Source organism: Cupriavidus sp. 01L46 (assembly GCF_056399905.1).
The window spans coordinates 1-57,391 of record NZ_JBFTSF010000002.1 but is presented as its reverse complement, the minus strand read 5'-3'; the positions used below and the strand labels follow the sequence as shown (position 1 = coordinate 57,391).

The 57,391-nt window shown below is 66.2% G+C and carries 50 protein-coding genes, 1 tRNA gene, 1 pseudogene and 2 riboswitches (1 of these 54 cut by a window edge); of the genes and pseudogenes, 36 read left to right on the top strand and 16 right to left on the bottom strand.

Annotated elements, in window-relative coordinates; all coding sequences use genetic code 11:
• The 20 genes from AC1DS3_RS01160 to AC1DS3_RS01065 form a co-directional block, all read left to right on the top strand.
• Window positions 1–728: the 3' portion of a ParB/RepB/Spo0J family partition protein gene (locus AC1DS3_RS01160; RefSeq protein WP_043350783.1), read on the top strand. Its footprint begins 175 nt before the window's first position; only the last 728 of its 903 coding nucleotides appear in the window; its start codon lies beyond the left edge, outside the window; its stop codon occupies window positions 726–728.
• A gap of 377 nt (window positions 729–1,105) precedes the next feature.
• Window positions 1,106–1,606, top strand: coding sequence for an ATP synthase subunit I (locus tag AC1DS3_RS01155; RefSeq protein ID WP_043350778.1), 501 nt, complete (start codon window positions 1,106–1,108; stop codon window positions 1,604–1,606).
• A gap of 244 nt (window positions 1,607–1,850) precedes the next feature.
• Window positions 1,851–2,714: a F0F1 ATP synthase subunit A gene (atpB, locus tag AC1DS3_RS01150; protein ID WP_150987512.1), complete on the top strand. Its 864-nt coding sequence runs from the start codon at window positions 1,851–1,853 to the stop codon at window positions 2,712–2,714.
• A 62-nt stretch (window positions 2,715–2,776) separates the two neighbouring features.
• Window positions 2,777–3,043: a F0F1 ATP synthase subunit C gene (gene atpE / locus AC1DS3_RS01145; RefSeq protein ID WP_006157246.1), complete on the top strand. Its 267-nt coding sequence runs from the start codon at window positions 2,777–2,779 to the stop codon at window positions 3,041–3,043.
• A gap of 99 nt (window positions 3,044–3,142) precedes the next feature.
• Window positions 3,143–3,613 carry a F0F1 ATP synthase subunit B gene (locus AC1DS3_RS01140; protein WP_043350775.1) on the top strand — a complete coding sequence of 157 codons (471 nt, stop codon included), beginning with the start codon at window positions 3,143–3,145 and terminating at the stop codon, window positions 3,611–3,613.
• 2 nt (window positions 3,614–3,615) lie between these two features.
• Complete coding sequence (locus AC1DS3_RS01135; protein ID WP_441635762.1) at window positions 3,616–4,155, top strand: F0F1 ATP synthase subunit delta; 540 nt, start codon at window positions 3,616–3,618, stop codon at window positions 4,153–4,155.
• 49 nt (window positions 4,156–4,204) lie between these two features.
• Window positions 4,205–5,746 carry a F0F1 ATP synthase subunit alpha gene (gene atpA, locus AC1DS3_RS01130; protein WP_253929172.1) on the top strand — a complete coding sequence of 514 codons (1,542 nt, stop codon included), beginning with the start codon at window positions 4,205–4,207 and terminating at the stop codon, window positions 5,744–5,746.
• 74 nt (window positions 5,747–5,820) lie between these two features.
• Complete coding sequence (gene atpG, locus AC1DS3_RS01125) at window positions 5,821–6,696, top strand: F0F1 ATP synthase subunit gamma (protein WP_477126551.1); 876 nt, start codon at window positions 5,821–5,823, stop codon at window positions 6,694–6,696.
• Window positions 6,697–6,729: 33 nt separating this feature from the next.
• A complete protein-coding gene (gene atpD / locus AC1DS3_RS01120; RefSeq protein WP_150987508.1) occupies window positions 6,730–8,133 on the top strand; it encodes a F0F1 ATP synthase subunit beta in 1,404 nt (467 codons plus the stop codon).
• A gap of 141 nt (window positions 8,134–8,274) precedes the next feature.
• A complete protein-coding gene (locus AC1DS3_RS01115) occupies window positions 8,275–8,691 on the top strand; it encodes a F0F1 ATP synthase subunit epsilon (RefSeq protein WP_043350759.1) in 417 nt (138 codons plus the stop codon).
• Window positions 8,692–9,466: 775 nt separating this feature from the next.
• Window positions 9,467–10,471: an RsiV family protein gene (locus AC1DS3_RS01110; RefSeq protein WP_477126550.1), complete on the top strand. Its 1,005-nt coding sequence runs from the start codon at window positions 9,467–9,469 to the stop codon at window positions 10,469–10,471.
• Window positions 10,472–10,476: 5 nt separating this feature from the next.
• On the top strand, window positions 10,477–10,899 hold the full coding sequence (locus AC1DS3_RS01105) for a CoA-binding protein (protein ID WP_441635867.1): 423 nt from the start codon (window positions 10,477–10,479) through the stop codon (window positions 10,897–10,899).
• An 83-nt stretch (window positions 10,900–10,982) separates the two neighbouring features.
• Window positions 10,983–11,939, top strand: a complete 957-nt coding sequence (locus AC1DS3_RS01100; RefSeq protein WP_441635757.1) for an alpha/beta hydrolase — start codon at window positions 10,983–10,985, stop codon at window positions 11,937–11,939.
• Window positions 11,940–11,986: 47 nt separating this feature from the next.
• Entirely contained in the window at window positions 11,987–13,084 is a 1,098-nt protein-coding gene (gene hemE, locus AC1DS3_RS01095; protein ID WP_043350749.1) for a uroporphyrinogen decarboxylase, read from the top strand.
• A gap of 586 nt (window positions 13,085–13,670) precedes the next feature.
• Window positions 13,671–15,962, top strand: a complete 2,292-nt coding sequence (locus AC1DS3_RS01090) for a primosomal protein N' (protein ID WP_441635865.1) — start codon at window positions 13,671–13,673, stop codon at window positions 15,960–15,962.
• 181 nt (window positions 15,963–16,143) lie between these two features.
• The gene (putA, locus tag AC1DS3_RS01085; RefSeq protein ID WP_477126549.1) at window positions 16,144–20,145 is read left to right on the top strand and encodes a trifunctional transcriptional regulator/proline dehydrogenase/L-glutamate gamma-semialdehyde dehydrogenase; all 4,002 of its coding nucleotides are present in this window, start codon (window positions 16,144–16,146) and stop codon (window positions 20,143–20,145) included.
• A 145-nt stretch (window positions 20,146–20,290) separates the two neighbouring features.
• Window positions 20,291–21,442, top strand: a complete 1,152-nt coding sequence (locus tag AC1DS3_RS01080; RefSeq protein WP_477126548.1) for a branched-chain amino acid ABC transporter substrate-binding protein — start codon at window positions 20,291–20,293, stop codon at window positions 21,440–21,442.
• 408 nt (window positions 21,443–21,850) lie between these two features.
• The gene (locus tag AC1DS3_RS01075; protein ID WP_441635752.1) at window positions 21,851–23,764 is read left to right on the top strand and encodes a tetratricopeptide repeat protein; all 1,914 of its coding nucleotides are present in this window, start codon (window positions 21,851–21,853) and stop codon (window positions 23,762–23,764) included.
• Between the two features lie 165 nt (window positions 23,765–23,929).
• Window positions 23,930–25,144 carry a cation:proton antiporter gene (locus AC1DS3_RS01070; protein WP_441635750.1) on the top strand — a complete coding sequence of 405 codons (1,215 nt, stop codon included), beginning with the start codon at window positions 23,930–23,932 and terminating at the stop codon, window positions 25,142–25,144.
• Window positions 25,144–26,259, top strand: coding sequence for a YbdK family carboxylate-amine ligase (locus tag AC1DS3_RS01065; RefSeq protein WP_477126547.1), 1,116 nt, complete (start codon window positions 25,144–25,146; stop codon window positions 26,257–26,259). The genes AC1DS3_RS01070 and AC1DS3_RS01065 overlap by 1 nt, the downstream gene beginning before the upstream one ends.
• On the opposite strand, the gene AC1DS3_RS01060 is transcribed toward AC1DS3_RS01065, so the two are convergent.
• The 9 genes from AC1DS3_RS01060 to AC1DS3_RS01020 form a co-directional block, all read right to left on the bottom strand.
• Entirely contained in the window at window positions 26,260–26,739 is a 480-nt protein-coding gene (locus AC1DS3_RS01060) for an OsmC family protein (protein WP_441635746.1), read from the bottom strand.
• Between the two features lie 89 nt (window positions 26,740–26,828).
• Window positions 26,829–27,566, bottom strand: a complete 738-nt coding sequence (locus tag AC1DS3_RS01055; protein WP_441635744.1) for an MBL fold metallo-hydrolase — start codon at window positions 27,564–27,566, stop codon at window positions 26,829–26,831.
• A gap of 54 nt (window positions 27,567–27,620) precedes the next feature.
• Entirely contained in the window at window positions 27,621–27,944 is a 324-nt protein-coding gene (locus AC1DS3_RS01050) for an EthD family reductase (RefSeq protein WP_441635742.1), read from the bottom strand.
• Window positions 27,945–28,029: 85 nt separating this feature from the next.
• Window positions 28,030–29,406 (bottom strand): L-serine ammonia-lyase, encoded by a 1,377-nt coding sequence (locus AC1DS3_RS01045; protein ID WP_441635740.1) that lies wholly within the window; start codon window positions 29,404–29,406, stop codon window positions 28,030–28,032.
• A 31-nt stretch (window positions 29,407–29,437) separates the two neighbouring features.
• The gene (locus tag AC1DS3_RS01040) at window positions 29,438–29,980 is read right to left on the bottom strand and encodes a DUF421 domain-containing protein (protein ID WP_441635738.1); all 543 of its coding nucleotides are present in this window, start codon (window positions 29,978–29,980) and stop codon (window positions 29,438–29,440) included.
• A 113-nt stretch (window positions 29,981–30,093) separates the two neighbouring features.
• Window positions 30,094–33,015 (bottom strand): aminomethyl-transferring glycine dehydrogenase, encoded by a 2,922-nt coding sequence (gene gcvP / locus AC1DS3_RS01035; protein WP_477126546.1) that lies wholly within the window; start codon window positions 33,013–33,015, stop codon window positions 30,094–30,096.
• Window positions 33,016–33,115: 100 nt separating this feature from the next.
• Complete coding sequence (gcvH, locus tag AC1DS3_RS01030) at window positions 33,116–33,496, bottom strand: glycine cleavage system protein GcvH (RefSeq protein WP_150987481.1); 381 nt, start codon at window positions 33,494–33,496, stop codon at window positions 33,116–33,118.
• A 100-nt stretch (window positions 33,497–33,596) separates the two neighbouring features.
• Window positions 33,597–34,724: a glycine cleavage system aminomethyltransferase GcvT gene (gene gcvT / locus AC1DS3_RS01025; protein WP_441635734.1), complete on the bottom strand. Its 1,128-nt coding sequence runs from the start codon at window positions 34,722–34,724 to the stop codon at window positions 33,597–33,599.
• A gap of 98 nt (window positions 34,725–34,822) precedes the next feature.
• Window positions 34,823–34,973: riboswitch (glycine riboswitch) on the bottom strand.
• A 21-nt stretch (window positions 34,974–34,994) separates the two neighbouring features.
• A riboswitch (glycine riboswitch) is annotated at window positions 34,995–35,082 on the bottom strand.
• An 88-nt stretch (window positions 35,083–35,170) separates the two neighbouring features.
• Window positions 35,171–35,401, bottom strand: coding sequence for a glycine zipper 2TM domain-containing protein (locus AC1DS3_RS01020; RefSeq protein WP_441635732.1), 231 nt, complete (start codon window positions 35,399–35,401; stop codon window positions 35,171–35,173).
• Between the two features lie 228 nt (window positions 35,402–35,629).
• On the opposite strand from AC1DS3_RS01020, the gene AC1DS3_RS01015 reads away from it, so the two are divergent.
• A complete protein-coding gene (locus AC1DS3_RS01015) occupies window positions 35,630–37,726 on the top strand; it encodes a UvrD-helicase domain-containing protein (protein ID WP_441635730.1) in 2,097 nt (698 codons plus the stop codon).
• 266 nt (window positions 37,727–37,992) lie between these two features.
• Here the strand turns inward: AC1DS3_RS01015 and AC1DS3_RS01010 are convergent, their stop codons facing one another.
• The gene (locus AC1DS3_RS01010; protein WP_477126545.1) at window positions 37,993–39,330 is read right to left on the bottom strand and encodes an intradiol ring-cleavage dioxygenase; all 1,338 of its coding nucleotides are present in this window, start codon (window positions 39,328–39,330) and stop codon (window positions 37,993–37,995) included.
• 429 nt (window positions 39,331–39,759) lie between these two features.
• Between AC1DS3_RS01010 and AC1DS3_RS01005 the strand changes: the two genes are divergently transcribed.
• Window positions 39,760–40,491 carry a response regulator gene (locus AC1DS3_RS01005; protein WP_441635725.1) on the top strand — a complete coding sequence of 244 codons (732 nt, stop codon included), beginning with the start codon at window positions 39,760–39,762 and terminating at the stop codon, window positions 40,489–40,491.
• Window positions 40,463–41,644, top strand: coding sequence for an ATP-binding protein (locus AC1DS3_RS01000; RefSeq protein ID WP_441635723.1), 1,182 nt, complete (start codon window positions 40,463–40,465; stop codon window positions 41,642–41,644). Before AC1DS3_RS01005 ends, AC1DS3_RS01000 begins: the two co-directional genes overlap by 29 nt.
• A gap of 30 nt (window positions 41,645–41,674) precedes the next feature.
• Here AC1DS3_RS01000 and AC1DS3_RS00995 read toward each other — a convergent pair whose 3' ends face one another.
• Entirely contained in the window at window positions 41,675–42,817 is a 1,143-nt protein-coding gene (locus tag AC1DS3_RS00995; protein WP_477126544.1) for an ABC transporter substrate-binding protein, read from the bottom strand.
• A 406-nt stretch (window positions 42,818–43,223) separates the two neighbouring features.
• Between AC1DS3_RS00995 and hemN the strand changes: the two genes are divergently transcribed.
• On the top strand, window positions 43,224–44,654 hold the full coding sequence (gene hemN / locus AC1DS3_RS00990; RefSeq protein ID WP_477109322.1) for an oxygen-independent coproporphyrinogen III oxidase: 1,431 nt from the start codon (window positions 43,224–43,226) through the stop codon (window positions 44,652–44,654).
• Between the two features lie 63 nt (window positions 44,655–44,717).
• On the opposite strand, the gene AC1DS3_RS00985 is transcribed toward hemN, so the two are convergent.
• Window positions 44,718–45,587 carry a c-type cytochrome gene (locus AC1DS3_RS00985; RefSeq protein ID WP_441635720.1) on the bottom strand — a complete coding sequence of 290 codons (870 nt, stop codon included), beginning with the start codon at window positions 45,585–45,587 and terminating at the stop codon, window positions 44,718–44,720.
• 388 nt (window positions 45,588–45,975) lie between these two features.
• Here AC1DS3_RS00985 and AC1DS3_RS00980 point away from each other — a divergent pair.
• Window positions 45,976–46,051: transfer RNA gene (locus tag AC1DS3_RS00980), tRNA-Arg, on the top strand.
• A gap of 54 nt (window positions 46,052–46,105) precedes the next feature.
• Here the strand turns inward: AC1DS3_RS00980 and AC1DS3_RS00975 are convergent.
• A pseudogene (locus AC1DS3_RS00975) lies at window positions 46,106–46,273 on the bottom strand (tyrosine-type recombinase/integrase); the annotation flags it as partial.
• A 176-nt stretch (window positions 46,274–46,449) separates the two neighbouring features.
• Between AC1DS3_RS00975 and AC1DS3_RS00970 the strand changes: the two are divergent.
• Window positions 46,450–46,656 (top strand): hypothetical protein, encoded by a 207-nt coding sequence (locus AC1DS3_RS00970; protein WP_441635718.1) that lies wholly within the window; start codon window positions 46,450–46,452, stop codon window positions 46,654–46,656.
• Between the two features lie 58 nt (window positions 46,657–46,714).
• Entirely contained in the window at window positions 46,715–46,990 is a 276-nt protein-coding gene (locus tag AC1DS3_RS00965; RefSeq protein WP_441635716.1) for a hypothetical protein, read from the top strand.
• A gap of 227 nt (window positions 46,991–47,217) precedes the next feature.
• Here the strand turns inward: AC1DS3_RS00965 and AC1DS3_RS00960 are convergent, their stop codons facing one another.
• Window positions 47,218–47,676, bottom strand: coding sequence for a GNAT family N-acetyltransferase (locus AC1DS3_RS00960; RefSeq protein WP_441635714.1), 459 nt, complete (start codon window positions 47,674–47,676; stop codon window positions 47,218–47,220).
• Window positions 47,677–47,771: 95 nt separating this feature from the next.
• Between AC1DS3_RS00960 and AC1DS3_RS00955 the strand changes: the two genes are divergently transcribed.
• The 6 genes from AC1DS3_RS00955 to arfB all read left to right on the top strand — a co-directional run bounded on the left by AC1DS3_RS00955 (window position 47,772) and on the right by arfB (window position 51,728).
• Window positions 47,772–48,560 (top strand): AraC family ligand binding domain-containing protein, encoded by a 789-nt coding sequence (locus tag AC1DS3_RS00955; RefSeq protein WP_441635712.1) that lies wholly within the window; start codon window positions 47,772–47,774, stop codon window positions 48,558–48,560.
• A gap of 71 nt (window positions 48,561–48,631) precedes the next feature.
• Window positions 48,632–49,540, top strand: a complete 909-nt coding sequence (locus tag AC1DS3_RS00950) for a DMT family transporter (protein ID WP_441635710.1) — start codon at window positions 48,632–48,634, stop codon at window positions 49,538–49,540.
• Window positions 49,541–49,969: 429 nt separating this feature from the next.
• Entirely contained in the window at window positions 49,970–50,329 is a 360-nt protein-coding gene (locus AC1DS3_RS00945; RefSeq protein ID WP_441635709.1) for a hypothetical protein, read from the top strand.
• Between the two features lie 32 nt (window positions 50,330–50,361).
• Window positions 50,362–50,769, top strand: a complete 408-nt coding sequence (locus AC1DS3_RS00940) for a hypothetical protein (RefSeq protein ID WP_441635707.1) — start codon at window positions 50,362–50,364, stop codon at window positions 50,767–50,769.
• A gap of 10 nt (window positions 50,770–50,779) precedes the next feature.
• Window positions 50,780–51,259 carry a lytic transglycosylase domain-containing protein gene (locus tag AC1DS3_RS00935; protein ID WP_441635861.1) on the top strand — a complete coding sequence of 160 codons (480 nt, stop codon included), beginning with the start codon at window positions 50,780–50,782 and terminating at the stop codon, window positions 51,257–51,259.
• Between the two features lie 55 nt (window positions 51,260–51,314).
• Window positions 51,315–51,728 carry an alternative ribosome rescue aminoacyl-tRNA hydrolase ArfB gene (gene arfB / locus AC1DS3_RS00930; protein WP_441635705.1) on the top strand — a complete coding sequence of 138 codons (414 nt, stop codon included), beginning with the start codon at window positions 51,315–51,317 and terminating at the stop codon, window positions 51,726–51,728.
• Between the two features lie 200 nt (window positions 51,729–51,928).
• Here arfB and AC1DS3_RS00925 read toward each other — a convergent pair whose 3' ends face one another.
• Together AC1DS3_RS00925 and AC1DS3_RS00920 are read right to left on the bottom strand one after the other, a co-directional pair.
• Complete coding sequence (locus tag AC1DS3_RS00925; RefSeq protein ID WP_441635703.1) at window positions 51,929–53,305, bottom strand: sensor histidine kinase N-terminal domain-containing protein; 1,377 nt, start codon at window positions 53,303–53,305, stop codon at window positions 51,929–51,931.
• Entirely contained in the window at window positions 53,302–53,970 is a 669-nt protein-coding gene (locus AC1DS3_RS00920; protein ID WP_441635701.1) for a response regulator, read from the bottom strand. The genes AC1DS3_RS00925 and AC1DS3_RS00920 overlap by 4 nt, the downstream gene beginning before the upstream one ends.
• A 245-nt stretch (window positions 53,971–54,215) precedes the next feature.
• Here AC1DS3_RS00920 and AC1DS3_RS00915 point away from each other — a divergent pair, with 245 nt between their 5' ends.
• The 3 genes from AC1DS3_RS00915 to AC1DS3_RS00905 are packed head-to-tail and all read left to right on the top strand — an operon-like array spanning window position 54,216 to window position 57,008.
• Complete coding sequence (locus AC1DS3_RS00915) at window positions 54,216–55,241, top strand: ABC transporter substrate-binding protein (RefSeq protein WP_477126543.1); 1,026 nt, start codon at window positions 54,216–54,218, stop codon at window positions 55,239–55,241.
• 58 nt (window positions 55,242–55,299) lie between these two features.
• Window positions 55,300–56,097, top strand: coding sequence for an ABC transporter ATP-binding protein (locus AC1DS3_RS00910; RefSeq protein WP_043350663.1), 798 nt, complete (start codon window positions 55,300–55,302; stop codon window positions 56,095–56,097).
• Window positions 56,098–56,144: 47 nt separating this feature from the next.
• Window positions 56,145–57,008 (top strand): ABC transporter permease, encoded by an 864-nt coding sequence (locus AC1DS3_RS00905; protein ID WP_174425798.1) that lies wholly within the window; start codon window positions 56,145–56,147, stop codon window positions 57,006–57,008.
• Window positions 57,009–57,391: the final 383 nt, after the last annotated feature.

The following is a 57,391-nucleotide window of genomic DNA, read 5'->3' as shown; positions in this document are numbered from 1 at the left end:
AGCTGGCCGCGAGCATCCGTGCCCAAGGCCTGATGCAGCCGATCCTGGTGCGCCGCGTTGCCGAGCCGGACCGCTACGAGATCATTGCTGGCGAGCGCCGCTTCCGCGCCTCCAGGATCGCCGGGCTCGAAGAGGTGCCGGTACTGGTCAAGGACGTGGCCGACGAAGCCGCGGCCGCGATGGCGCTCATCGAGAATATCCAGCGTGAAGACCTCAACCCGCTGGAAGAAGCGCAAGGCATCATGCGCCTGGTGCGCGAATTCAATTTCACCCACGAGCAGGCAGCGGAATCGGTGGGGCGCTCGCGCAGCGCGGTGTCCAACCTGCTGCGTCTGCTGAACCTGGCCCAGCCGGTGCAGACCATGCTGATGGCGGGCGACCTCGACATGGGCCACGCCCGTGCGCTGCTCTCCGCTGACGGCGCCAACCAGATCACGCTCGCCAATCAGATCGTTAACAAACGTTTATCGGTGCGCGAGACCGAAAAGCTGGTAGCCTCCACCCTCAAGCCCTTTGACCTCAGGTTGCAGAAGCCGAACAACGGCGCGCCGGCGCGCGACGTGGCACGTCTTGAGGAAGAACTATCCGACGTGCTTGGCCTGCCKGTGCAGATCAAGCTGGGCGTGCGGGGCAAAGGCCAGCTCACCATTCACTTCACCAGCAATGATGCGCTCGACGGTGTGCTGACACGCCTGCGCGAGCCCGGCGAAAGCCAGTCACCCGCCTGAGCGGGATTTCCCAAAAATAGTGCGCGATTAACGGTCGGTGCGGCTGTGCAGCGGCTTGGTGCAATTTGGTGCCGGCCGGTTCTGGCTCGGCGCGCGCACGCCTGTGTAAGGTCTGTGCAAGGCCGATAAACGATCATGGTGCGCCGCCAGCCCTAGGCAGCTCAATTACCTGGCGCGTTATTGTTGGGCGTCGGCCGCGCACGCAATATGGGTTCGTGGCGATTGCAAGTGAAATGCGGACTGTTGCAAGGCGTCTGTAAGCAGATTGACTCGCATGGTGCATTCCTCGTAAAATCGTGCGGTTTGAATTCCGGCCGGTCCAGAAAAGTTCCGGGGCGGATTAAACAACAAGCAGCAACGAGCAAAGGCAATAGCAGGTGGTTTCAGATCGTCAGGATGCCGGCCGGAAAACCGACTGGCAGACGCGTGATGCCTGGGAAGACGAGGCAGAACGCGAAGAAGAGGCGGTCGATCCGCTGTCGCGCGTCGAGGCGGAAACGCTGTTCGGCGAGCGCGCGCTGCGCCCTTCGCGCATGACGCCCGGCAGGGTCGTGCTGGCGCAGGTTGCGGTTACCTTGTTGTCGGCCATTGCCTGGCGACTCTTTGCTGGCGGCAACGCCGGTGCGGCGGGTTGGTCGGCACTATTCGGTGGCACGGTGTGTTTCGTGCCCAGCGGTTTCTTCGCGCTGCGACTCTGGATGGCGCGCGAACGTCCCTCGATCAGCGGACTGGTGGTCGGCGAGGCGATCAAGGTGTTTGCCACCGCCGGGTTGTTCGTCCTGGTGGTGGTGCTGTACAGCGAGTTGCGCTGGGTACCGATGCTGGTCACGTTCCTGCTTGTGCTCAAGACTTACTGGGTCGCGCTGGCGATTCGCTGAGGTTGTGCCCCAGGGTGGGCCGGCCAGGCGCGGTAGGTCGGATAAGTGTGCTTCTCGTCGAAGTGGGGCACGAAAACAGAATATCAAGATGTTTTTGCGTGGCGCGTCACAACAGTGAAGCGCGGCGTGGATAAGGTTCAAACGAGCTTGCCCGCGGTGACCAGCAAAGTGTGCTGAAGGCGGTGCAAGAAGCGTACCGGCAAATGCCGGCAACTGGTTTCGCAATATTACGGTTCGTTTCGACATGTCAGCTGCTCAAGGCGCCGAACAGGCCCTCACCCCCTCCGGCTATATCGCCGAACACTTGCAGAACCTCAACACGGTTGGCGGCAAGCAAGCCTCCGTCGTTGACTTCAGCGTCCTTAACTACGACACCGTGTTCTGGTCGGTGCTGTGCGGTGCCATCGCCGTGATTTTCCTGTACGCCGCCGCGCGCCGCGCGACCGCTGGCGTGCCGGGCCGCTTCCAGGCTTTCGTCGAAATGATCGTCGAGATGGTCGACGACCAGGCCAAGGGCATCATCCATGGCGACCGTTCCTTCATCGCGCCGCTGGCACTGATGGTGTTCTGCTGGATCACGGTGATGAATGCCATCGACTTGATCCCGGTCGACTGGGTTACCGGCCTGAACGGCCTGCTGGGCATCTTCCACATCCATCTGCCGCACCACCGCGCGGTTGCCACGGCTGACCTGAACGGTACGCTGGGCATGTCGTGCGCAGTGCTGGTGCTGATGATCTATTACAGCTTCAAGATCAAGGGCGTGGGCGGCTTCGCCCATGAACTGCTGTCGGCCCCGTTCGGCGCCAAGTGGTACCTGGCCCCGTTCAACCTGATCCTGAACCTGATTGAATTCCTGGCCAAGGCGGTTTCGCTGGGCATGCGGTTGTTCGGCAACATGTACGCCGGCGAACTGGTGTTCCTGCTGATCGCGCTGCTGGGTTCCATCTGGACGTTCGGTGCGGACCTCTCCGCGCTGGGCTTCGTCGGTCATGTGCTGGCCGGTACGGTATGGGCGATCTTCCACATCCTGATCGTTCTGCTCCAGGCTTTCATTTTCATGATGCTGACGCTGGTGTACATCGGCCAGGCACACGATCACCACTGATTTAAGTTTTTCGGTTTTTCGGTTTTTTGGTTCTAAGTCTCTTCTCAATTAAAGGAGTAGTCATGCAAGCATATCTCGCCAACATCCAGGGTCTGACCGCCATCGGTATCGGCATCATCATCGGTCTGGGCGCAATCGGCGCCTGCCTGGGTATCGCCCTGATGGGTGGCAAGTACATCGAAGCGTGCGCACGTCAGCCTGAACTGATGAACCCGCTGCAAACCAAGATGTTCCTGCTGGCTGGCCTGATCGACGCAGCATTCCTGATCGGCGTGGGCGTTGCAATGCTGTTCGCATTCGCCAACCCGCTGCTGGCTGTCATCAAGTAATTCTTTTCGGTCTGCATGATGCTGACGGGCGGCGCGGGCCACTTAGCCTGGCCGCCCTTGCGCATTTATCTGTAGTTTGATTACCGAAAGGAACACACCATGAATCTGAACGCAACGTTTTTTGCGCAGATGGTCGTGTTCTTCATCCTGTGGTGGGTAGTTGCCAAATTCATTTGGCCGCCGCTGGTGAAGGCGCTCGACGAACGCGCAAAGAAGATCGCCGATGGCCTCGCCGCCGCCGAAAAAGGCAAGGCTGAGCTCGAACTCGCCAACAAGCGTGTGGACCAGGCCCTGGCCGAAGCCCGCACCGAAGGCGCTCAACGCGTCGCTGACGCCGAGAAGCGCGCTCAGCTGACCGCTGACGAGATCAAGCAAAACGCCCAGGCAGAAGCCGCACGCATCATTGCCCAGGCCAAGGCCGAAGCCGAACAGCAAGTTACCCGCGCGCGCGAGCAATTGCGCGACCAGGTCGCCGTGCTGGCCGTCAAGGGTGCCGAGCAGATCCTCAAGCGCGAAGTGAACGCGCAGGTCCACGCGGATCTGCTCAATCAACTCAAGGCTGAGCTCTAATCATGGCTGAAACCGCAACCATTGCCCGTCCCTACGCCGAGGCGCTGTTCCGCGTCGCGACCGAATCGAGCGGCAATCTGGATGCATGGTCCGAGCTGGTGTCGGAAATGGGGCAAGTTGCCGCCAATCCCGACATGAAGGCGGTGGCTGGCGATCCGAACGTGCACGGCGACAAGCTGGGCGCACTGTTCCTGTCGGCCCTGAAGTCTCCGGTCAACGACGAAGCCAAGCGCTTCGTCAGCCTGCTGGTGGATAACCACCGCCTGTCGGTATTGCCGGAAATCGCCGAGCAGTTCCATGCGCTCAAGAACGACCGTGAAGGGTCGGCTGATGTCGAGATCACGAGTGCCTTCCCCATTGAGGGCGCAAGCCTGACCGACCTCGTCGCCGCGCTCGAACGCAAGTTCGGCCGCAAGCTGCAGCCCTCGGTTGCGGTGGACCCGTCGCTGATTGGCGGCGTGCGCGTCAAGGTCGGCGACGAAGTGCTCGACACCTCCGTGCGTGCGCGCCTGGCAGCAATGCAAGTGGCGCTGACCGCATGATGCGCGAGAAGCGCACCAGCCGACGGATTGAAGAATTAGGAGCATTGTGATGCAACTGAACCCCTCAGAAATCAGCGAGCTGATCAAGTCCCGCATCTCGGGTCTTGGCGCCGACGCTGAAGTGCGCAACACCGGCACGGTGATTTCCGTGACCGATGGTATCTGCCGCGTGCACGGCCTGTCTGGCGTGATGCAGGGCGAGATGCTGGAATTCCCCGGTAACACGTTCGGTCTGGCACTGAACCTCGAGCGCGACTCTGTCGGCGCCGTGGTGCTGGGCGACTACGAACACATTTCCGAAGGCGACCCGGTCAAGTGCACCGGCCGCATTCTGGAAGTGCCGGTTGGCAAGGAACTGCTGGGCCGCGTGGTCAACACGCTGGGTCAGCCGATCGATGGCAAGGGCCCGATCAACGCCAAAGAAACCGACGTGATCGAAAAGGTTGCCCCTGGCGTGATCGCACGTCAGTCGGTCAGCCAGCCAGTGCAGACCGGCCTGAAGTCGATCGACGCGATGGTGCCGATCGGCCGTGGCCAGCGCGAGCTGATCATTGGCGACCGCCAGACCGGCAAGACCGCCGTTGCTGTCGACGCGATCATCAACCAGAAGGGCAAGGGCGTTTTCTGCGTCTACGTGGCAATCGGTCAGAAGGCTTCGACCGTGAACAACGTGGTGCGCAAGCTCGAAGAACTGGGCGCGATGGAGTACACCATCGTCGTTGCTGCTACGGCTTCGGACTCTGCCGCCATGCAGTACCTGGCTGCCTACGCTGGTTGCACGATGGGCGAGTACTTCCGCGACCGCGGCGAAGACGCGCTGATCGTCTATGACGACCTGACCAAGCAAGCCTGGGCCTACCGCCAGGTGTCGCTGCTGCTGCGCCGCCCGCCGGGCCGCGAAGCTTACCCCGGCGACGTGTTCTACCTGCACTCGCGTCTGCTCGAGCGCGCAGCCCGCGTGAACGCCGACTACGTCGAGAAGTTCACCAAGGGCGCAGTGACCGGCAAGACCGGCTCGCTGACCGCGCTGCCCGTGATCGAAACGCAAGCTGGCGACGTGTCCGCTTTCGTGCCGACCAACGTGATCTCGATCACCGACGGCCAGATCTTCCTGGAAACCGACCTGTTCAACGCAGGTGTGCGCCCCGCAATCAACGCCGGTATCTCGGTGTCGCGCGTTGGTGGTGCCGCCCAGACCAAGGTCGTCAAGAAGCTGTCCGGCGGTATCCGTACCGACCTGGCCCAGTACCGTGAACTGGCTGCGTTCGCGCAGTTTGCTTCCGACCTGGACGATGCCACCCGCAAGCAGCTGGAGCGCGGCCGCCGCGTGACGGAACTGCTCAAGCAGGCTCAATACCTGCCGCTGCAGGTGTGGCAGCTGGCCGCGTCGCTGTACGCAGCCAACAACGGCTTCCTCGACAACGTGGAAGTGAAGGACATTCTCCCGTTCGAGAAGGGCCTGCACGACCATCTGAAGACCAAGTACGCCGACCTCGTCAGCCGCATCGAAGATTCCAAGGATCTGTCGAAGGAAGACGAAGCCACCCTGCGTGCCGCGATCGAGGATTTCAAGAAGTCCGCCGCGTTCTAACCGCGCAATTCCACGAAACTGCGCCGGCACCGTTGCCATGACGGTGCCGGTGCGGCACGAATGGAGAGGAAGATATGGCCGGAACGAAAGAAATTCGAACCAAGATCAAGAGCGTGCAAAACACGCGCAAGATCACCAAGGCGATGGAGATGGTCGCCGCGTCCAAGATGCGCAAGGCGCAGGAACGGATGCGCAACGCCCGTCCCTATGCTGAGAAAGTGCGCAATATCGCGGCGCACCTGGCTGCGGCCAACCCCGAGTTMAAGCACCCCTTCATGGTGGCACGCGACATCAAGCGCGCCGGCATGATCGTGGTAACGACGGACAAGGGGCTGTGCGGCGGCATGAACACGAACGTGCTGCGTGCGGTAACCAATGAGCTGCGTGAGCTGCAAAGCCGCGGCGTGGAGGTGCAGAGCACCGCCATTGGTTCCAAGGGCTTGCAGTTCATGGGCCGCATCGGCGCCAAGGTGCTCTCGCACGTGGTGCACCTCGGTGACACCCCGCATCTGGAAAAACTGATCGGTGCCATTAAGGTCCAGCTCGACGCCTTCACCAATGGTGAAGTCGATGCTGTGTACCTGGCTTACACCAAGTTCATCAATACGATGAAGCAGGAGCCGATGGTGGAGCAGCTGCTGCCGCTTCCCGCCGACAAGTTTGCCCAGACCGAAGATGAAAAGCGCGCCTACTCGTGGGATTACATCTACGAGCCCGACGCACAGACCGTAGTGGAAGAACTGTTGGTCCGCTACGTCGAAGCGCTGGTGTACCAGGCCGTGGCCGAAAACATGGCGTCCGAGCAATCGGCGCGCATGGTGGCCATGAAGGCGGCATCCGACAATGCCAAGAACGTGATCGGCGAACTGCAACTGGTCTACAACAAGACCCGTCAGGCAGCGATTACCAAGGAACTGTCGGAAATCGTCAGCGGTGCCGCAGCCGTCTAAGGCGTCAAGTATTCAAGCTATCGGAGATACGAAATGAGTATCGGAAATATTGTGCAGTGTATTGGCGCCGTGGTGGACATCGAGTTCCCCCGCGACGCGCTGCCTAAGGTCTACGAAGCGCTCGTGCTGGAAGACAGCAACGAAGCCTCGTTCGCCGAGAAGGGCCTGACCTTCGAAGTGCAGCAACAGCTGGGTGACGGCGTGGTGCGTACCATTGCCCTCGGCTCGTCGGACGGCCTGCGCCGCGGCATGGCAGTGAAGGGCACTGGCGCCCCGATCTCGGTGCCCGTCGGTCACGGCACGCTGGGCCGCATCATGGACGTGCTGGGTCGTCCCATCGACGAAGCCGGCCCGATCGCTTCGGACGAGCTGCGCTCGATCCACCAGAAGGCCCCGAAGTTCGATGAACTGTCGCCTTCGGTTGACCTGCTCGAAACCGGCATCAAGGTGATCGACCTGGTGTGCCCGTTCGCAAAGGGCGGCAAGGTGGGTCTGTTCGGTGGCGCCGGCGTCGGCAAGACCGTGAACATGATGGAGCTCATCAACAACATCGCCAAGCAGCACAGCGGTTTGTCGGTGTTCGCCGGCGTGGGCGAGCGTACCCGTGAAGGGAACGACTTCTACCACGAAATGAAGGACTCGAACGTTCTCGACAAGGTGGCCATGGTGTTCGGCCAGATGAACGAGCCGCCGGGCAACCGTCTGCGCGTGGCACTGTCCGGCCTGACCATGGCCGAGAAGTTCCGCGACGAAGGCCGTGACATCCTGTTCTTCGTCGACAACATCTACCGCTACACGCTGGCCGGTACCGAAGTGTCCGCACTGCTGGGCCGTATGCCTTCCGCAGTGGGTTACCAGCCGACGCTGGCCGAGGAAATGGGCAAGCTGCAAGAGCGCATCACCTCGACCAAGACTGGCTCGATCACGTCGATCCAGGCCGTGTACGTGCCTGCGGATGACTTGACCGACCCGTCGCCTGCTACCACCTTCCTGCACCTGGACTCGACCGTCGTGCTGTCGCGTGACATCGCCGCGCTGGGTATCTACCCGGCAGTCGATCCGCTCGACTCGACCTCGCGTCAGCTGGACCCGCAAGTCGTGGGTCAAGAGCACTACGACGTGGCCCGTCGCGTGCAGCAAACGCTGCAACGCTACAAGGAACTGCGCGACATTATCGCGATTCTGGGCATGGACGAACTGTCGCCGGAAGACAAGCAGTCGGTGTCGCGCGCTCGTAAGATCCAGCGTTTCCTGTCGCAGCCCTTCCACGTTGCGGAAGTGTTCACGGGTTCGCCGGGCAAGTACGTCACGCTGAAGGAAACCATCCGCGGCTTCAAGATGCTGGTGGACGGCGAGTGCGATCACCTGCCGGAGCAAGCGTTCTACATGGTCGGCTCGATCGACGAAGCCTTCGAGAAGGCCAAGAAGCTCCAGTAAGCGGCGTCTTTCGCTGCCAGCGCCGTAGTGGCGGCCTAGCCACGGACAGCGATGTCCGGGGCGGCCGCGCTCAGCACGGCAGCGGAATACTTGCTTCCTGGCAACGGGAAGCCGAAGCTTTCAGGGACTAAAGGAATTCACATGGCAACCATTCTTGTAGACGTCGTCAGCGCCGAATCGTCGATCTTCTCCGGTCAGGCGAAGTTCGTGGCACTGCCGGGCGAGTCGGGCGAGTTGGGTATCCTGCCGGGCCATACGCCGCTGATTACGCGTATCCAGCCGGGCGCGGTGCGCATCGAGAAGGAAGACGGCAGCGAAGAGTTCGTGTTCGTGGCCGGCGGGATTCTCGAAGTCCAGCCCAAGCACGTCACCGTGCTGGCAGACACCGCTATCCGCGGCAGCGACCTCGACGAAGCCAAGGCGCAGGAAGCCAAGCGCGCCGCCGAAGAGCTGATGCAGAACCAGAGCAGCGATCTCGACCTGGCACGTGCCCAGAGCGAGCTTGCCGTGGCAGCAGCACAGCTGGCCGCCATCGCGCGCCTGCGCCGGAAACGGTAAGAAAAGCAGGGCCGCCGCAGCTGTTGTTTTTTTGGCGGCGGCGAAAAAAAGGCAGCTGCGAGGCTGCCTTTTTTTATGCCAACGACTATTCTGTCGGCTCAGGACAAAAAAAAAGCGCGCGGGCCGGGGAGGCACCGCGCGGACGGGAAAATCCCTTCGAGGGGTCAATTCGAAGGAACGGGTAAGGTCCAGGTCAACCAACAGACGCTAACCACATTCTTGGTGGTCCAGCACTCGGTCAGGCGGTATTGATCGCATTCAGACGATCCAACCAGCCGGAACCGGCAAGCGCCAACATCATCTCAACCTGGTACACCGATCACAGGCATCGCCTGTGATCCGGTCAATCTGGGTGGGAATGCTTCCTTAGGCTTTCTTCCATGACGCCCTCCCTTTCTGCTGGGGGAGGGAACGCCTTTCACAAAAACTGATTGTGTTGAAGCATTGTGGGGGAAACTTTTGGGGATGGCAGTAACAAAATGTATCGGTTTGCAAGAAGTTGAAAGCGCGGTAACTAAATAAGCGTCTAAATAGGCATAAATGGGCACGTTAGACCACGTGCCACCGCACTCGCCGCCAGGCGGCGGGAACATCACTGCGCGGCGCGGGTCCGATAGCTTTCGCTGATCCTGCCATCCGCCTTGCGGTCCGGCCATCCACTGCCATGCCGCTTTCCTTCCCCTTTCCCCCTTTTTACCGCTCTGCCCAGGCCTCCGTCGATATCGCGAGAGGCCTTGTCCAGCATAGGCTGGCGGCGCTGCTGGCCACGTCTTTCATGGCGGCTGGCCAGGCTGGCGCGGCTGAGCCGCAAGCCCCCACTGGCGCGCTCTGGCAAGGCGAGCTCGACGGCCACATACAGGTCTCGCTGACGATATTTCCGCGCGCGGGCACTGGTGGAGTCGACGGCACGGCCCGTTACGATTCAATGCTTGCCTCCGCACCGCGTCAACTCGATGGCCAATTGACATCCGACGGACGGCTGAGCGTGCGCGAGCGTGCCACTGGCCAGGCGCCTGTTGAGTATCCCGAAGCCCGCGATGGTGCACGTTTCGAGGGCACCGTCTCCTCCGATGGGTTGAGTGTCAGTGGGGAATGGATGAATACCGACGGGTCCCGCCGCCAGGCATTGACGCTCACGCGCAAGGCAATCTATCGCGAGCGCACCGTGAATGTGGCTGGTGCACGTCTTACCGAACGCTATCCCGAAACCGGCCGCCCGCATGTGGATGCGCTCATTACGTCGCTCCGTGCCAGCGGCTGCGGCCAGGGCGAACAGGAATGCCGTAGCGCGATCGAGGTAATGCGGCTGGATGCCGGCAACGTCAGCCTGCTGCGCACCACCTGGCGCTACAGCGGTGGCGCGCATGGCAGCCTTGACTTCGTGAGTGGCACGTGGCGGCGTCGCGGCCCGGCGGGTGCAATGGCATCCGCGCCAACTGCCCCGCCGGTCTATCGCCGGGTCGGGCTTGCCGATCTCCTGCAGCCGGGCGAGGCCTGCTTGCAAAAACTTAACGACGAGCTACAAGCCGCACTGAAGCGGCAGGGCGCGGCCGAGCCCGCGCGTGGCGCGCTTGATGCACAAGCGCTGCAGGAATCGCGCGTTCCGTTTACCCTGTACCGCGGCGGCGTGGTGCTGCACTACGCCCCCTACGCGGTCGGCCCATTTGCGCAGGGCGCCTACCAGGCAGCGGTGCCGTTCGCGCGGCTGGGCAGTTGCGCCCGCCCGGCCGGTGCCGGCCGCGACCAGTCCCCCGAACCCAACGAGAAGGAATCGACGTGAGCGAGATGCAGACAGCCATTCGCGGCATGCTGGCGATGAAGACGGTAGCAGTGGCCGGCCTGTCCGGGCACCCGGACCGGCCCAGCCATGAAGTAGCCGCCTACCTGCAGCGCCACGGCTATCGCATTGTCCCCGTCAATCCGCGCCATGCGGGTGAGCGCATCCTGGGCGAGACCTGCTACGCCAGCCTCGCCGACGCCGCCGCGGCCTTGGCCAAGTCCGGGCAGCGCATTGATTGGGTCGATATCTTCCGCCGCGCCGCCGATGTGCCGCCGGTGGTCGAGGATGCCATCGCGATCGGCGCCCGCGGCGTCTGGCTGCAACTCGGCATTGTCCATGATGCGGCTTTTGCCCGGGCCGCCGCCGCCGGGTTGCTGGCGGTGCAGGACCGCTGCAGCAAGATCGAGCTGATGCGACAGGCCGCCTGATCCCGCTAAACTAGTCACCTTAGCTCCGAATCTAGCTCTGAATCTAGTTCCCAATCTCACCCTCAACCCCGCCTCAAGCAGCCATGGCCATCGATCCCCAGCTTCTCGACTACTACCGCCGGCTCTCCGAACGCTACGCCGGGCAGCCCGAGCCGGCCGGTGCCGCCGGCCGCCGCGCGCGCTTCGCCGAGATCGCGGCGACCTCGGTCGTGCCCGACCCGGAGGGCATCAAGTCCACCGACATGGAGCTGGCGCTACCCGGCCGCACGCTGGCGGCGCGATTGTTCTGCCCGGAAGGCGTGGCCGAGCCGCGCCTGATTGTCTATTTCCATGGCGGCGGCTGGGTGGTGGGTTCGCATGACACGCATCACAGCGTGGCAGCGCTGCTCGCCGCCGACACCGGCTGCGCGGTGGCCAGTGTGGATTACCGGCTGGCACCGGAGCATCCGTTCCCCACGCCGTGCGACGACGCGCTGCAGGCGGTGCTGTGGTTCGCCGAGCAACGCGTCCGGTTGCGCCTGGATGCAGGCTTCCTGGCCGTGGCGGGCGACAGCGCGGGCGGGCACCTGGCCGCGCAGGCCGCGCGCTGGGCCAATGCGCATGGGCGTCCCGGCCTGGTCAACGCCCAGTTGCTGATCTATCCCGTGGCCGCGCCCGTGCTGGCCAGCGAAAGCTATCGCGCCTTTGCGGATGGCCCCGGCCTCACCCGCGACGAGATGGCCTGGTTCTGGACGGAGTTCATCGGCGCCGAGCGCCTTGCCGCTGGCGCCGCCATCGAAGACACGCGCATCCACCTGATGGGCGCCGCGCCACAGCACCTGCCTCCGGCCAGCGTGGTGGTGGTTGCCGCCCACGACGTGCTGCGCGACGACGGCCTGGCCTACGCTGACTATCTGGTGCGCTACGGCGCGCCGGTGATCACGCTGGAGGCGAGCGGGATGACGCATGGCTTTGCCCGCCTGCAGCCCGATGCCCCGCGCGCGCGCGAATGGATGCGCCGCGCAGCGCAGGCCTTCAAGGAACTGGCGGCGGACATCTAAGCTGCCGGCGGCGGCCGGCCATCCCGTAAAATGGCGGTCTTACGAGGATGACCATGACCGCATTGCAGAACGATACCTTCCTGCGCGCGCTGCGCCGGCAACCGACCGAGTACACCCCGCTGTGGCTGATGCGTCAGGCGGGGCGCTATCTGCCCGAATACAATGCTACGCGCGCTCGCGCCGGCAGCTTCCTGGGCCTGGCCAAGAACCCGGCCTACGCGACCGAAGTTACCCTGCAGCCCCTCGAGCGCTATCCGCTCGACGCGGCCATCCTCTTCTCCGACATCCTGACCGTGCCCGATGCCATGGGCCTCGGGCTGTCGTTTGCCCAGGGCGAGGGTCCGCGCTTTGCCCACCCGTTGCGCACCGAAGGCGACGTCAAGAAGCTGGCGGTGCCGGACATGGCCTCGCTGTCCTACGTGTTCGACGCGGTCAGCGAGATCCGCCGGGCACTGGTGCAGGATGGCCGCCAGCGCGTGCCGCTGATCGGCTTCTCGGGCAGCCCCTGGACGCTGGCCTGCTACATGGTCGAGGGTGCGGGCTCCTCCGATTTCCGCACGGTCAAGGCGATGATGTACAGCCGCCCCGACCTGATGCACCGCATCCTGGAGATCAACGCGCAGGCCGTGTCGGCCTACCTGAATGCGCAGATCGAGGCAGGTGCGCAAGCCGTGATGCTGTTTGACACCTGGGGCGGCACATTGGCCGACGGCATGTACCAGACGTTCTCCCTGGCCTATATGCGCAAGGTGCTGGCCGGCCTGAAGCGCGAGCACAACGGCGAGCAGGTGCCAGCCATCGTGTTTACCAAGGGCGGCGGCTTGTGGCTGGAGGCGCTCACCGAGATCGGCGCCGACGCGCTTGGTCTGGACTGGACGGTCAATTTGACGCAGGCGCGCCGCCGCACTGGCGGCAAAGTGGCACTGCAGGGCAATATCGACCCCAATGTGCTGTTTGCGCCGGAAGCCGCGATTCGCGAGCAGGTGCGTGGCGTGCTCGACAGCTATGCCGCCGGCGGCGGCAGCGACGGACACGTCTTCAACCTCGGCCACGGCATTTCCCAGTTCACCCCGCCCGAGAATGTGACGGTGCTGGTGGACGAGGTGCATCGCTACAGCCGTCAGCTGCGCACCGCGGCAAGGTGACAGCCGGTGCACGTCTTCCCTCCCATCAGGGGGTACCGCCTGTGCGGCGCAGCGAGCCGGCCTCGCGCGCCGCACCCAGACGGGCAGGTGCCGGGGGAGGCTTGCCCGAAGCGCTGTCAAGTAAACTATTTTGCAATATTTCGCCCTTTCGGTGCCGGTTCGCGCTTGTCAAGGCTTGACTTATGCACATCAATGGGTTTTCCGCAGTGCAAGAGCGGGTTAGTCCCTAACTCATCTGAGGGAGGTCGCCAAGTCCTTGATTTACAAGGCATTGCATCTGGTCACACACAGGCTGGAATGCCCGTGGGAGCCTTGTTTCACGGGGCTTGGCGGGAACTCCGGGCGAGTTTTCAACAAAGTTATCCACAGGCGGTGCCCGGGGCCGGGAAAACCAGCCATCTATCATCGACTTAGGGGCACATTTGAAGCGTTACTTTAAGTTGATGTTGCACCGCACACTGAATTTGTCTGGGAAGAGGCTCAGCCTCGGCCTGCACTTGCTTTGGGCTTTCTCGCCCCATTCTGGACCGTACCCACCGCTGCGCTGGATGATCGGCCCGGGAGGCGCGGTGTGACGTCACCGGGGATCCCCGAGCAAACCGCGCTGGCCGTGGCGCCCACCGGCGGCGCACCGCTGGCCGTCGTGCGGGTGGCGCTCGATACGCCGGCTGACGATGTCTTCGATTACCTTGCTGGCCCGGAAGTCCAGCCCGGCGAACTGGTCACGGTGCCGTTCGGCCGCCGTACGCTGGTCGGCGTGGCCGTATCGCGTTGCGCGCACTCCGATGTACCCGCCGGCAAGCTGCGCTCTGTCGCACAGCGCCTGGACTGGCTGCCACCGCTTGGCGCCCACTGGATCGCGCTGGCAGGCTTTGCCGCTCGCTATTACCACCGCTGCCTGGGCGAAGTCATGCTGCCCGCGCTGCCTCCGGCCCTGCGCGAGGCCGACGGCTGGGCGCGGCTGGCACTGCGAGCCCGCAGCGAACACTACCGCGTGGCCCCGGGGCAGGGCGAGGCGCTGTTGGCGGCGGTGCCGCCGCGCGCCCGCACCGTGCTGGCGCTGGCTCGGGCGCTGGTGGCTGCCGCCGGGGAAGTGCGGACGGTATCCGCCGCCGAGGCGCGTGCGCTCTGCAGCGCGGCGCCCTCGCGCCTGGCGGAGTGGGCCGAGGCCGGCTGGGTGATCTCCGAGCGGGCCGACCAGCCTTTGCTGGGCGCGCCCTCGGCTGCCGAGCCGTCCACCGCGCCGCCGCTGCACGAAGAGCAGCGCGTGGCCGTGGAAGCGATCGCGCAGGCCAAGGGATTCGCGCCGTTCCTGCTCCACGGCGTCACCGGCAGCGGCAAGACCGAAGTCTACCTGCACGCCATGGCCGAAGTGCTGGCGCGCGATGCGCAGGCGCAGGTGCTGATGCTGGTGCCCGAAATCAATCTCACGCCGCAGCTGCAGGGCCGTATTGCCTCGCGCTTTCCCCATCTGCCGCTGGCGGTGCTGCATAGCGGCCTGGCCGACCAGGAGCGCACGCTGCAATGGCTGGCGGCGCACCGCGGCGAGGCCCGCATCGTGCTGGGCACGCGGCTGGCGGTGCTGGCTTCGCTGCCGCACCTGGCGCTGATCGTGGTCGACGAGGAGCACGACACGTCCTACAAGCAGCAGGAAGGCCTGCGCTACTCCGCACGCGACCTGGCCGTATGGCGGGCCAAGCAGCTCGGCACGGCCGTGGTGCTGGGCTCCGCCACGCCGTCCATGGAGTCCTGGTGGCGTGCGGAGCAGGGCACCTACCGCAAGCTGGTGCTGCGTGAGCGGGCCCAGACCGATGCCACGCTGCCCACGGTGCGGCTGATCGACATCAACCAGGAACGCCAACGCCAGCGCGCCCTCTACGAAGGGCTGTCGGTGCCGTTGCTAAACGCCATCGAGGCCCGCCTGCAGCGTGGCGAGCAGAGCCTGCTGTTCCTGAACCGGCGCGGCTACGCCCCGGTGCTGGCCTGCGATAGCTGCGGCTGGCTCTCCGGATGCCCGCGCTGCTCGGCCTATATGGTGCTGCACCGGCCGGAGCGCCGACTGCGCTGCCACCATTGCGGGCTGGAATCCCCGGTGCCCCATCATTGCCCGGATTGCGGAAATGTGGATGTAGCACCACTTGGTAGGGGCACCCAGCGCATCGAGGAGGCCCTGGCTGCCCGTTTTCCGCAAGCGCGCATCGCCCGCATCGATGCCGATTCCACGCGCCGCAAGGGCAGCGCGCAGGCCATGTTCGATGAGGTCCATGCGGGCGAGGTCGACATCCTGGTCGGCACGCAGATGGTGGCCAAGGGGCACGACTTCCAGCGCGTGACCCTGGTCGGCATCGTCCATCCGGACGCCGCCATGTTCAGCCACGATTTCCGCGCGGCCGAGCATTTGTTTGCCTCCCTGATGCAGGTGGCCGGACGCGCCGGGCGGGCAGGGCTGGCGGGCGAGGTGCTGATCCAGACCCGCTATCCCGATGCATCGGCATTGCAGGCATTGGTACGCCATGACTATGATGGATTCGCGGCTACCCAGTTGCGCGAGCGCCGCCAGGCCGGGTTGCCCCCGTTTGCCTACCAGGTGCTCGTCACGGCCGACCATGCCGAACTGGAGCGTGCGCTGGCCTTCCTCCAGAGCGCGCGGAATCGGGCCGATGCGTGCCGGATGGCGCCGGAGGTGCAACTCCATGACCCGGTGCCGATGTCGATGGTGCGGGTGGCTAACCGGGAGCGCGCGCAAATGTTGGTGGAAAGCACCTCGCGCATTGCACTGCAAAGATTTATCAGCGAGTGGGTGCAAACTTTTGGCGAGGCGCTGGGCGATGCCAAGGGCGTGCGCTGGCAGTTGGAGATTGATCCCTTGCGTATCTGAGTGGGGTCCGGTTGCGCCACGGGCCGCGCAGCGCAAGGTACGGTGCAACCACTTTTCCTGATGTATCTGAGTGGTTGTACCTAGTTGCACCTTTGGTTTGCCCGGGAGTATGATCGCGCCAATCTGCCGGTTTCCCCGCAGTCAGGAAACCGGCGTCCGCGTCTTACGGAGAATCAAGCGCATGGCCACCACCACCCTCGGCGTCAAACTCGACGACGCCTCCCGCGAGCGCCTCAAGCGCGTTGCGCAGTCGATCGACCGCACACCGCACTGGCTGATCAAGCAGGCGATCTTCACGTATCTGGAGCAAGTCGAACGGGGCAACATCCCGCATGAGACCAGCGCCGCCGGTACGGGGAGCGAGGGTGCGGCGGACGGTGCCGACGCCTTTGACGGCGCGGCTGGTGACGGCGCGATGCAGCCTTTCCTGGAGTTTGCGCAGAGCGTGCAGCCGCAATCGGTGCTGCGCGCGGCCATCACCGCTGGCTATCGCCGCCCCGAGTCCGAGTGCGTGCCGGTGCTGCTTGAGCAGGCTCGCCTGCCACATCAGCAGGCCGAAGCCGCTCTCGCCATGGCCCGGACCCTGGCCACGCGGCTGCGCGAGCGCAAGGTCGGCACCGGCCGCGAAGGGCTGGTGCAGGGCCTGATCCAGGAGTTCTCGTTGTCCTCGCAGGAAGGCGTGGCGCTGATGTGCCTGRCCGAGGCGCTGCTGCGCATTCCCGACAAGGCCACCCGCGACGCGCTGATCCGCGACAAGATCAGCGGCGCCAACTGGCAGTCGCACCTGGGCCAGAGCCCGTCGGTGTTCGTCAATGCCGCCACCTGGGGCCTGCTGTTTACGGGCAAGCTGGTGGCCACGCATACCGAAGCCGGCCTGTCCAAGGCGCTGACCCGCATCATCGGCAAGGGCGGCGAGCCGCTGATCCGCAAGGGCGTGGACATGGCGATGCGCCTGATGGGCGAACAGTTCGTCACCGGCGAGACCATTTCCGAGGCGCTGGCCAATGCGCGCAAGTACGAGGCCGAGGGCTTCCGCTACTCCTACGACATGCTGGGCGAAGCGGCCATGACCGAGGCCGACGCGCAGCGCTACCTGGCCTCCTACGAGCAGGCCATCAACGCCATCGGCCAGGCTTCGCGCGGGCGCGGCATCTATGAAGGCCCTGGCATCTCGATCAAGCTCTCGGCGCTGCATCCGCGCTACAGCCGCGCGCAGCATGAGCGCGTCATCAGCGAGCTCTACGGCCGCCTCAAGTCGCTGACCTTGCTTGCCCGGCAGTACGACATCGGCATCAACATCGACGCCGAGGAAGCCGACCGCCTGGAAATCTCGCTCGACCTGCTGGAGCGCCTGTGCTTCGAGCCCGAGCTGGCCGGCTGGAACGGCATCGGCTTCGTGGTGCAGGGCTACCAGAAGCGCTGCCCCTTCGTGATCGATTACCTGATCGACCTGGCCCGCCGCAGCCGCCACCGCCTGATGATCCGCCTGGTCAAGGGCGCATACTGGGACAGCGAGATCAAGCGTGCCCAGGTGGACGGGCTGGAGGGCTATCCGGTCTACACGCGCAAGGTCTATACCGACGTGTCCTACGTGGCCTGCGCGCGCAAGCTGCTGTCGGTGCCGGACGTGATCTACCCGCAGTTCGCCACCCACAACGCCCACACGCTGGCGGCCATCTACCAGATCGCCGGCCACAACTACTACCCCGGCCAGTACGAGTTCCAGTGCCTGCACGGCATGGGCGAGCCGCTGTACGACCAGGTGGTCGGCCCGCTGGCCGACGGCAAGTTCAGCCGTCCGTGCCGGATCTACGCGCCGGTCGGCACGCATGAGACGCTGCTCGCCTACCTGGTGCGCCGCCTGCTGGAAAACGGTGCCAATACGTCCTTCGTGAACCGCATTGCCGACGACACCATCTCGCTGGACGAACTGGTGGCCGATCCTGTCACCGTGGTCGAGCGCATGCACGCCGAGGAAGGCGCGCTTGGCTTGCCGCACCCGCGTATCCCGCAGCCGCGCAACCTTTATGGAGAATCGCGGGCCAACTCCGCCGGTATCGACCTGTCCAACGAGCATCGCCTGGCTTCGCTGTCGTCGGCGCTGCTGGCCGGTACCAGCGAGGCCGTCAGTGCCGTGCCGCTGCTGGGCGTGGAAGCCGCCGCTGGCGCGGATGCCGGCCAGCCCGCACCGGTGCGCAACCCGTCCGACCTGCGCGACGTGGTCGGCCATGTCACCGAAGCCAGCATGGCCGAGGTGGAAGCCGCGCTGCAGGCCGCGGTGAACGCCGCGCCGATCTGGCAGGCGACCCCGGCCGATGTGCGCGCCGCCGCGCTGGAACGCGCCGCGGAACTGATGGAAGCGCAGATGCAGTCCCTGATGGGCATCATCGTGCGCGAGGCCGGCAAGACGTTCTCCAATGCCATCGCCGAAGTGCGCGAGGCGGTGGACTTCCTGCGCTATTACGCTGCGCAAGTGCGTGAAACCTTCTCCAGCGACACCCACCGCCCGCTCGGGCCGGTGGTCTGCATCAGCCCGTGGAATTTCCCGCTGGCCATCTTTACCGGCCAGGTCGCGGCAGCGCTGGCCGCCGGCAACACCGTGCTGGCCAAGCCCGCCGAGCAGACCCCGCTGATTGCCGCCCAGGCCGTGCGCTTGCTGCGCGAGGCTGGCGTGCCGGCTGGCGCCGTGCAGTTGTTGCCGGGCCGCGGCGAAACCGTGGGCGCCGCGCTGGTAGGCGACGCTCGCGTCAAGGGCGTGATGTTCACCGGCTCCACCGAAGTAGCGCGCCTGCTGCAACGCAGCGTGGCCGGCCGGCTGGACGCGGCTGGCCGCCCGGTGCCGCTGATCGCCGAGACCGGCGGCCAGAACGCGATGATCGTGGACTCCTCCGCGCTGGCCGAGCAGGTGGTTGGCGACGTGGTCAACTCCGCCTTCGACTCGGCCGGCCAGCGCTGTTCCGCGCTGCGCGTGCTGTGCCTGCAGGAGGACGTGGCCGACCGCGTGCTGGAAATGCTCAAGGGCGCCATGGACGAGCTCACCATGGGCAACCCGGACCGCTTGTCCACCGACGTTGGCCCGGTCATTGACGAAGAGGCGCGCGGCAACATCGTGCGCCATATCGACGCCATGCGCGCCAAGGGCCGCCGCGTCCACCAGGCCGACCCGAACGGCGCGGCCAGCGCGGCCTGCCGCAATGGCACGTTTGTGTCGCCAACGCTGATCGAGCTCGACAGCATCGAAGAGCTGCAGCGCGAAGTCTTTGGCCCCGTGCTGCACGTGGTGCGCTACCCGCGAGCTGGCCTCGACACGCTGCTTGCGCAGATCAACGGCACCGGCTACGGCCTGACCATGGGCATTCACACCCGCATCGACGAAACCATCGAGCACATCGTCGAGCGCGCGGAAGTGGGCAACCTCTACGTCAACCGCAATATCGTGGGTGCGGTGGTGGGCGTGCAGCCCTTCGGCGGCGAGGGCCTGTCCGGCACCGGCCCCAAGGCAGGCGGCCCGCTGTACCTGCACCGCCTGTTGTCGGTCTGCCCGCAGGACGCCGTGGCCCGCGTGGTGCGCGGCTCCGACACCGTCGGCGGCGCCGACGAGACCGGCCCGGTGCGCCGCACGCTGACCGAGGCGCTGGGTACGCTCAAGGCATGGGCCCAGCGCGAGAGCGCGGCGCCGCCTGAACTGGCGGCGGCGTGCGAGCGCTTTGCCGCGGCCTCGGCGGCCGGCCTGTCGGTCACGCTGCCCGGCCCCACCGGCGAGCGCAACACCTACACGCTGCTGCCGCGCGCCGCCGTGCTGTGCCTGGCCCAGCAGGAGACCGACCTGGCGGTACAGCTGGCGGCGGTACTGGCGGCTGGCAGCCAGGCCGTGTGGGTTGAAAGCCCCATGGCCCGGGCCCTGTTTGCGCGCCTGCCCAAGGCAGTACAATCGCGCGTCAGCCTGGTGGCCGACTGGTCGGCCAGCGACACCGGCTTCGACGCGGTCCTCCACCATGGCGATTCCGACCAGCTGCGCGCTGTGTGCGAACAGCTGGCCACGCGCCCCGGCCCGATCATTTCGGTGCAAGGCCTGGCACATGGTGAACCGAATATCGCCATCGAGCGTTTGTTGATCGAGCGTTCGCTGTCCGTCAATACGGCGGCAGCGGGCGGCAATGCGAGTTTGATGACGATCGGCTAACCGCCGGGCGTCGATCGAAGCGACGCGAGGCAGCGGTGATCCCGCAAACCTCGCGTATTTGAAAATCGGGGAGCGTTTCGCGCCACACCCGKACGCGTCCAAAAACGCAGCAAAGGCTATAGAGAATAGCTACCAAGGAGAACAGATGAACTCGACTTTCCACAAGACGGCCCTCACCGTTGCCCTGTCCGTCGCTGGCCTGTGCGCCACCTCGGCCGCCTTCGCCCAGGCGCAGGAAATCAAGCTGGGCTTTGCCGCGCCGATGACCGGCGGCCAGGCGCAATACGGCAAGGACATGCAGAACGGCGTCGTCCTCGCCATCGAGGAAATGAACGCGACCAAGCCCAAGATCGGCGGCAAGGACGTCAAGTTCGTACTGCTCTCTGAAGACGACGCGGCAGACCCCAAGACCGGCTCGGTGGTCGCGCAAAAGCTGGTCGACAATGGCATCCAGGGCATGCTGGGTCACTTCAACTCGGGCACCAGCATCCCGGCGTCGATGGTCTACAACCGCGCTGGCATCCCCCAGATCGCCATGGCAACGGCGCCTGAGTACACCCGCCAGGGCTTCAAGACCACCTTCCGCATGATGACCTCCGACACCCAGCAGGGCTCGGTGATCGGTGCCTTCGTGGTGAAGAAGCTGGGCGCCAAGAACATCGCCATCGTCGACGACCGCACCGCCTACGGCCAAGGCCTGGCCGACGAGTTCGAGAAGGCCGCCAAGGCCGCCGGCGGCAAGATCGTGCGCCGCGAGTTCACCAACGACAAGGCGGTGGACTTCAAGGCCGTGCTGACCAACATCAAGCGCAGCAACCCGGACRTGATCTTCTTTGGCGGCGCCGAGACGCAATCCGCGCCGATGGCCAAGCAGGTCAAGGAACTCGGCATGAAGTCGCCGGTGGTGTCGGGCGAAATGTCGAAGACCGACAACTTCCTCAAGCTGGCGGGCCCTGCCGCCGAGGGCACGGTCGTATCGCTGGCCGGCCTGCCGCTGGAGCAGATGCCCGGTGGCACCGCCTACGAGAAGAAGTACGAGAAGCGCTTCGGCGGCAAGGTGCAGACCTACTCGCCGTACGCCTATGACGGCGCCACCGCCTTGATGACCGCCATGATCAAGGCGGGCTCGGCCGATCCGGCGCGCTACCTGCCGGTGCTGGCAGCCACCAACATGCAAGGCGTGACCACCAAGACCCTGGCCTACGACGCGCGCGGCGACCTGAAGGACGGCGGCATCACCGTCTACAAGGTAGTTGGCGGCAAGTGGACCGTGCTGGAGACGGTAGGCGGCAAGTAAGCGATTGCCCCCGGTGCCCCCGGCAGGGCACCATTAGCGTCCTGCATCTGACGCCATCCCGGTGGGATGGCGTTTTTGTTTTTGCCGCAGGCGAATTCGCCAGGACTCGTCAGGCGGCGAGGCGCGCCGGCCTGGCGCCGGGCTACGGGCGTCCTTGCGCGATGCGGTTTCGAGCCTCTTCGATCATGCGCAGTGCGGTGACGTCATTGGGCGCACCCCGTGCCAGCCCGGCGAGCCGTTGCTGGGCGGCTGGCCGGATGGCGGCGATGCCGTTTCTGCATACATCGGTGCAAAGCCGTTGTCCAGCGTTGCGGCTGCGGCGGGAATCGCCTCTTTTTCTCACGAGCAGGAGGGGGCCACGATGGCGCATAATCCCGCACTCGCACATCCACCCCGAAGGAGCAGTCCGTGTCCGTGCAGGAAGTCAGCTACGACCACGCCATCGAGCTAGCCAACGCAGAGCGCTACGATGAAGCGCTGGTCATTCTCGACCAGCTTTCGCAGGCGCAGCCTCAAGTGGTGGATTTCGATTGCCTGCGGGCACGCCTGCATTTCGACCGCGGCGACGCGCAGGCTGCCTTTGCCGTGCTCGATGCGGCGCTGGCCAAGCTGCCCGGGCTGCCGCTGCACCCGGCGCACCGCTGGTCCTCGCGCGGCGTGATCGCGCGCCGCTACGGCATGCTGCTGATGGGGATGGAGCGCTTGCCCGAGGCGCTGCCCTGGCTGGAAGAAGCCGCGCTGCGCAACGGCTTGTCCTCCGGCGAGTGGAGCGCCCGCCTGCATGCCGGGCTGGTGCATTACCGGCTGGGCAATGTCGCCGCGGCCGGCGCTTATTGGTATGACCTGCTTTATCGCGCGCCGGATCTCGGCGCCGAAGACATCCTGGGCCAGGCGCTGGCCCACGTGAATGCCGCCGGCGACAAGGCCGAGCCGATGCTGCGCCTGTGCCTGGCGCGGATCGGCCTGGACAACCCCGACCTGTTGGAGCTCGACGAAGCCGCGGGCGATGCCCTGGCCGCCGAGCAGGCGGCCATCGTGCTGGCCAGCCAGCCGGACCACCCGCATGCCCGCCGCATCCGCGCGCCGCTACGCTACCGCGCGGGCGAGCTCGATGGTGCCTGGGACGACTTCGCCACCTACCAGCGCAAGGCCCCGGACCCCAAGGCGCAGGTGCGCGAGCTCGAATGGCGCCACCAGTCCGGCGAGGCCGAGCCTTGGCTGCGCTTTGCCTTTGTCGAGGGCGCGACGGATGCGACCGGTTACTACAACGCTGGCGTGGCGCTGGCTGAGTTCATGGACGCGGTGCCGGCTGCCGAGGCGGCGTTGATGCCGCACCTGATCAAGGCCTATCGCCTGGGCCTGGCGCGCTTCGAAGCCTACTTCGCCACCGGCGAGGGCGGCTACGACGACGCCGATCCCCATATCTACTCCTTGCTGTGCCACAACCTTGCCACCCGGCTGGAAGGCGACGGCAACCGCGCGGAGCGCATCGCGCTGCACGAGAAGGGCATCGCGGTCAGCGAGTTCATCGAGCACTGGATCGACCTGCTCGAATGCCTGGAGGCAGCCGGCCAGCACGGTAAAGCCGTGGAAGTCGCGGGCGACGTGCTCAACCGCTATCCGCTGGAGCGCGATCCCGCCAACGTGGGCTGGATCTTCAGCCGGCTGATGAGCACCTGGAAGGCCATCGGTGGCACGGAAGTGACGTCGGCGGCCCGTGATGCGCTGGCGCACATGGATGCGCGCGCCGATGCCTTGCCGGTGGAGGAGCGCAGCCAGACCGCGCACGCGCTGGCCCACGCCCGCGCGCATTTCGCGGGGCTGCTGCGCAATGCCATGGACAGCATGGACCAGCACGACCGCATCGACGCGCAGGCCGAGATCGAGGCACTGCAGCGCCGCGCGCTGCTGATCGAGGACGCGTGGCTTTGCAACCAGTTCGGCATGATCTGGCGCGGCCTGGGCGCGCCGGAGCGCGCGCTGCCGCTGTTCGAGCAAGCCATCGCGCTGACCGCCGACGATCCTGCGGACCAGGCCTTCCCGCGCCTGCAGCGCGCGCTGATCCGCAACGGCGAGAAGCAATACGCGCAAGCGCTGACGGATTTCGAGGCGGCATTTGCCGCGCGCGACCGCTGGGACGGCGAGGCCTACCTCGGCGCCGTCGAGGCCGCGCTGGGCCTGGAGCAGCGCGAGACCGCGCTGGGCTACTTCGACAAGGCTCGCGCGAGCGGCGCCGCGCAGGGCAAGACGCGCTCACTCTATGCCCGCATGGAAACCGGCCTGCGTGCAACGCGTCCGGGATGGAAGTTCTGGGGCGTGTAGCCGGCGGGGCGGGCCGCATCCTCGGCCCGGTCACGATAAAAGAACGCCATCCCTGTAAGATGGCGTTTTTTTACGTGTGAACGCGTCACGTTGACGGGAAATTCCGTGCCTCTGTCGGACAAACTCCGACATGGAATGTCATGTGGCTCCGTTACCATATAGCCCATGAATGGACTGAGCCAATTGTTTCCAAGCCTGCCCCTGGCACCGGGCGGGCTTTTCTGGGTCGGGCTGGCGCTGGTGGGCGCCGGCCTGGCGGGCGAGGTATGCCGCATGTACCTGCGGCTGCCCCGCATCGTCGGCTACGCTGCCACGGGCCTCGCGGCTGGCATGCTCGGCCACGGCATCGTGGACGAGGACATGATCGCGCAGACCCGCATCCTGATCGACATGGCGCTGGCGCTCGCCCTGTTCGAGCTCGGGCACCGGCTCTCGCTCACCTGGCTGCGGGCCAATCGCTGGCTGCTCTTCACCAGCGCCTTTGAAAGCCTGCTGACCTGGGGCCTGGTCGCCGCCGTGCTGCAATGGATCGGCGTGAGCCCGGCGGTTGCCATCCTGGCCGGCGGCATTGCCGTCAGCACCTCGCCCACCATCGTGCTGCAGCTCAAGAACGAGCTGCGCGCCGAAGGGCAGGTGACCGAGCGGCTGCTTGCCATGGCCGCGCTGAACAGTATCTACGCCGCCGCCATTGTCCAGGTCGCCACCGGCTGGCTGCATTCCGAATATGGCAACCTGGGGGCGGCGCTGCTGCATCCGCTCTACCTGCTGGTGGGTTCCTGCCTGCTGGCCTGGGGCGTCGGCAAGCTCGGCCACGCGATCTATGCGCGCATGGAAACGGACGATCACTACAGCTTCCTCGTGCTGGTAGGGCTGGTTCTGTTCACGCTGGCGCTCACGCGCGTGCTCAAGCTGTCGATGCCGCTCACGCTGATGCTGGCCGGTGTGGTGTTCAAGCACCAGGACAGCCAGCCGCGCGTATGGCCGGCGCACTTCGGCAGCGCGGGCAGCTTGCTGATCATCGTGATGGTGGTCTCGCTCGGCCTGCCGCTGACGGCGCACGACTGGGCCATCGGTGGTGGTGCCGCCTGTGTGTTGGTACTGCTGCGTCACATGGCCAAGCTGGTGGGCGTCGTCTCGCTGGGTTCGTTCTCGGGCCTGAGCATGAAGCAGTGCGTGGCCCTCGGGCTTGCGCTGGCACCCATGTCGGGCCTCGCGTACTTGCTGATGAACGATGTCGCGCTGCTGTATCCCGCCACGGGTGAGCCGCTGGCGGCCATCATCCTGTGCACGCTGGCGGTCGAGCAGTTGCTCGGGCCCACGCTGGCGGGCTGGGCACTTCGCTATGCGGGCGAGGTCAGAAGCAATGGAGGAGGGCGCTGATGTCACTCGAACCGTTCAAGCATTCCGAGGCGCTGACGTTTGGCGTGGAACTGGAGCTGCAACTCGTCAACCRGCATGACTACGACCTGGCGCCGTTCGCGCCGGATTTGCTGCGTGCGCTGAAAGGCGCGCAGCACGCCGGCGACATCAAGCCCGAGATCAGCCCCTCGATGATCGAGATCAGCACCGGCATCTGCAAAAGTTATGCACAGGCGCTGGACGAGCTGGGCACCATGCGCGACCTGATGGTCGAAGMCTCGCACTCGCTCAACCTCGGCATCTGCGGCGGCGGCACGCACCCGTTCCAGCAATGGGCCGACCGCACCATCTCCGATTCGCCGCGCTACCAGTACATTTCCGAACTCTATGGCTACCTGGCCAAGCAGTTCACGGTGTTCGGCCAGCACGTGCACATCGGCTGCCCGAGCGCGGATGAGTCGCTGTTCCTGCTCCACGCCATTGGCCGCTACGTGCCGCATTTCATCGCGCTGGCCGCCTCCTCGCCCTATGTGCAAGGCGTGGACACCGGCTTCGCCTCGGCACGGCTGAATTCCGTCGCCGCCTTCCCCATGAGCGGGCGCGCGCCGTATCTGCTCACCTGGGACGCCTTTACCGCGTACTTCAACAAGATGCGCAACACGGGCGTGATCGAGAGCATGAAGGACTTCTACTGGGATATCCGTCCCAAGCCGGAGTTCGGCACCATCGAAGTCCGCGTGATGGACACGCCGCTGACCGTCGGGCGCGCCTGCGATATCGCCGCCTACATCCAGGCGCTCGCGCGCTACCTGCTGCTGTCGCGCCCTTTCATGCCGCAGGAAGACGATTACCTGGTCTACACCTTCAACCGCTTCCAGGCTTGCCGCTTTGGGCTGGAAGGCGAGTATGTGCACCCAAACGAGCTGACCCGGAGGCCGATCGCCGACCACATCATCTCGATCTGCGACGCGCTGGTGCCGCATGCCGAAGCGCTGGGCTCGCTCGATGCGCTGGCCAATATCCGCGCGCTGGCGCAAAGCCGCAATGGCGACGCAGAGCGCGTGCGCCAGATCGAAAGCACCACGCGCAGCCTGCGCGAAACAGTACGGCAGACCTGCGACAGCTGGGCTGGCTGACTACGCCAGCGCGCCCACGTACACCGGCTCGCAGCGCAGCTCCGACTTTACCGAGTTGGCAATGAAGCAGGCCTCGTGCGCCGTGTGATGCAGGTGCGCCAGTTCCTCCCGGGTCGGCTGGCGCTCGCCGGAGAAGGTGACCTCCGGCCTGAGCGTGACCACCGTCATGGCCATCCGGCCATCCGCGTTCTTCGCCATGATGCCGACCGCTGCATCGAAGTAACGGTCGACGCAGAACTTGTGCTTGGCGGCGATGGAAAGGAACCACAGCATGTGGCAACTGGAGAGTGACGCAACGAAGGCTTCTTCGGGATCGACCGCGGCGGCGTCCGACATGGGCAAGGGCACGACATGGGGCGATGAGGATCCGGGTACTTCCACGCCGCCGTCGAAGCGCAGCAGGTGCTTGCGGCTATAGCGGTTGCCGAGGAAATCCTGCTCGCCACGTTGCCAGAGGATCTCTGCGGTGTACTGGGCCATGTCTTCTTTCTCCATTAAGGTGCCTGCCAAGGCCGATAGCTCATTGCTGATAGCGGATTGTTGATTGCCTATCGCTTCGCGCGCGTGCGTCACGCCCCGTGTGGCACGCTTTCGCCATCCCGCAGCCCGAGCCGCTGGTTGGCGGGGACAGCCACATCGATCAGCTTCGGCTTGGGCAGGTTCAGCTGCCCCATCATCTCGATGAACTGGGTACGCGTGCGCCCGGCCACGCGGCTGTTGTTGGCGCGCTCGAAGCCGATGGTGGATGCGGTGCGGCCCTTGTAGTCGTGGGCGGGGTAGACCACGGTGTCGTCGGGCAGGGCGAAGAGTTTCTGTGTGAGGCTGTCGTACAGCGTGCCGGCATCGCCGGACTGGAAGTCGGTGCGGCCGCAACCGTCGATCAGCAGCGTGTCGCCGGTGAAGACGCGGCGCACCGGGCCGGCGGGCGTGGCCTCCTCCCACAGGTAGCTCATGCTGCCGGCGGTGTGCCCCGGCGTATGGATGGCGCGCAGCGTCTGCGTGCCGAACTGGAGCGTGTCGGCGTCGATCAGCTGCTTTTGCGCGGGTTGGATGTCGCAGCCCGAGGGGGCTGCGGTGCGCGCGCCGGTTTGCAGCGCAACATGGCCGGCCGAGGTGATGTGGTCCGCGTGGGCATGGGTTTCGACCACCCACGCCAGCGTGACACCGCTGGCCTGCAACAGCGCCATGTCGCGCTCCAGCTGGTGGTCCACCGGATCGATCAGCAGCGCCTGGCGCGTGGCGGCATCGATCAGCAAGTAGGTGTAGGTGGACGAAGTCTCGTCAAACAGCTGATGGAAGGTCTGCATGGCCATGCCCGCTAGTGGGGAAACCGTACATGATAGCGCCGCCAGCGGGCGCAATCAGCCAATCGCCAGCACTTCGCTGATCTGCATCACGGGAGCCGCATCCGTGTAATTGGGGATATCGAGCTGCAGCTCGTTGCCGGCTGCCTTGGCGGCGGCCACGAAGTCAGGCACGGACTCGAACAGGAAATGGCACATCACCGTGAAGGCCGGATCGGAACCCGGCGCGCCGGCGCCCAGCCCGCGTTCCACCGCCACGCCGCGATAGCCCGGGTGCGCGCCGAACAGCGCGACGGCGCGCGGCATGTGGCGCTGCAGGTAGTAATCCATGTCGAACTTGCCGCCCTTGCTGTGCGGATAGAGAAAGCTGATCTTGATCATGCCGGACTCCAGTTGAATGGGATTGGGGTGAATGCCCGGCAAGCGTAGCAGAAAGCACGCATTCGCTTGCGCTGGCGGGGCGGCCTCAGCACTCCACGATATTCACCGCCAAGCCGCCACGCGCCGTTTCCTTGTACTTGGTCTTCATGTCGGCGCCGGTCTCGCGCATGGTCTTGATCACGGAGTCGAGCGAGACATAGTGCATGCCGTCGCCGCGCAGTGCCATGCGCGCGGCGTTCACGGCCTTCACCGAGGCCATGGCATTGCGCTCGATGCAAGGAATCTGCACCAGCCCGCCGACCGGGTCGCAGGTCAGCCCGAGGTTGTGCTCCATGCCGATCTCGGCCGCGTTCTCCACCTGCTCCGGCGTGCCGCCCATCACGGCGGCAAGGGCACCCGCGGCCATCGAGCAGGCCACGCCGACCTCGCCCTGGCAGCCGACTTCGGCGCCGGAGATCGATGCGTTGAGCTTGTAGAGCATGCCGATGGCGCCGGCTGTCAGCAGGAAGTCGATCACGCCCTGCGGGTTGGCGCCGGGCACGAAGCGGTCGTAGTAATGCAGCACGGCCGGGATGATGCCGGCGGCGCCGTTGGTGGGCGCGGTGACCACGCGGCCGCCGGCCGCGTTTTCCTCGTTGACGGCGATCGCATACAGGTTGACCCAGTCGATCACCGAGAGCGGATCGGCCAGCGAGCGCTCGGCGTGCTCGGTGAGGTTGCGGAACAGGTCGTGGGCGCGGCGCTTGACCTTGAACGGCCCGGGCAGCTCGCCGTCGGTGCGGCAGCCGCGTGCCACGCAGGCTTGCATCACGGCCCAGATCTGCAGCAAGCCGGCGTTGACCTCGGCCTCGCTGCGCCACACGCATTCGTTTTCCATCATCAGCCGCGCAATGCTCTTCTTGCTGGCGGCTGCCATCTCCAGCATCGCGCGCCCGCTGCGAAACGGATGCGGCAACTGCTGGTCAGCCTCCAGGATATGCGTATTGGCTGCGCCGGCGGAGATGATGAAGCCGCCCCCCACCGACAGGTAGCGCCCTTCGCGGATGCGCTCGCCGCCAGCATTGAAAGCGTGGAACTTCATGCCGTTGGGATGCTCGGCCATGGCCTCGCGGCGGTAGAAGACGATGTGCTCCTTCTCCACGAAGGGCACGGGATGGGTGCCCAGCAGCGAGAGCGTGCGGCTGGCGCGCAGCGCGGCCAGCCGCAAGTCGATGGTGTCGGGGTCGATGGTGTCGGGCGCTTCGCCCAGCAAGCCGAGGATCACGCCCTTGTCGGTGCCGTGGCCGCGGCCGGTGGCGCCGAGCGAGCCGTACAGCTCCACGCGCACGCTGGCCACCTGTGGCAACAGGCCGTCGCGCGCCAGGCCCTGCGCGAACATCAGCGCGGCGCGCATCGGACCAACGGTGTGCGAGCTCGATGGGCCGATGCCCACCTTGAACAGATCGAAGACGCTGACAGCCACGGTAGGCTCCTGGGGTTKGCCAGCGCCGGGATCAGACCGGCGCGTCCATGTCCTGATTGATGGGGGCGCGCCACAGCGAACCCGCCGCATCGGGCGGCGTGGGCGGCGCGTCTTTCTTTACCAGCACGCTGATGGTGCCGTCGTTCTCAAGGATCGCGAAATGCACATCGGCAACGCGCTCGCACCCTGCATGGCGCAGTGCCTTGTGCAGGTCGTCGCGGGTCACGAAAGCGCGCTTCATCACGTCACCGAAGACCATGCCGTCGTGAATCAATATCTGCGGGCGCCCCTCGACGACGTTTTCGAAGCGCCGGCTGCGCCAGCTCAGCCAGGCCAGCACAAGGTTGGCGCCGACCAGCGTCACCGCCAGGATCAACCCGGCCGTGACGGAGTTGTCCCCGGCGTTCATGGAATTCTGCACGGCGTTGGACAGCACCAGCAACAGCACCAGGTCGAGCGAGGTGAGCTGCCCGATCTGGCGCTTGCCGGACAGCCGCAGCAGCACCAGCAGGCTGCCGTAGACGATCAGTCCGCGCAGGACGAATTCCCACCATGGGGCGCTGAGATTCCACATGCGTGCTCCGTATTCCGGGCACGGCCGGCTGGCCGCACATCCACACCGAGCATAGCGCGAGGGCGATGCGCCGGGGCAGCCGCAACCCGCGGCGGCCCCGGCCTCATGCCCGCCTACTCTTCAGCGTACTCGCTCATGGGCACGCAGGCGCAGAACAGGTTGCGGTCGCCGTACACGTTGTCCGCACGGCCAACGGGCGGCCAGTACTTCTGCGTGCGCAGCGCGGCGACCGGGTAGGCGGCTTCCTGGCGCGTGTACTTGTGTTCCCACACGTCGGCGGTGATCACCGCGGCGGTGTGCGGCGCGTTTTTCAGCGGGTTGTCCTCGCGGTCGAAGGTGCCGTCTTCCACGCGGGCGATCTCGGCGCGGATGGCGATCATCGCGTCGATAAAGCGGTCCAGCTCGTGCAGGGCCTCGCTCTCGGTCGGCTCGATCATCAGTGTGCCCGGCACCGGGAAGCTCATGGTGGGGGCGTGGAAGCCGTAATCCATCAGGCGCTTGGCCACGTCCTCGTTGGAGATGCCGGTGGTCTTCTGCAGCGCGCGCACGTCCAGGATGCACTCGTGCGCCACCAGGCCGTGCTGGCCGGTGTAGAGCACGGGGAAGTGCGGCGACAGGCGGCGCGCCACGTAGTTGGCGGCCAGGATGGCGTTCTCGGTGGCGGCGGTCAGGCCGGCCGAGCCCATCATGGCGATGTACATCCACGAGATCGGCAGGATGCTGGCCGAGCCGAACGGCGCGGCGGACACGCCGCCGATGCCCTGGTCGTCGCGGCGATAGCCCACGCTGTCCTGGTTGGGCAGGAAGTCAGCCAAATGCGCGCCGACCGCCACCGGGCCAACGCCCGGGCCGCCACCGCCGTGGGGGATGCAGAAGGTCTTGTGCAGGTTCAGGTGGGACACGTCGCCRCCGAACTGGCCCGGCGCGGCGGTGCCGACCATGGCGTTCATGTTGGCGCCGTCCACGTAGACCTGGCCACCGTGCTGGTGCACGATGTCGCAGATCTGCTGCACGCCCTGTTCGAATACGCCGTGCGTAGACGGATAGGTGATCATGATCGCGGCGAGGTTCTTGCTGTGCTGCTCGGCCTTCTTCGCCAGGTCTTCCAGGTCGACGTTGCCGTTCTCGTCACAGGCCACCACCACCACCTTCATGCCGGCCATCTGTGCCGACGCCGGGTTGGTGCCGTGCGCGGAGGAGGGGATCAGGCAGATGTCACGGTGGCTTTCGCCACGGCTGGCGTGGTACGCATGGATGATCAGCAGGCCGGCATATTCGCCTTGCGAGCCCGCATTGGGCTGCAGGCTGACCGCGGCGTAGCCGGTGGCGGCGCACAGCATGGCTTCGAGCTGGTCGATCATCTCGCGGTAGCCGACCGTCTGGTCCAGCGGCGCGAACGGGTGGATCTTGCTGAACTCGGSCCASGTCACCGGGATCATYTCGCTGGYGGCGTTGAGYTTCATGGTGCACGAGCCCAGCGGGATCATGGTGCGGTCCAGCGCCAGGTCCTTGTCGGCCAGCATGCGCAGGTAGCGCAGCATTTCGTGCTCGGCATGGTGCGTGTTGAACACCGGGTGCGTCAGGTAGGTGCTCTGGCGCGCCAGGCCGGCCGGGAACGCGTCTAGCGCGGCGGCTTCGAGTGCATCGAAGCCCGGCACCGGCTTGCCGTGGGCGAAGATTTCCAGCAGGGCGACGACGTCCTCGCGCGAGGCGGTCTCATCCAGCGAGATGCCGATGCGGGTGGCGCCGGCGTGGCGCAGGTTGATGCCGCGGGCGGTTGCCGAAGCGTGCAGGGCTTCGGTGTTGAAGCCGGTTTCCAGCGTCAGCGTATCGAAGAAGGTGGCGTTGGTGCGCGCGTAGCCCAGTTGCTCCAGGCCGCCGGCCAGCGTGGCCGTGAGGCGGTGCACGCGCTGGGCGATGCGCTTGAGGCCTTGCGGGCCGTGGTACACGGCGTACATCGAGGCCATCACAGCCAGCAGTACCTGTGCCGTGCAGATGTTCGACGTCGCTTTCTCGCGGCGGATATGCTGCTCGCGCGTTTGCAGGGCCAGGCGGTATGCCTTGTTGCCTTGCGCGTCGATGGTCACGCCCACCAGGCGGCCGGGCATGGAGCGCTTGAAGGCATCCTTGACCGCCATGTAGCCGGCGTGCGGGCCGCCAAAGCCGAGTGGCACGCCAAAGCGTTGCGAGTTGCCAACCGCCACGTCGGCGCCCCACTCGCCGGGCGCGGCGATCAGGGTCAGCGCCAGCAGGTCGGCGGCAGCCACCACGAGGCCGCCGGCAGCGTGCACCGCATCGGCGATGGCGCGGTAGTCGGCCACATCGCCGTTCACGCCGGGGTACTGCAGCAGCACGCCAAAGGCATGGGCGCCGGCCGCTTCGGCAGCGGGGCCAACCTTGACTTCGATGCCCAGCGGCAGCGCGCGGGTGCGTACCACTTCCAGCGTTTGCGGCAGCACGTCGTCCGCGACATAGAAGGTGGTGGAGGCGTGCTTGTTGACGCGCTGCAGCAGCGTCATGGCTTCGGCAGCCGCCGTGCCTTCGTCCAGCATCGACGCATTGGCGATGTCCAGGCCGGTCAGGTCGGTCACCATTTGCTGGAAGTTCAGCATGGCTTCCAGGCGGCCTTGGGAGATCTCGGGCTGGTAGGGCGTGTAGGCGGTGTACCAGGCCGGGTTTTCGAAGATGTTGCGCAGCACCACGCCCGGGGTCAGCGTGTTGTAGTAACCCTGGCCGATAAAGCTCTTGAGCACGCGGTTCTTGCTGGCCAGGCCACGCAGCTTGGCCAGCGCGGCTTCTTCGGTCAGCGGCGCGGTGAACTCGCCCAGCGGCATGCCGTCGCGGCGGCGGATGGCGGCGGGGATGACGGCGTCGATCAGTGCGGCGCGGCTGTCATAGCCCAGCACCTTGAGCATGTGCTGTTGTTCGGCGTCGTCGGGGCCGATATGGCGTGAGGCGAAGGCGTCGCGCGCCTCCAGTTCGGCCAGCGTGGGCCGGGCAACTTGGGCGGCAGTCATGGGCAGGGGGGCGTTCATGGCAAGAATCTCGTGGGAGCGTGCGGCGGGTGGTCGGCCCGGTCCGCGTCGCGGCATTCTTTATCCGTCATTCCCGTGGCGCGGGAATGACGATCTGGCATCAGGCGCCGACGTTGGCTTTATAGGCGTCGGCCGACATCAGGCCGTTCACGTCGTCGCTGTTGGCCGGCTTGAGCTTGAACAGCCAGGCGTCGAAGGCGTCGGCATTGACGCTTTCCGGCGAGGCGGCGGCGGCGTCGTTGATGGCGATCACTTCGCCTGCCACCGGCGCGTAGATGTCGGATGCGGCCTTGACCGATTCCACCACGGCCAGCGCATCGCCGGCGCCGACCGACTTGCCCACTTCCGGCAGTTCCAGGAAGACGATGTCGCCCAGCGCGTCCTGCGCGTGGTCGGTGATGCCGATGGTCAGCGTGCCGTCGGCTTCGACGCGCACCCACTCATGGGACTCGGTGTATTTCAGGTCGGCGGGGAAATTCATGGGATTGCTCCAGATTCAATTTGTTATTCAGCGCCAGCCGGGGGATGTCGATGTTCGACGGGGTAACCGCCGGCGGGCGCGCTGTGACCGGTGCGAGCGTTCAGCTCACGAGTGCCTTGCCATTGCGCACAAACGGCAGTTTAACCACAGTCGCGGCGAGTTTGCGGTCGCGGATCTCGACCTGCACTTCGGCGCCGATGGCCACGTCGCGCGGCAGGCGGGCAAAAGCGATGGATTGGGACAGCGAGGGGCTGAAGGTGCCGCTGGTGATTTCGCCTTCGCCAGCGGGGGTGATGACCTTCTGATGGGCGCGCAGCACGCCGCCTTTTTCGCGCAGGATCAGCCCGACGAACTGCTGGGCCTGGCCACCGGCGACCAGGGCCGCCTTGCCGGTGAAGTCGCGTTCGCTTTGCAGGTCCACGGTCCAGGCCAGGCCGGCATTGAGCGGCGAGGTGTGGATATCCATGTCCTGGCCGTACAGGTTCATGCCGGCCTCCAGGCGCAGCGTGTCGCGCGCGCCCAGGCCCGCCGGGTGCACGCCCTCGGCGACCAGCTTTTCCCACAGGCCAGCCACATTCGCAGCGGGCACCACCAGTTCGAAACCGTCTTCACCGGTGTAACCGGTGCGCGCCACCATGACTTCGCCCAGCGCGGAATCCTGCACGACCAGCGCATTGAACGGCTTCAGGGCTTCGCTGGGTTGCGTGGAGGGGAAGGCGCTCCAGACCTTGGCGCGGGCGTTCGGGCCTTGCACGGCGACGATAGCCAGCGGCTCCACGCCTTCGGGCGCGTTGTCRCCGCGGCGTGGGGTGATGGCCACGCCACTGCCGGTGGCGGCATTGCGTGCCGCGATCCACTGGATGTCGTCATTGGCCGTACCGGCGTTGACCACCAGGCGGAAGTCGTCCTCGGCGAAGAAATAGACGATCAGGTCGTCGATGACGCCACCCTTCTCATCCAGCATGCAGGAGTACAGCGCCTTGCCCGGCGTTTGCAGCTTGTCGACGTTGTTGGCCAGAAGGCCGCGCAGGAAGGGGCGCACATTGGCGCCCTTGAGGTCGACCACGCACATGTGGGAGACGTCGAACATGCCGGCATCGCTGCGCACGGCATGGTGTTCCTCGATCTGGGAGCCGTAGTTGACCGGCATGTCCCAGCCGCCGAAGTCGACCATGCGGGCGCCGAGTGCGCGGTGGATGGCGTTGAGGGGCGTGGCCTGGAGCGTCATGGAATCCTCGGGGGAAGGCAAATCTCGGTTCGAAAACGAAAAAGGGCCATCCGCCGCAGGATTCGGCGCGCCATAGCGCTGCCAGATCCGCTGTGGCGGATGACCCCTCTGTCCTCGATACCTGAGAGATTACAAGGCGGGATCCCAATTGCTGGAAACCCTAGCCTTGCGCGCCCCTTCGGTGGGCACGCTCACCAATGCTGTCGACGGATCGATCAGTGGCGGGTGCCGCTCTCCAGAGTACGGCGTGCATCGTGTGCATGTTGCAAGCCGATCCAACCAGTCCATGGTGCCTGAGAGTTTTCGGGTGATACCCCTTCGGCGGCGCAAGATCTGCGCGCTCTCCCGGTCGGATGCGCGCAATTTACGGGAGCTCCCAGGCTTTGTCAACGCGGTCCGCGCCGACCCCGGCGCCATGGGAACGGCGCAAGGGCCGGGCGGCTCGCCTACCTCCTGTGAGGGTTGCTAGTCGTGACGTTACCGATCACGCCGCCAACCGCGGCGCCGCCGAGCGTGCCCAGCGCATCACCGCCGGTCAGCACCGCGCCGCCGACCGCGCCCACGCCGGCACCGATCGCGGTGTTACGTTGCTTGGGAGTCATGTCGGCACAGCCGGCCATGCTCGCTACCGCGATACCGATCAAGGCGACCTTGCCCAGGGATTGCAGGGTTTTCATGATTCGCTCCAATGTATCGTGACATGCATCCGGCACGGAGCGCACACGTGCGGACATGTAAGTTAGACGGTGCCGGCATGCCCATGGATCCGGACCTTACGAAGTGTTACCTCCTCCCTGCCGAGCCACTTTCATTGCCGCAAAGGTGCCTCGGCCGCGTGTTAGCATCCACCCTCCGCCCAGCCAGCGCGCGCCTCCACGCTGCACATCCGTCACTTCCCGCCACGCATGACCCACGGACTCAACCCTGCCCAATCCGAAGCCGTTCGCTACCTCGACGGCCCCTGCCTGGTGCTCGCCGGCGCCGGCTCGGGCAAGACCCGGGTGATCACGCAGAAGATCGCCCACCTGATCGAGGACAAGGGTTTCCAGCCCAAGCACATCGCGGCGGTGACTTTCACCAACAAGGCCGCCAAGGAGATGCAGGAGCGGATCGCCAAGCTGATGGAAGGCAAGACCACGCGCGAGGGCAAGCGCATCCCCATCAAGCAGATCACGGTGAGCACCTTCCACTCGCTGGGCGTGCAGATCCTGCGCGCCGAGGCCGAGCACGTGGGCTTGAAGCCGCGCTTCTCCATCATGGACTCGGACGATTGCTTCGGCATGGTGCAGGAGCAGCTCGCCTCCACCGACAAGAAGCTGATCCGCAGCGTGCAGAGCACCATCTCGCTGTGGAAGAACGGCATGGTCGATCCCGAAACCGCCATCGCCCAGGCCGACAACCCCGACGATCACCAGGCGGCGCTGATCTACCGCAACTACGTGGCTACGCTGCATGCCTACCAGGCGGTGGACTTCGACGACCTGATCCGCCTGCCGGCTGAGCTGTTCGCGCGCAACGAAGAGGTGCGCCTGCGCTGGCAGAACCGGCTGCGCTACTTCCTGGTGGACGAGTACCAGGACACCAACGCCTGCCAGTACCAGCTGCTCAAGCAGCTCGCCGGCGGCTCGCACCTGCGCGCGCCGGCCTTCACCGCGGTGGGCGACGACGACCAGGCCATCTACGGCTGGCGCGGCGCCACGCTGGACAACCTCAAGCTGCTGCAGACCGATTTCCCCGATCTGAAGGTGGTCAAGCTGGAGCAGAACTACCGCTCCACCGTGCGCATCCTGGAGGCGGCCAACGCGGTCATCTCCAACAATCCCAAGCTGTTCGACAAGAAGCTGTGGAGCGAGCACGGCATGGGCGACCCCATTGCCGTCAACCCGATGAACGATGAGGAGCACGAGGCGGAGTCGGTCGTGTTCCGCTTGTCGGCCCACAAGTTCGAGCGGCGCGCGCAATTCCGTGACTACGCCATCCTGTATCGCGGCAACCACCAGGCGCGCCTGTTCGAGCAGATCCTGCGCCGCGAGCGCATTCCCTATGTGCTCTCGGGCGGGCAGAGCTTTTTTGATAAGGCCGAGATCAAGGACATCTGCGCCTACCTGCGCCTGATCGCCAACCCGGACGACGATCCGGCCTTCATCCGCGCCATCACCACGCCCAAGCGCGGCGTGGGCAACACCACGCTGGAAGTGCTGGGCACCTTCGCCGGTCAGGCCAAGGTGTCGTTGTTCGAGGCCGCCATGATGGGCGGYATCGAAGGCAAGCTCCAGCCGCGCCAGCTGGAGCCGCTGCGGGTGTTCTGCGAGGCCATGGTGCGCCTGGCCGGGCGCGCGGCCAGCGATCCCGCCACCCAGGTGCTCGACGACATGATGGAAGGCATCCACTACGAGGCCTACCTGTACGACACCTTCGACGAGCGCCAGGCCCAGTCGCGCTGGACCAACACGCTGGAATTCCTCGACTGGCTCAAGCGCAAGGGCACCAAGCCCGAGGCCTCGGGCGAGGGCGAGGAGGCCACCGGCTTCGACACCGCCGATGGCTTTGGCGACGAAGGCAAGAACCTGCTGGAGCTGACCCAGACCGTGGCCCTGATGAGCATGCTCGAAGGCCGCGAGGAAGATCCCGACGCGGTGCGCCTGTCAACGCTGCACGCCTCCAAGGGGCTGGAATATCCGCACGTGTTCCTGGTCGGGGTGGAAGAGGGCATCCTGCCCCACTGCCGCGAAGACGAAGACATGAGCGACGAAAAGATCGAGGAAGAGCGCCGCCTGATGTATGTAGGCATCACGCGTGCGCAGCGCAGCCTGCACCTGAGCTGGTGCAAGAAGCGCAAGCGCGCCCGCGATACCTACTCTTGCGAGCCCTCGCGCTTTATCGGCGAGATGAAGCTAGAAGAGGCGCCCGCGATCAAGGACGAGACGCCCGCCATGAGCCCCAAGGACCGCCTGGCCGGGCTCAAGGCCTTGCTGGGAACGCCCGGCAAGACCTCGGCATGACTGGCCCCGGCGGGCGTTCCGTGCCCCATCCCGGTGCCAATCGTACAAAGTCGATACATTGGCCTACAAGCGGGACATGACCCCCGTCCGATGTCTGTCTAACATCGCCGGTGCCTGGCCCGACGTATGGACCAGGCGCCGCGCCGTTCCGTCCCTTCGGAGCAGCGTGGCCGGGCAACACGCCCGACTTCTTCCCTGTTCAGCGCCTCCGCACTTGGGTACGGGGGCGTTTTTTTAGGGCATCCATCCGGCAGATCCCGTGGCCGTCAGGCGCGCGCGATGCCCAGGGTGAATTCGCCTTCCAGCGTGCCGGCCGCATCCCGCAGGCGGCGTACCCGCAGCAGGTTGGGGCGCGTGCCGGCAATGCCGTCCTGCGCGTTTTGCACTGGCGAAGCGCCTCGGGCGCGATACGCGGCATGCTGGAGATGCACCTCGCGGCTGAGCGCATCGTCGAAAAACAGCTGGCTGGTCAGTACCTCGGTCTTGCCGAGATGGATCTTCAAGTGGATATGCACCGCGCGCGGCGCGTACCAGCCCGGGTAGATCGTCAGGAACTGCGCGGCGCCATCGGCGCCGGTAGGTTGCACGCCGCGCAGGAAGCGGGTGGGGCTGGCGGGCACGGCGTGCATGCTGCCCTGGTCGTAGCCGCTGTAGCTGCCGCCGGCATCGCAATGCCAGATGCTGGCCAGCGCGCCGGCCACGGGCGTGCAGCTGCGGTCGGTGTCCACCACGCGCAGCCGGAGCCGCAGCAACTGGCCCGGCCGGCCATCGCGGATATCGCTGCGCACCAGCGCCTGGTCGATATAGAACGGGCCCTCGGTCAGGGCCGGCGTGAGCAGGCAGGCGGCAGGCTGCGCGGCGGCGTTGCCCGCCAGCCCGATCAACCCGGCACCGAGTGATCCTCCCAGTACACCACCGAGGAAGCGGCGGCGGCCGCCGTTAGCTGCGATCGGGCCTGCGAGGTCGAGGGACTTACTGGGCATCTGGCGCTCCTTGTTGGTGAAGCCCCGCAGCGCCGGGTACGCCGAATGGGCCGTTCGCGCCGAAGGCGCAGGGCATGGGCGCCGGTCCGAGGCTGGGCATGCCGCCTGCCATGGCGCCGGGGAAAGGGTGGGGCCGGGGCCGAATGCGCCCCACGGCGCACCCGCCAGGCGGACCTCCGGCATGTCGCGCAGGCGCTTGCGCTGGCCGGCATCCAGGCTTTCCTCAAATGCGATCCAGCGATCGCGCGCAGCGCGGCGATCCTTGTCGAGCGCGTCGTGCAGGCGGTCTTCCCGCTCCGCGCGGGCGCGCAGCGACGACTCGGGCCCCTCTGGCTGGCCGGGGCCGCCGCCTTCGCGGATAAAGCGCGCCTGCAGTTCCAGCGCGTGCGCATGCGCTTCCCGCGCCCCGTCCAGGGCGGCTTGCCATAGGCTGGCCTGGGCGGGCGTGAGCGCCAGCGCTTCGCGCAGCGATGCGGGTGCCGCCGGCCGGCCGTGGCCGGCAATTGCCTGCGGGCTGGTCTGCAGTGCGTGCGCCGGCAGCGTCAAGGCGCTGGCGCCGCACAGCACGGCAAGGGACAACAAGGAGCGGATGCGGGGCAGCAAGGCTTGGGGCTGGGTCACAAGGATTCTCCATGGAGGTCATGCGGGGAGAGGCCCGGGATTGCCAACGTGATGCCGATGGTTTCAAGCATAGCGGGGGCGCCGGGCTGCCGTGGCCTGCCGGTCAGGAACTGGCACGCACAAAAGCGGCGGGATAACGACATGCCATAGTAGAAAGGCCCGCCCGCCGTTGCTTGAGCGCTTGGTCAGCGCGCGGAAGCAATGCCGTACAAAGCGGGCCGCCGGGCGCGCCGCTTTGTATCAAGCCCGGTACAAAGCGGCCACACCCTGCCTATCAGGCCGCCGCGCCGGGCTGGTAGAGTGAATCCCTGGCGGCGGCTTGCCGGGCCGCCCTGATCCGCCCCGCCAATCCGCGGCAATACCGGCCTGCCGGCGCACCAACCTGCCGCGAACGACGCGGCGAACCRCTGCAAAGCACGACGAAACCCGATGGACCATTCTCCCGCCTCGCCCCTTCATTTGCTGATCGTCGACGACGATCCGCAGATCCGCTCCATGCTGGCCGAGTACCTATCCACCTTTGGCATCGAAGCCGACGGCGCCGAAGGCGGCGCCGCCATGCGCGCCGCCATGGCCACGCGCGACTACGACCTGGTGGTGCTCGACCTCTCTTTGCGTGGCGAAAACGGCCTGACGCTGTGCCGCGAGATCCGCGAGCGCAGCGATTTGCCGGTGATCATGCTCACCGCGCGCACCGAGCTGGCCGACCGCGTGGTCGGGCTGGAGGTGGGCGCCGACGACTACGTCACCAAGCCCTTCGAGATGCGCGAGCTGGTGGCGCGCATCCACACCGTGCTGCGCCGTGCCCGAGGCGGCGGCGTGAAGCGCCCGGCGGTGCCGGGCGGCCATGAACTGCGCTTTGGCAACTGGCGCCTCAACACCACGCTGCGCCAGCTGGTGGATGGCGAGGAAACCGTGGTGCCGTTGTCCAATGCGGAATTCCGGCTGCTGCTGGCGTTCATCGAGCATCCGAACCGCGTGCTGGATCGCGAGCTGCTGATCAACCAGGCGCGCGGCCGCGATCTCGATGTCTTCGATCGCAGCATCGACCTGCTGGTTTCGCGCCTGCGCCAGAAGCTGCGCGACGATCCGCGCGACCCAACGCTGATCCGTACCGTCCGAGGCGAGGGCTATGTCTTCACCGGCGCCGTCGAAGCCTGAGCGCGCGGGCTGGGTGGCCCGCCACGACTCCATGTTCATCCGGCTGTTCCTGGTGATGGCCGCGATCATGCTGGCCGTGCACCTGCTCGGCGTCACGGTCATCGAGAGCGTGTTCCCGCGCCCGGGGCATACCGGGTTCACCTTCGTCCCCGGCGACGATATGCCGCCGCCCCCGCCTCCGGGTGAAGAGGGCCAGCGGGGCGCGTTCCCGCCGCCGCCGGATGCCGAGGCGCGCGCGGACAACGGCCAGGGCACAGCTGGGGCTCCAGTGCCGCCACGCCGCCCGCGCCGGGCCCATGGCCTCGGGCCGCCCCGCCTGGGGCTGCTGTTCCAGCTCGCTGCCATCGTGGCCGCCTCGTGTGTGGGCGCGCGTCTGCTGGCCAGGCCCGTCCAGCGCCTGGCCAGCAGTGCCGGCCAGCTGGCGCAGGATGTGCATGCCCCGCCACTGGACGAAGACAGCGGCCCGGCCGAGGCCCGCGCCGCGGCCAAGGCCTTCAACCACATGCAGCAGCGCATCCGTACCCAGCTGGCGCAGCAATCGCGCTTCCTGGCTGCCGTGTCCCACGACCTGCGCACCCCGCTTACCCGCATGAGCCTGCGCATCGAAGGTGTCGACGACAACCAGGTCCGCTATCGCCTGCGCCAGGACCTGGCGGAGATGAACGGTCTGATCGATGCCACCCTGTATTACCTGCGCGAGCGTGACGGCGCCGCCGCGCCGCGCCAGCGGGTGGATGTGCATGCCTTGCTGCAGGCCGTGGTGGACGACGCCACGGAGATCGGCCAGGACGTCACCCTGTCCGGCGACGCCGAGCCACTGCTGGCCTATCCGGCCGAACTGCGGCGGGCCGTGGTCAACCTGGTCGAGAACGCGCACCGCTACGGCGGCAGCGCGCGCATCGAACTGGCAGACAGCGCCGAGCGGGTGGTGATCGATGTGTGCGACAACGGCCCCGGCATTCCGCCGGAGGAAATGGCACGCGTGCTGGAGCCGTTCTACCGGCTCGAATCCTCACGCAACCGTGCCACCGGCGGGGTCGGCATGGGCCTGTCGATCGCTGCGGATATTGTTTCGCGCCACGGCGGCGAGCTCAGCCTGGCCAACCGGGCGGAAGGTGGCCTGCGGGTGCGCATCGTGCTGCCGCGCGCCTGAGCCGCGGGCGGCCCGGTGCCAGCGCTGCCGCTACCGCGCCGTGCCACCACCCATCGCCGCAAGCTGCACATACTGCGAGCCGCGCGCGCCGTGCGTGAAATCCAGCACGAAATCGCCCACGTCGACGCGGGCCTGCAGCGCGCGCCGCAGGTCAGCCGGGGTGGCCCCGCGCGGCGCGGCCAGCGCCGTGCGCACCAGCCAGGCCGCGCCAATATAGCCGGCTAGGGTGGCCGGCGAGGGGGGCTCGTCAAGGAACTGCTTCATCCGGCTCACGTGCTCCTTGACCACGCGCAGGGTCAGGTCCTGCGGCCCCGGGGCGATCTGCGTCAGCACGATGCCGCCGGTGTAGCCGGCGCCAAGAATCTCGCGTGCCGCCAGCGAATTGACCGCCGACAAGCCCACCAGGAAGCCATACCAGCCCCGCGCCGCCAGCGCGCGGCCAAGATTGCCGTAGGCCAGCGTATCGCCCGCCACGATCACCGCGGCCGGGCGCGCGGCGGCGATGCGTAGCGCCACCGCGCTGGCGTCGCTGCCCCGGCCTGCATCCAGCGTGAGTGCCTGCAGCCCCGCCTCCTGCTCGGCCTGGCGCCGCCAGGGCGTGCCGCTAGCCAGGCTGCCGGCCRCAAAATCGGGCACCACGGCCAGCACCAGCTGCTTGAGGCCATAGCTGCGCAACTGCCGGATGGCCGCATCTAGTTCGCTGCGGTAGTCGGCCCGCGTGTACCAGACGTGATCCGCCGCGAGCGACAGCCCCGACAACGGCGCCACGATCTGCACGCCGCGCCGGGCCAGCTCGGGCGAGGCGGCCAGCACCGGCAGCAGGGCATCGCTGGGGCCGAACAGCAATTCAGCCCGCTCCCCGTCGACCAGCGACAGCGCCTGCGCGGTGGCCGCGCGCGGATCGGCGTCGACCTCGCGCACCACATGCACCACGCGCGGTTCACGCGCACCGGCGTTGGCCGCATCGAACATCACTTTGGCCCCCGCCAGGTAGTCGCGCGCCAGATCGGCCTGGGCGCCGCCCCGGTCCACCAGGTGGCCGATCACCAGCGGGCGACGCGGCGGCGCCTGCGCCAGCAAGGAGGCGGGCGCCAGCATGGCGCTGCCAAGTGCGGCCAGGACCCGGCGGCGCGGCGGCCGTGCGGGGTTGGCGATCAGGGAAGAAGCGTGCATGGGAATCCGCCAGGCCAGGTGCAGAGCAATTGCAGGAATTGCAGGAATTGCATGATTGGGGAGAGCGCCGCGCAGCCTATACGGCCCAGGTGACGCTGGCATGACGCCGGGCATGTTCCGGTGCGTGGCGCGCAGCATGTCATGGGCCGCGGCTTGACCCCGGTCAACGCAGGCGCGGGCGGCGCGCCCTACGATGGGCCATCGAATCCACGACAAAGGCCGCTCCATGGCTGCGACTGCCCCCGCCCCGTTTCCCGACGCAATGTCCGTCCCCATTGCCGTATCGAGCCAATCCCGCACCTGCTCCGGCAATTGCGGCGCCGCCTGCACCGGCAAGCCGGCGGGACGGAGCGCGGCCGCGCCGGACCGGCATGCCTTGTCGGACTTTCGCGCGCTGGCGGGCCGCATGGATATCAACGGCCCGCGCTACACCTCATACCCGACGGCGGACCGCTTCCACGGCGGCTTCGGTGCGCAGGACTACCAGCAGGCGCTGGCCGATTGCGCTGCAAGCGCCACCCATGCCACCCACGCCGCCAACACGGCCAAAGCCGCCGCGCCGCTCTCGCTGTACGTGCACGTGCCGTTTTGCGAGAACATCTGCTACTACTGCGGCTGCAACAAGATCATCACCAAGGACCACCGCCGCAGCGCACGCTACGTGGACTACCTGGCGCGCGAGATGGCACTGGTGGCGCAGCAGCTCGGCACGCGGCGCGAGGTGGTGCAGTCGCACTGGGGCGGCGGCACGCCGACCTTCCTCGATCCCGCCGAGATGCGCCGCGTCATGGACGCGCTGCACCAGCATTTTCACCTGCTGCCCGAGGGCGAGCACTCGATCGAGATCGACCCGCGCCGCATCGGCGACGCGCAGATGGCGCTGCTGGCGGAACTCGGCTTCAACCGCATCAGCCTGGGCGTGCAGGATTTCGACGCCGAGGTCCAGCGCGCCATCCACCGCGTGCAATCGCTGGCAGAGACGCAGGCGGTCGTCGACGCCGCGCGCCGGCTGGGTTTCCGCTCGGTCAGCATGGACCTGATCTACGGCCTGCCGCACCAGACCACGGCGCGTTTTGCCGCCACCGTGGAGCAGGTGCTGGCGATGCGCCCGGACCGGCTCTCGGTGTACAGCTACGCGCACCTGCCGCACGTGTTCAAGCCGCAGCGGCGCATCGATGAAAGCGCACTGCCGGCCGCCGCCGAAAAACTCGACATCCTGGTCGGCACGATCGAGCAGTTGACCGGCGCGGGCTATGTCTACATTGGCATGGACCACTTCGCGCTGCCGGACGACGCACTCGCCGTGGCCCAGCGCGAGGGCCGGCTGCAGCGCAACTTCCAGGGCTATTCCACCCATGCCGGCCATGACCAGCTCGGCTTCGGCGTTTCGTCAATCGGCGCGGTGGCGGGCCGTTACGTGCAGAACGCCCGCACGCTCGATGACTACTACAGTGGCCTCGACGCCGGCGTGCTGCCGGTGATGCGCGGCTTCGCCATGCGCGACGAAGATCACTTGCGGCGCGATGTGATTGGCGCGCTGATGTGCAATGGCGTGTTGGAGTTGGCGGCGGTCGAAGCGCGCCACCGCATCGATTTTGCCGTGCACTTCGCCAACGAGCTTGCGGAGCTGGCGCGGCTGGCCGAAGACGGGCTGGTGCGCTGTGAGCCTGGCCGCATCGAGGTGACTCCGCTGGGGCGCTTGCTGGTGCGCCGCCTGGCCATGGTGTTCGACGGCTTCCTGCGCGAGGATGCCCGGCGCACGGAGCCCGCTGCCATCCGGAGCGCTGATGCGGGTACGCCTTTGCCAATGCCAACGCGCTACTCGCGCGTGGTTTGAGCCACACCGGAAAGCAAAAAGCCCGCGGCATGCCGCGGGCTTTTTGTTGAGAGCTGCTTGCGCTTACTTCGAAGCGTTGGCCATGTAGTCCACTGCGGCCATCACGTCGCCGTCGGGGCCGGCGTAGCCGCCCTTCGGCGGCATCACGCCCTTGCCCTTCAGGGCGAAGGCGTGCACGGCGTCCATGCCTTCCTTCAGGCGCGGCGCCCAGGCTGCCTTGTCGCCAAACTTCGGCGCACCGGCAACACCGGCTGCGTGGCAGGCGGCGCAGACTTGTTCGTAGACCTTCTTGCCCACTTCGGCGGAAGCCGGCGCGGCTGCTGCAGCAGCCGGTGCTGCGGCTGCAGGTGCCGCTGCCGGAGCAGCGGCTGCGGCAGGCGCCGCGGCCTCCGAGGCAGCAGCCGTAGCCGGAGCGGCGGCGGGCGCGGCGGGTTCCGGGAACTTGGCGCCACCGGCGTCGGCCATGTAGACCACGGCGCGGCCGAGTTCGTAATCGGAGTAGTCGTCGGCGGTGGTGCCGGCGCGGGCTTGCATGGCGCCCTTGCCATGCAGCACGGAGTTCAGCAGGCCGGCAAAGCCCTGGCCGATACGCGGAGCCCAGTCACCGGCGGTGCCGTACTTGGGCGCACCGGCAGCACCGGTGGCGTGGCAGGCCGCGCAGACTTCCTTATAGACCTGCTCGCCCGTCTTGTAGACGCGCGGCGCGTTCGGGTCCTTCAGTTCGAGCGAGGCGACCGGCTTGATGCGGTCATTGACAGCTTCCACGGTAGCGGTAGAACCCGCGCCTTCCTTGGCACCGTGTCCGACAAAGTTGACTAGCAGGATGATCACGATGATTGGCACCAGGAAGGCGGCAATCACCACAGCGATCAGCTGCTTGGGGGTCTTGATGGGAGACTCGTGTTCGTCTTGTGCGTTGTGGACGTCGCTCATACTCAACTCTCAATTTTGCAGGAAACCTGTGGCCGCTCGCGATCGGCTGCTTATGTGGCCGCTTGCTCGGTGGCCAATTCCCCCTGGCCAATTGCGCGCATCGGACTATTATCCGGTGCCAACTGCCCCGAAACGGGCCAGCCAGCAGGGCGCGGCACCATCATCCCCGGACCTGATGTGGACGTTGCGCAGCCCCGTTTTTACACAAATAACTCGCGATTATAGCCTCAAAGACCTACCGTATGGAGGCAAAAGCGGCTTCCAAGAGACGTCATCTGGCTGCACTTTTCAGCCCGGCGTGGACGTCTTTCGCCAAACACGGTATGCTATGCGACTTTCCGGCAGCGGCACTCGCACGCTGCCCGCGTTGTACCCCGTCATACCCTGTGCGCCCGTAGCTCAATGGATAGAGTACTGCCCTCCGAAGGCAGGGGTTGCTGGTTCGATCCCAGCCGGGCGCACCAATCCTGACAAGGGATTGCAGCACTTCCCCCCACTACCTTGAACGCCCACTGTAGCTAAATCTCAGCTAACTTCAGCGCCGGCACCTCAGTCAGCGGCCTGACCCACTGCGCCAGGTGGTCCGCCGACAGGTGCGCATACCGCTGGACCATTTCCATCGTTTCCCAGCCCCCCAGCTCCTTGAGCACCTGCAGGGGCGTGCCGCGTTGCACGTGCCAGCGAGCCGGCGCCATTGGTACTGCGGCCGATGCGCGCTTGTGCCTTGTATCTGTCCCCACGGCTGGGGGACGCGAATGCAGCGGGATGTGGTAAATCCGCGGCCTCATTACAAAAACTTACAGCGTGCGGCGTACGAGGGGACCTATGCTCCTGTTGCCCAGACACTTGGCCGAAAGCAACCATGAACCGCAAAGGCATCTCCCCCTTATTTCGACGCACTCTCGCGCTAGGCGCTGCGTTCGGCGTGGTGCTGGCCGGCACGCTTGCAACCGGCTGCACGGTCTACACGCCTGGTGTCGCGGTTCAGACACCTGCTGCGGTGGTCGTCGATCCAGGCCCGGGGCCGGGCTTCTGCCCACCGGGTCAGGCCAAGAAGGGGCGTTGCTGAGCAATCGATGGGCAGCAGCTTGTACGAGCAGTGTGTTTACTGAACTGAGGAGACTCTGATGAACAAGACCCGCGTACTATCCCTGATCGCGGCGGCTGTCCTGGCGACGGGCTCGATGGCGGCCTTCGCCCAGCGTGGCGGTGGTGGTATGGCCGGCGGGGCCAGAGGCGATTTTGGCGGCCGTTCGGACAGCCACATCAGCGGCAGCGGCCTGCGCAACTCCAACGGTCCGGACGCGGCAGACCGCGACAAGGGACGCGCACGCGCCGAGGATCGGAGCGAATCGCGTACCCGTACCTCCCACGGGAAGGCCCACGTGCATCGCAAGCATTGATCGCTACAAGTTGCGGGGCCCATGCTCAAGGCATGGGCCGTGAATGCATCGAGGCGGGCCGTATTTGTGCAGGGATTCAGGCCGCTTTGCACTTCCTGAATACCCGCAAGGCGCTATCTGGCGCAGATCCCGAATCTGCGGCACGTTCGGAAATTCCTTCTTGGCAGTTCTTGCCGCCGCATCACCCCAGCCTCCCCCCTTTCCTTGCCTCCCCGGCTTGAGCAGGCCTAGAGGATCAGCTTGTAGCCTTCGTGGCTGGCAACGAAGCCAAGCTTTTCGTAGAACCGGTGCGCATCCGGACGGCCCTTGTCGGTGGTGAGTTGCACGATGGCGCAACCGCGGGACATGCATTCCGAGATCGCCCAGTCGAACATCTGCTGGCCGAACCCTGCGCTGCGAAACGGCGCCGCGATGCGAACCGCTTCGATCTGCCCCCGCCATGCACCTCTGCGGGCGATGCCGGGTATGAACGACAGTTGCAGCGTGCCGATTACCGTGCCGCCATCCACGGCTACCACGAGACGCTGATTCGGGTCCGCAGCGATGGCGTGGAAGGCGGTCACGTACCTTTCGTCCACGGGCGTGCCGGCAATCTCCCGCTGGCTGCCAAGCGCATCGTCCGCCAGCAATGCCACGATGGCGGGAAGATCGGCCAAGACTGCTGACCGGAAGAGGATGTGTTCCATGTCAGAACCGGGGGTAGCGCAAAGCGGAAGGGTGAGTATATCGTCGCGCCAAAGGGAGCAAAAAGGAGCACGGAATGCGCTCAGGACAGTTCAGGATGCTTCGCTGCGAGATGCCTGGCGTGGAGGCCGTCGAGGCGAGCACGCGCCACACCTTTGCGCGGCATACCCATGAGCAATTCGGCATCGGCATGATCTGGCAGGGCGCGCACAGGTCGCACAGCGGGCGCGGCATGGTCGAGGCGGGCCCCGGCGACATGATCATGGTCAACCCGGGCGAGGTGCACGATGGCATGCCCATCGGCGACGCCGGGCGCTCGTGGCGGATGCTTTACTTCGATCCCGCATGCATCGCGCGGGCCAGCCTGGACCTGAGCGAAGGCAGGACGAGGCAGTGCGAATTCCCTAGCCCGGTCGTCAGCGATGCCGCGGTGGCGGCCAGCTTCCAGCAGCTCTATCTGCTCGTCACGGCCGGCGGCGGCGCTGGCTCGGATCTGCAGCGCGAGGCGATGCTGCTCACTTTGCTGGCGCGGGTGGCGGAGCCCGGCCTTGCGCGCAGCACAGGCGCGCAGGCGGGGGCGATCAATCGGGCGCGCAGCCTGATCGACGATGATCCGGCCGCGGCCGTCTCGCTGGCCGAACTTGCCGAGGTTGCCGGGCTGAGCCGGTTCCAGCTGCTGCGCGCGTTCTCCAAGGCAACCGGGCTGACGCCGCACGCGTACCTCTTGCAGCGACGCATCCATCTGGCTCGCGCGCTGATTGCGCAGGGCAAGGCCCTGGCCGATGCGGCAGCCGCCAGCGGCTTCGCCGACCAGAGCCACATGACGCGGATGTTCGTGCGCCAGTACGGCGTGTCGCCGCGCGCCTACGCGGCTGTAGTGACCTGAGCTGCAATTTCGTTCAAGACCCGATGTGCCGGCCCGGCTAGCCTGCTGCTTTTCCATAGCGAGGGCTGCGCATGCCGGGCAAGCGGGGAAGTTATCTGGGGTATTTCTATCTGACCCTTGCGATGGTGCTGGTTGGCAGCACCGTGATTGCCAGCAAAGTCATTGCATCCGGCTTGCCACCGTTCACGGCCACCGCGCTGCGGTTCGCGATTGCCTTGCCGTGCTTGCTGGGCGCATTGCGACTGACCGGCGCATCGTGGCCAAGGCCGCGCGGGCGTGACCGGATCACGCTGGCGGTGCAGGCGGCGGCGGGCAGCGTGGGCTATACGACGCTGTTGATCTCCGGTCTGCGCCTGACCTCGGCTGCAGATGCCGGCGTCATCATTGGTACGCTGCCCGTGGTGTCGGCGGTGATCGCGATCCTGCTGCTTGGCGAGCGGCCCCATCGTTTCCTGATGCTCGCGATCGGGCTGGCCACGGCAGGGATTGTCATGGTTGCCTTTCCTTACGGCGCTGGCAGCGGGCATTCCTTGCTTGGTAACGCGCTCGTCCTGGGAGCCGTAGTGTGCGAAGGGCTGTTCATCCTGCTCAACCGGCGGCTGGACCAGGCGATTGCGCCACTCGCGCTATCGGCGGTCATGTGCGGCATCGGGCTGGTCGCATCCGCGCTGTTCGCTGTGTTCGAGGCGCCGTGGACTTTGGCGTTTTCCACGCAGGCGGTGGCGGCGGTGATCTACTACGCAATCGTGCCGACGGTCGGCGGATTCCTGCTGTGGTACGCGGGTTCGGCGCGCACGAGCGGCAGCGAGGCAGCGCTGTTTACCGCGCTTGCGCCGGTGTCGGCGGTCGTCCTGGCGGCGGTCTTGTTGGGCGAGCGGGTCAGCGTGGCCCAGGTGGCCGGGGTCGGTTGCGTGCTCGTGGCCGTGGCTAGCCTGCTACTGGTGCGGCCGGCAAGCCAGGGTACGGTGCAGGGTCCTTGAGCGCAATCATGGCGCTGCGCGCGTTGTGCCGTTGATACAGCTGCGCGCGCCTCGGCAGGTTTCGGGCTGCGGCGGAACCGCCGCCGGCGATTTCCGGCGGCGCTCACGGTATGGCGCGTGGCGCATTTCAGTTTTGCGCCGCGCGGCTTGTCGAGCACGTGTCTTTCCGGAAAGTGCCATGGCCGTCGCGTAGCCGCGCCTGCGCGCGCTACGGCTGCCCGGCGGGAGGCACTGTCAATCGGCAAACAGAAGCATTTTCCCCCCTTAATTGCGCGCTTTCGCCCGATAGGCCCAATGCGTAAATGGCCCGCATCCAACGCCTCGGGAAGTCATTCCATGTGCAATATCGCAGACAAAGTGCCCCGCGAACGGACGCGCTGGGCCGTCGCTTACTCTCGGCCGCCAGGCGCGTGGGCAAAGCGCCTGGCGATGCCGCTGGCCGGCGCGGCAGCCCTGCTCGCGCTGGCGGGTTGCGCCCAACTGCCTGCGACGGCGAACGCACCGGCGCCGCAAAGCACGATTGCGAGCTTCGTGATCCCGCCGGATGCGCTTGGCGCGCGCGATGCGCAGCTCGCGGCCGTGCTTGCCAAGGCCGGCGCGCTGGCGGCCCGGCAGAAGCAGCCGGCGACCATCGTCGTCACCGCGCTCGGCCAGGACTTGCCCTACCTCAACCAGGCGATCTGGAAAGGCGTGCCGGCACAGCGCACCACCGCAGTCCAGCTCGAGAACATGACGGCCGGCGCAAGCCAGCCGTACAGCGTCGCGATCAAGACGGCGCAATCGCAATAACACAGCAACACCGCAGCAAGGAGCCGCAGCCGATGCACCGCCTCACCCTGTTTGCCGTCAGCCTGGCGCTGGCCATGCCGGCCCTTGCCACCGAGCCTGGCGCCGATGTCCGTCCTGCCTTGCCAGCGGCCGCACCGGCGCCGGACAAGGTCTATCCACCGCTGCCTACCCTGGCCATGTTGCCGCCCGCGAGCGGCAGTGACGAGCTCAGCGCGCCGCGCGTAGGCCACGCCGCCAGGGCCAGGATCAAAGCGCCGCTCGCGCCGGAACGCAAGAGCCTCGCGCCATTGGTGCGGCTGGTGGTTTCCGACACCTCGCGTGCGTACCTGGAGACGATCGGACGTCAGCTCGACCTGGCCTTGCAGCAGTCGTCCCCGCCCGGGCCGGCTGAAGATCATCGCCAGCGCCTGGCAAGCGAGGGCATCCATCGTGTCCGCTAACGCCCATACGATGGCAGCCGGCCCGCGCCAGCACTGCGGGCAGGCCGGCAGCTTGCTGGCGGTTTCGCTGCTGCTGTCGCTGTTGCTGTTCCACGGTGCAGCCCGCGCGCAGGATTGCTTCGAGCAAGCGGGCACCTACCAGGGCGTCAATCCCTCGGTGCTGCGTGCCATCGCGTGGTTCGAGTCGAAGGGCGATCCGGCCGCGGTGAACCGCAACGCGAACGGGTCGATCGACGTCGGGCAGTTGCAGATCAACTCAGTGCATTTCAACGACCTGGCACGCCACGGGGTGCCGAGCCGCGCGCTGACCGACTCGTGCGTCAACATCTATGTCGCCGCCTGGCTGCTAAAGCAAAAGATGGTGAGGCATGGCAACACCTGGCGCGCCATTGGCGCCTACCATTCCGAATCGCCGGGGCAACGCGACGCTTACGCGCGCAGCATCCAGCGGATCCTGGTGGCCTGGGGCGAGCTGCCGTCGGCCCGCTAGCGCATGGGTAGCGCATAGGAACGCATGGGAGCGGGCCGCACCCGCCCTTGCTATCATGCGTGCCATGCTGCCCGACATCACCATCCTCCACACCGAATACGAGATCACCGCGATCCGCGCGCAAGGCGCGGGCGGGCAGAACATCAACAAGGTGTCCAACGCGGTCCACCTGCGTTTCGATGTCCGCGCCTCGTCGCTGGAAGAAGGGCACAAGGCGCGGCTCCTGCAGCTGCACGACCACCGCATCACGCGCGATGGCGTGGTGGTGATCAAGGCGCAGCAACACCGCAGCCTGGAGATGAATCGGGAGGAGGCCGTGCAACGCCTGCACGACCTGGTGCGCAGCGTGGCTACGCCGCCGCGCACGCGCCGCCCCACGCGGCCTACCTTCGGCTCGAAGATGCGGCGCCTCGAAGGCAAGAGCCAGCGCAGCCAGGTCAAGGCGCAGCGCGGCAAGGTGGTGGACTAAGAGGCCGTTTCAAAAAGATGCTGGCGTCGTTGCGCGGCCTTGGCCGATCCACTTGTACTGTCTGCGGCCGCGCGCCTAGCCAGAACCGCTGCGCTTCATTTTGAAACGGCCTCTAAGGGCGGCGCGCCCACGCTGGCACCTTTGTCTCACGCCGCCGCCTGGCATCGAAGCTGACATCGGCGCCGATTAGGCGCCGACACTCAGGCGGCCAGTGGCAGGCGCACCGTCAGCGTGACGCCGCGCCCGCCGATGCCCGGGCTCAGGCTTACCTGGCCTTGCGCCGTCAGCACGATCTCCTTGACGATGGCAAGCCCCAGGCCGCTGCCTTCCTGGTTCGGCAGTGCGTTGCGATAGAAGCGATCGAATATCTTGGGCCGCGCTTCCGCGGGAATGCCGGGACCGTTGTCGCTCACCGCCAGGACGGCACTTTTCGCCTCGAGCGTCAGGGCCACGGTGACCTGGCCCTGCGCCGGCGTATAGCGGATCGCGTTGTCGACCAGGTTCGATACCACGGCCGCCATCATCCACTCGTTGACGCTCACCCGTGCACTGTCGACCGCCAGCTCGGCCCCCAGGTCGATGCCCTTGCGCTGCGCCAGCACCACCATGTCTTCCAGCACGTTGGTCACCAGCGGCACCAGGTCCGCGCCTTGTTGCGCGGCACCGGCACTGCGCGCGGCTTCGGCCTGCGACAGCAACAGCAGCTTGTTGGCCAGGTTGGTCATGGCCTGTGTGCTGGTCTCCATCGAGCCGAGGATCTCGCGCAGCCTGGCTTCATCGTCCACCCGCGCGGCAAACTCCAGCTGCGCCCCCAGCACCGCGAGCGGCGTGCGGATCTGGTGCGCGGCATCGGCAATAAAACGCTTTTGCTGGCGCACATATTCATTCAGGCGCTGGATGCACTGGTTGATCGCCTCGACAATGGGCCGCAATTCCTGCGGCAGGTCGATTGCGCTCACCGGTACCAGATCCATGGGGTCGCGTCCCGCCACTTCGTCCTTCACGCGCAGCAGCGGGCTCAGCTCCACCGTGAGCCCGATCATCACCAGCCCCACGGCCAGCACCAGCATCACCACTTCGCGCAGCAGCGCCGGCATGCGCAGGCTGCGAACCAGTTCGTGGTTGCCGATCAGTGTCTGCCCCACAGTGACGGTGACCTTGCGGGCCTCGCCGGAATCGAACATCGTGCGGGTGGCTTGCACGACCCGCACCGGCTGCGACTGGAAACGGGAGGAGTAGAACACGGGGCTGGCGGCGCCCGCCATCGGTGGCTGCTCGAAGCGCGGGTTGCCGGCCAGGATCCGGCCGCGATCGTCGACCACGTTGTAGAAAACGTGGTCGCCATAGGGCGAGTCGAACAGGGACAGCGCCGACGGTGGCACCTGCACCGTGATGCGTCCGTCCGCCCACGCGATGTGGCCCGCGATGACGTCGGCCGAAGCTTGCAGCGCGCGGTCTTGCACGCGGTTTGCGGTATCGGCCGCACTCAGGTAGGCGGCATAGCTGCTGATGCCCACAAAGCCTGCCAGCGGCACCAGCAGCCATAGCAGCAACCGTACGCGCAGGCTGTGGATCATTGCTTTTGCTGCAGCAGGTAGCCCAGGCCGCGCAGCGTCATGATGGTGGCCTGGCAGCCCTCGAGCTTCTTGCGGATGCGATGGATATAAATCTCGATGGCGTCCTCGCTAGCCTCCTCGTCGAGCGAGTACACGCCCGACATGAGGCTTGCCTTGGACACGGTCTTGCCGAGCCGCATCATCAGGATTTCCAGCGCGGTGTGCTCTTTCAGGCGCAGCGAAAGCAGCTCGCCCGCGACATAGAACTGCCGCGTGTCGGTGTTGTAGGTGAGGTCGCCGCAAGCCAGCTCGGCTTGCTTCTCCCCGGTCTGCCGCCGCGCCAGGGCTTTGATGCGCGCGACCAGTTCCCGCACCTCGAAAGGCTTGACGAGGTAGTCGTCGGCGCCCAGGCCTAGGCATTCCACTTTTTCGTCGATCGACGCGCTTGCGGTCACCACCAGTACCGGCACGTTGTTGCGGCGCGCACGCAGCCGGCGCAATACGCTCTTGCCGGCCAGGCGCGGGATCTGCAGGTCTAGCAGCACCACGTCGTAGCTTTGCGTCTGCAGCAACTGATCGGCGTACTCGCCGTCCAGCGCGGTGTCGACCATGAAGCGCTCTTCCTTCAGCAGCCTCGCGAGCCAGTGGATGAGCGAAGCGTTGTCTTCGATCAGCAATACCTTCATGAACCGCTCTGGTGAGGACCTACTGTTACCGGGGTCTCCTTTTACCACTGCCCGCCACGCCGCAGACACAGCACCGCATCGGGATATTCCCTGAGACGCGGCGAAAGCTGCGTGAAGGTTTGCGTTGCCTAGAATGCTTCGAACCCCGCGCTGTGGCCCCGGCGAGCGCGGAGGCACGCCGTAACCAGAGCCCAATCATGCCCCGGCCACCAAAACCTGGCGCCAGCAAAACAAGGGAGACAAAGATGAATGCACACAGGAAGGGCGCGCTTGCCGTGGCCTGCGCAGCACTTGCGGCACTTGCAGCACTTGCGCCTGCGCACACGGCGCAGGCGGCCGATGGAAAGCTGTCGATCATGGTGGGCGGCGCGACCAAGATCATCTACCTGCCAGCCAGGCTGACCGAGCAGCTGGGCTACTTCAAGGAAGAGGGGCTTGATGTCGAGATCCTCTCGCAACCGGCCGGGGTCGACGCCGAAAACGAACTGCTGGCCGGCGCGGTGCAGGGCGTGGTGGGCTTCTACGATCACACCATCGATCTGCAGAGCAAGGGCAAGGAAGTGGAGGCCGTGGTGGTGTTCGGCAAGGTGCCGGGCGAGGTGGAAATGGTRGCCACGCGTGCGGCCGGCCAGATCAAGAGCATGGCCGATGTGAAAGGCAAGACGCTCGGCGTGACGGGCCTGGGCTCGTCGACCAACTTCCTGACGCAGTACCTGGCCTTCAAGGCGGGTGTGGCGCCCAGCCAGTACACGGTGCTGCCGGTTGGCGCCGATAACAGTTTCATGGCCGCGATCCGCCAGAGCCGCATCGATGCCGGCATGACCACCGAGCCCACCATCTCGCAATTGCTCAAGACCGGCGAGGCGCAGGTGCTGGTCGACATGCGCACGGCCGAGGGCACCACCCAGGCGCTGGGCGGGCTCTATCCGGCCTCCAGCCTCTATATGCAGCGCGCCTGGGTGGAGGGACACAAGGAGCAGGTGCAGAAGMTGGCGCGCGCCTTCGTCAAGACCATGCGCTTTATCAAGACCCACAGCGCCGAGGAGATTGCGCAGAAGATGCCCAAGGACTACTACGGCAATAACCGCGAGCTCTACGTCAAGGCCCTGGGCGCCTCGCTGCCCATGTTCACGGACGACGGCAAGATGCCCGCCGGTGGCCCCGAAACGKTGCTCAAGGTGCTCGCCTCGTTCGATCCGACTGTCAAGGGCAAGCACATCGAACTGAGCCGCACCTTTACCAACGAGTTCGTCGACCGCGCTGCCAAGTGAGGCGCCAGGCGATCAACCGGTTCGCGCCGCCGGCGCGCGCGCACTGCAAGGAAACATCATGACCAATACCGTGCCGCAAGATGCGCCGGCCATCGAATTCGAGCGCGTCTCCTGCCGTTTCATCGCACCCGATGGCACTGCCACCGTGGCGTTGCGCGACTTCTCCATGCGTGTGGGCAAGGGCGAGTTCGTCGCTATCGTCGGGCCGACGGGATGCGGCAAATCGACCACACTGAGCCTGATCACCGGCCTGCTCAAGCCGAGCACCGGCGAGGTGCGCCTGATGGGCAAACGCGTGACCGGCATCGATCCGCGCATCGGCTTCGTGTTCCAGGCCGATGCGGTCTTCCCGTGGCGCTCGGTGCTGCACAACGTGGCGGCCGGGCCGCTGTTCCGCGGCGCCGGCCGCGACCAGGCCTATGGCCTGGCCGAGGAATGGGTGCGCAAGGTCGGCTTGGCCAAGTTCAGCAACCACTACCCGCATCAGTTGTCGGGCGGCATGCGCAAGCGCGTGGCGCTGGCGCAGACCTTCATCAACAACCCGCAGATCCTGCTGATGGACGAGCCGTTCAGCGCACTGGACATGCAGACCCGCACGCTGATGCAGGACGAGCTGCTGCAGCTCTGGTCGCAGAACGCCGGCTCGGTGGTGTTCGTCACGCACGACCTGGAAGAAGCCATCGCCATGGCCGACCGGGTCTTCGTGCTGACCGCGCGTCCGGCCACCCTCAAGCGTGTCTATGAGATCGACCTGCCGCGCCCGCGCGTGACTTCGGAGATCCGCTACGAAAAGCACTTTGTCGAACTGTCGCGCGAGATCTGGGCCGATCTGCGCGAAGAAGTCCACATCGACTGATGCGGCGCCGCCAACCGTAGCCAACGCCAATGCCAATACCAATACCAATACCAATACCAATGAATATGGAAGCAAACACGGCCCTTGCCGACGAACTCGACGTCTTTGAACGGGAAGCCAGGCTAGCCATGCGCCGGCGCCGCCAACTGATCATCACCCTGCGCATCGCCTTGCTGGTGGTGGCGCTGGGCGGCTGGGAGCTGGCGGGACGGCTGCACTGGATCGACCCGTTCTTCTTCTCCATGCCCTCGCTGATCGCGGAGCAGATCTACGACTGGTTCGTCAACGGCACCTCGCAGGGCCCGCTGCTGGAGCAGGTGGCGGTCACGCTGGAAGAGACCGGGCTCGGCTTCCTGATCGGCTCGGTCGCCGGCGTGATCTGCGGCATCGTGCTCGGGCGCAACAAGCTGCTGGCCGATGTGTTCAGCATCTACATCCAGATTGCCAACTCCATTCCACGCGTGGTGCTGGGCTCGATCTTCGTGATCGCGCTGGGCCTGGGCATGGCCTCCAAGGTGGCGCTGGCGGTGGTGATGGTGTTCTTCGTGGTGTTCGGCAACGCCTTCCAGGGCGTGCGCGAAGCCGACCGCTACCTGATCGCCAATGCGCAGATCCTCGGCGCCTCCAAACGGCAGCTGACCTTCGCCGTGGTAGTGCCGTCGGCGTTGAGCTGGATCCTGGCCAGCCTGCACGTCAGCTTCGGCTTCGCGCTGGTCGGCGCCGTGGTGGGCGAGTTCCTGGGTTCCAAGCAGGGCATCGGCCTGCTGATCGCCACGGCGCAGGGCGCCTTCAATGCCAGCGGCGTGTTCGCCGCCATGATCGTGCTGGCGGTGGTGGCGCTTGCCGCGGATTTCTTGCTGACCACGCTGGAAAACCGACTGCTTAAATGGAAGCCGGGCAACCTGGCCTGAGCTTACGTCGCGGCGGCACAGCGCAATAGCGCTACGCACGCGCCGGGAAGCCATCTCCCTTGCCCACGCCGACTCCCGTCGGCGTGGGCCTTTTTGCTTGGTTCGCCAGACTTCCTGCGAGCGCCCGCCCTCTCCCCCGGCCCCGCTCCCACAAGTGGGAGAGGGGCGCAGATCAGTGGCAATGAACGGAGCCGACGGATGGGCCAGCACCGCACGCCATGACGACGGCTGTCGCTCCCTCGCCCCTCAGGGGGAGAGGGCCGGGGAGAGGGGGGGCTTAGTCAATATGACTCCCCTGGGGCAAAGAGGGCTGGCCCGCCGCGAGGAATCAAACGCGGGTTAGCATGACTGCCAGAGCCGCATGGTGTGGACAGTGCCACACC

What these genes read in the sequence shown, in the direction of transcription:
- AC1DS3_RS01020 (WP_441635732.1), bottom strand. Translation starts at nt 35,401, where the DNA reads ATGAAAACCCTGCAATCCCTGGGCAAGGTCGCCTTGATCGGTATCGCG.
- atpD (WP_150987508.1), top strand. Translation starts at nt 6,730, where the DNA reads ATGAGTATCGGAAATATTGTGCAGTGTATTGGCGCCGTGGTGGACATC.
- atpA (WP_253929172.1), top strand. Translation starts at nt 4,205, where the DNA reads ATGCAACTGAACCCCTCAGAAATCAGCGAGCTGATCAAGTCCCGCATC.
- AC1DS3_RS00955 (WP_441635712.1), top strand. Translation starts at nt 47,772, where the DNA reads ATGCTTCGCTGCGAGATGCCTGGCGTGGAGGCCGTCGAGGCGAGCACG.
- AC1DS3_RS01100 (WP_441635757.1), top strand. Translation starts at nt 10,983, where the DNA reads ATGGCCATCGATCCCCAGCTTCTCGACTACTACCGCCGGCTCTCCGAA.
- AC1DS3_RS00960 (WP_441635714.1), bottom strand. Translation starts at nt 47,676, where the DNA reads ATGGAACACATCCTCTTCCGGTCAGCAGTCTTGGCCGATCTTCCCGCC.
- AC1DS3_RS01040 (WP_441635738.1), bottom strand. Translation starts at nt 29,980, where the DNA reads ATGTGGAATCTCAGCGCCCCATGGTGGGAATTCGTCCTGCGCGGACTG.
- AC1DS3_RS00945 (WP_441635709.1), top strand. Translation starts at nt 49,970, where the DNA reads ATGCCGCTGGCCGGCGCGGCAGCCCTGCTCGCGCTGGCGGGTTGCGCC.
- AC1DS3_RS00910 (WP_043350663.1), top strand. Translation starts at nt 55,300, where the DNA reads ATGACCAATACCGTGCCGCAAGATGCGCCGGCCATCGAATTCGAGCGC.
- hemE (WP_043350749.1), top strand. Translation starts at nt 11,987, where the DNA reads ATGACCATGACCGCATTGCAGAACGATACCTTCCTGCGCGCGCTGCGC.
- AC1DS3_RS01135 (WP_441635762.1), top strand. Translation starts at nt 3,616, where the DNA reads ATGGCTGAAACCGCAACCATTGCCCGTCCCTACGCCGAGGCGCTGTTC.
- AC1DS3_RS01060 (WP_441635746.1), bottom strand. Translation starts at nt 26,739, where the DNA reads ATGGCCCAGTACACCGCAGAGATCCTCTGGCAACGTGGCGAGCAGGAT.
- AC1DS3_RS00985 (WP_441635720.1), bottom strand. Translation starts at nt 45,587, where the DNA reads ATGAGCGACGTCCACAACGCACAAGACGAACACGAGTCTCCCATCAAG.
- AC1DS3_RS00950 (WP_441635710.1), top strand. Translation starts at nt 48,632, where the DNA reads ATGCCGGGCAAGCGGGGAAGTTATCTGGGGTATTTCTATCTGACCCTT.
- arfB (WP_441635705.1), top strand. Translation starts at nt 51,315, where the DNA reads ATGCGTGCCATGCTGCCCGACATCACCATCCTCCACACCGAATACGAG.
- AC1DS3_RS01050 (WP_441635742.1), bottom strand. Translation starts at nt 27,944, where the DNA reads ATGATCAAGATCAGCTTTCTCTATCCGCACAGCAAGGGCGGCAAGTTC.
- gcvH (WP_150987481.1), bottom strand. Translation starts at nt 33,496, where the DNA reads ATGAATTTCCCCGCCGACCTGAAATACACCGAGTCCCATGAGTGGGTG.
- AC1DS3_RS00965 (WP_441635716.1), top strand. Translation starts at nt 46,715, where the DNA reads ATGAACAAGACCCGCGTACTATCCCTGATCGCGGCGGCTGTCCTGGCG.
- AC1DS3_RS00920 (WP_441635701.1), bottom strand. Translation starts at nt 53,970, where the DNA reads ATGAAGGTATTGCTGATCGAAGACAACGCTTCGCTCATCCACTGGCTC.
- AC1DS3_RS01105 (WP_441635867.1), top strand. Translation starts at nt 10,477, where the DNA reads ATGCAGACAGCCATTCGCGGCATGCTGGCGATGAAGACGGTAGCAGTG.
- AC1DS3_RS00935 (WP_441635861.1), top strand. Translation starts at nt 50,780, where the DNA reads ATGGCAGCCGGCCCGCGCCAGCACTGCGGGCAGGCCGGCAGCTTGCTG.
- AC1DS3_RS01070 (WP_441635750.1), top strand. Translation starts at nt 23,930, where the DNA reads ATGAATGGACTGAGCCAATTGTTTCCAAGCCTGCCCCTGGCACCGGGC.
- atpE (WP_006157246.1), top strand. Translation starts at nt 2,777, where the DNA reads ATGCAAGCATATCTCGCCAACATCCAGGGTCTGACCGCCATCGGTATC.
- AC1DS3_RS00940 (WP_441635707.1), top strand. Translation starts at nt 50,362, where the DNA reads ATGCACCGCCTCACCCTGTTTGCCGTCAGCCTGGCGCTGGCCATGCCG.
- AC1DS3_RS01000 (WP_441635723.1), top strand. Translation starts at nt 40,463, where the DNA reads ATGTCTTCACCGGCGCCGTCGAAGCCTGAGCGCGCGGGCTGGGTGGCC.
- AC1DS3_RS00970 (WP_441635718.1), top strand. Translation starts at nt 46,450, where the DNA reads ATGAACCGCAAAGGCATCTCCCCCTTATTTCGACGCACTCTCGCGCTA.
- AC1DS3_RS01110 (WP_477126550.1), top strand. Translation starts at nt 9,467, where the DNA reads ATGGCGGCTGGCCAGGCTGGCGCGGCTGAGCCGCAAGCCCCCACTGGC.
- AC1DS3_RS01055 (WP_441635744.1), bottom strand. Translation starts at nt 27,566, where the DNA reads ATGCAGACCTTCCATCAGCTGTTTGACGAGACTTCGTCCACCTACACC.
- AC1DS3_RS01115 (WP_043350759.1), top strand. Translation starts at nt 8,275, where the DNA reads ATGGCAACCATTCTTGTAGACGTCGTCAGCGCCGAATCGTCGATCTTC.
- AC1DS3_RS00925 (WP_441635703.1), bottom strand. Translation starts at nt 53,305, where the DNA reads ATGATCCACAGCCTGCGCGTACGGTTGCTGCTATGGCTGCTGGTGCCG.
- AC1DS3_RS01005 (WP_441635725.1), top strand. Translation starts at nt 39,760, where the DNA reads ATGGACCATTCTCCCGCCTCGCCCCTTCATTTGCTGATCGTCGACGAC.
- hemN (WP_477109322.1), top strand. Translation starts at nt 43,224, where the DNA reads ATGGATATCAACGGCCCGCGCTACACCTCATACCCGACGGCGGACCGC.
- atpB (WP_150987512.1), top strand. Translation starts at nt 1,851, where the DNA reads ATGTCAGCTGCTCAAGGCGCCGAACAGGCCCTCACCCCCTCCGGCTAT.
- AC1DS3_RS01140 (WP_043350775.1), top strand. Translation starts at nt 3,143, where the DNA reads ATGAATCTGAACGCAACGTTTTTTGCGCAGATGGTCGTGTTCTTCATC.